The 57,671-nt window shown below is 28.7% G+C and carries 52 protein-coding genes, 1 riboswitch and 1 other annotated feature (1 of these 54 running past the window's edge); of the genes, 48 read left to right on the forward strand and 4 right to left on the reverse strand.

The genetic code is table 11. The features are described 5' to 3' along the window. The 4 genes from BUA19_RS07015 to BUA19_RS12015 all read left to right on the forward strand — a co-directional run. A partial coding sequence (locus BUA19_RS07015; protein ID WP_072725097.1) for an AAA family ATPase occupies positions 1–1,516 on the forward strand: 1,516 nt, incomplete at its 5' end. 252 nt (positions 1,517–1,768) lie between these two features. Continuing rightward, a complete protein-coding gene (nhaC, locus tag BUA19_RS07020) occupies positions 1,769–3,172 on the forward strand; it encodes a Na+/H+ antiporter NhaC (protein WP_072725099.1) in 1,404 nt (467 codons plus the stop codon). A 185-nt stretch (positions 3,173–3,357) separates the two neighbouring features. Further along, on the forward strand, positions 3,358–4,983 hold the full coding sequence (locus BUA19_RS07025) for a Na/Pi cotransporter family protein (protein WP_072725179.1): 1,626 nt from the start codon (positions 3,358–3,360) through the stop codon (positions 4,981–4,983). 69 nt (positions 4,984–5,052) lie between these two features. Further along, positions 5,053–8,313: a S8 family serine peptidase gene (locus BUA19_RS12015; protein ID WP_072725101.1), complete on the forward strand. Its 3,261-nt coding sequence runs from the start codon at positions 5,053–5,055 to the stop codon at positions 8,311–8,313. Between the two features lie 25 nt (positions 8,314–8,338). Here the strand turns inward: BUA19_RS12015 and BUA19_RS07035 are convergent, their stop codons facing one another. Beyond that, positions 8,339–9,586, reverse strand: coding sequence for a peptidoglycan-binding domain-containing protein (locus tag BUA19_RS07035; RefSeq protein ID WP_072725103.1), 1,248 nt, complete (start codon positions 9,584–9,586; stop codon positions 8,339–8,341). A gap of 2 nt (positions 9,587–9,588) precedes the next feature. Further along, entirely contained in the window at positions 9,589–10,887 is a 1,299-nt protein-coding gene (locus BUA19_RS07040) for a LysM peptidoglycan-binding domain-containing protein (protein WP_072725105.1), read from the reverse strand. A 107-nt stretch (positions 10,888–10,994) separates the two neighbouring features. Between BUA19_RS07040 and BUA19_RS07045 the strand changes: the two genes are divergently transcribed. Together BUA19_RS07045 and BUA19_RS07050 are read left to right on the forward strand one after the other, a co-directional pair. Further along, positions 10,995–11,714 carry a PrsW family intramembrane metalloprotease gene (locus tag BUA19_RS07045; protein ID WP_072725106.1) on the forward strand — a complete coding sequence of 240 codons (720 nt, stop codon included), beginning with the start codon at positions 10,995–10,997 and terminating at the stop codon, positions 11,712–11,714. Then, entirely contained in the window at positions 11,711–13,009 is a 1,299-nt protein-coding gene (locus tag BUA19_RS07050; protein WP_143145391.1) for an RsmF rRNA methyltransferase first C-terminal domain-containing protein, read from the forward strand. Before BUA19_RS07045 ends, BUA19_RS07050 begins: the two co-directional genes overlap by 4 nt. A gap of 31 nt (positions 13,010–13,040) precedes the next feature. Here BUA19_RS07050 and BUA19_RS07055 read toward each other — a convergent pair whose 3' ends face one another. Next, positions 13,041–13,472: an MltG/YceG/YrrL family protein gene (locus BUA19_RS07055; RefSeq protein ID WP_072725109.1), complete on the reverse strand. Its 432-nt coding sequence runs from the start codon at positions 13,470–13,472 to the stop codon at positions 13,041–13,043. Between the two features lie 184 nt (positions 13,473–13,656). Between BUA19_RS07055 and BUA19_RS07060 the strand changes: the two genes are divergently transcribed. From BUA19_RS07060 to BUA19_RS07105, 10 genes are all read left to right on the forward strand, one after another. Further along, a complete protein-coding gene (locus BUA19_RS07060; RefSeq protein ID WP_084601983.1) occupies positions 13,657–15,633 on the forward strand; it encodes a 5'-nucleotidase C-terminal domain-containing protein in 1,977 nt (658 codons plus the stop codon). 125 nt (positions 15,634–15,758) lie between these two features. After that, positions 15,759–16,577, forward strand: coding sequence for a hypothetical protein (locus tag BUA19_RS07065; protein ID WP_072725111.1), 819 nt, complete (start codon positions 15,759–15,761; stop codon positions 16,575–16,577). After that, positions 16,570–17,103: a signal peptidase I gene (gene lepB, locus BUA19_RS07070; protein ID WP_072725113.1), complete on the forward strand. Its 534-nt coding sequence runs from the start codon at positions 16,570–16,572 to the stop codon at positions 17,101–17,103. Before BUA19_RS07065 ends, lepB begins: the two co-directional genes overlap by 8 nt. A 10-nt stretch (positions 17,104–17,113) precedes the next feature. Continuing rightward, the gene (locus BUA19_RS07075; protein ID WP_072725115.1) at positions 17,114–17,872 is read left to right on the forward strand and encodes a sugar phosphate isomerase/epimerase family protein; all 759 of its coding nucleotides are present in this window, start codon (positions 17,114–17,116) and stop codon (positions 17,870–17,872) included. A 61-nt stretch (positions 17,873–17,933) separates the two neighbouring features. Further along, complete coding sequence (locus BUA19_RS07080; protein ID WP_072725117.1) at positions 17,934–18,371, forward strand: CBS domain-containing protein; 438 nt, start codon at positions 17,934–17,936, stop codon at positions 18,369–18,371. An 89-nt stretch (positions 18,372–18,460) separates the two neighbouring features. Beyond that, positions 18,461–20,119, forward strand: coding sequence for a nucleoside kinase (locus tag BUA19_RS07085; protein ID WP_242939259.1), 1,659 nt, complete (start codon positions 18,461–18,463; stop codon positions 20,117–20,119). A gap of 18 nt (positions 20,120–20,137) precedes the next feature. Continuing rightward, positions 20,138–21,055, forward strand: coding sequence for a glutaminase A (gene glsA / locus BUA19_RS07090; RefSeq protein ID WP_072725119.1), 918 nt, complete (start codon positions 20,138–20,140; stop codon positions 21,053–21,055). A gap of 416 nt (positions 21,056–21,471) precedes the next feature. After that, a complete protein-coding gene (locus BUA19_RS07095) occupies positions 21,472–22,053 on the forward strand; it encodes a winged helix-turn-helix domain-containing protein (protein ID WP_072725121.1) in 582 nt (193 codons plus the stop codon). 74 nt (positions 22,054–22,127) lie between these two features. Further along, positions 22,128–22,967: a deoxyribonuclease IV gene (locus BUA19_RS07100; RefSeq protein WP_072725123.1), complete on the forward strand. Its 840-nt coding sequence runs from the start codon at positions 22,128–22,130 to the stop codon at positions 22,965–22,967. 76 nt (positions 22,968–23,043) lie between these two features. Next, entirely contained in the window at positions 23,044–23,745 is a 702-nt protein-coding gene (locus BUA19_RS07105; protein WP_072725124.1) for a ZIP family metal transporter, read from the forward strand. Here BUA19_RS07105 and BUA19_RS07110 read toward each other — a convergent pair whose 3' ends face one another. Continuing rightward, positions 23,746–24,150: a RusA family crossover junction endodeoxyribonuclease gene (locus tag BUA19_RS07110; RefSeq protein ID WP_072725126.1), complete on the reverse strand. Its 405-nt coding sequence runs from the start codon at positions 24,148–24,150 to the stop codon at positions 23,746–23,748. 73 nt (positions 24,151–24,223) lie between these two features. On the opposite strand from BUA19_RS07110, the gene queG reads away from it, so the two are divergent. The 32 genes from queG to thrS all read left to right on the forward strand — a co-directional run. Beyond that, positions 24,224–25,117: a tRNA epoxyqueuosine(34) reductase QueG gene (gene queG, locus BUA19_RS07115; protein ID WP_072725128.1), complete on the forward strand. Its 894-nt coding sequence runs from the start codon at positions 24,224–24,226 to the stop codon at positions 25,115–25,117. A gap of 103 nt (positions 25,118–25,220) precedes the next feature. Next, positions 25,221–27,437, forward strand: coding sequence for a Lon protease family protein (locus BUA19_RS07120; protein WP_072725129.1), 2,217 nt, complete (start codon positions 25,221–25,223; stop codon positions 27,435–27,437). 48 nt (positions 27,438–27,485) lie between these two features. Continuing rightward, on the forward strand, positions 27,486–28,118 hold the full coding sequence (gene nth, locus BUA19_RS07125) for an endonuclease III (protein WP_072725131.1): 633 nt from the start codon (positions 27,486–27,488) through the stop codon (positions 28,116–28,118). Continuing rightward, entirely contained in the window at positions 28,119–29,537 is a 1,419-nt protein-coding gene (locus BUA19_RS07130; RefSeq protein ID WP_072725133.1) for a VanW family protein, read from the forward strand. It begins immediately after the preceding gene. Positions 29,538–29,647: 110 nt separating this feature from the next. Then, the gene (locus BUA19_RS07135) at positions 29,648–30,460 is read left to right on the forward strand and encodes a DUF2225 domain-containing protein (RefSeq protein WP_072725134.1); all 813 of its coding nucleotides are present in this window, start codon (positions 29,648–29,650) and stop codon (positions 30,458–30,460) included. After that, complete coding sequence (gene cobU / locus BUA19_RS07140; RefSeq protein WP_072725135.1) at positions 30,384–30,944, forward strand: bifunctional adenosylcobinamide kinase/adenosylcobinamide-phosphate guanylyltransferase; 561 nt, start codon at positions 30,384–30,386, stop codon at positions 30,942–30,944. Before BUA19_RS07135 ends, cobU begins: the two co-directional genes overlap by 77 nt. A 5-nt stretch (positions 30,945–30,949) precedes the next feature. Continuing rightward, positions 30,950–31,813, forward strand: a complete 864-nt coding sequence (gene cobS, locus BUA19_RS07145; RefSeq protein WP_242939260.1) for an adenosylcobinamide-GDP ribazoletransferase — start codon at positions 30,950–30,952, stop codon at positions 31,811–31,813. Beyond that, positions 31,806–32,411 carry a histidine phosphatase family protein gene (locus BUA19_RS07150; RefSeq protein WP_072725136.1) on the forward strand — a complete coding sequence of 202 codons (606 nt, stop codon included), beginning with the start codon at positions 31,806–31,808 and terminating at the stop codon, positions 32,409–32,411. Before cobS ends, BUA19_RS07150 begins: the two co-directional genes overlap by 8 nt. 4 nt (positions 32,412–32,415) lie before the next feature. Continuing rightward, positions 32,416–33,237, forward strand: coding sequence for a Cof-type HAD-IIB family hydrolase (locus tag BUA19_RS07155; protein WP_072725137.1), 822 nt, complete (start codon positions 32,416–32,418; stop codon positions 33,235–33,237). An 11-nt stretch (positions 33,238–33,248) separates the two neighbouring features. After that, complete coding sequence (locus BUA19_RS07160; RefSeq protein ID WP_072725138.1) at positions 33,249–34,391, forward strand: DUF362 domain-containing protein; 1,143 nt, start codon at positions 33,249–33,251, stop codon at positions 34,389–34,391. Positions 34,392–34,404: 13 nt separating this feature from the next. Then, entirely contained in the window at positions 34,405–34,875 is a 471-nt protein-coding gene (gene trmL, locus BUA19_RS07165; protein ID WP_072725139.1) for a tRNA (uridine(34)/cytosine(34)/5-carboxymethylaminomethyluridine(34)-2'-O)-methyltransferase TrmL, read from the forward strand. 10 nt (positions 34,876–34,885) lie between these two features. Then, the gene (locus BUA19_RS07170) at positions 34,886–35,728 is read left to right on the forward strand and encodes a DegV family protein (RefSeq protein ID WP_072725141.1); all 843 of its coding nucleotides are present in this window, start codon (positions 34,886–34,888) and stop codon (positions 35,726–35,728) included. A gap of 1 nt (position 35,729) precedes the next feature. Beyond that, positions 35,730–36,569, forward strand: coding sequence for a DegV family protein (locus BUA19_RS07175; protein ID WP_072725143.1), 840 nt, complete (start codon positions 35,730–35,732; stop codon positions 36,567–36,569). Between the two features lie 65 nt (positions 36,570–36,634). Next, positions 36,635–37,702, forward strand: coding sequence for a DUF362 domain-containing protein (locus tag BUA19_RS07180; protein ID WP_072725145.1), 1,068 nt, complete (start codon positions 36,635–36,637; stop codon positions 37,700–37,702). 120 nt (positions 37,703–37,822) lie between these two features. Then, positions 37,823–37,924: riboswitch (glycine riboswitch) on the forward strand. Positions 37,925–38,022: 98 nt separating this feature from the next. Then, positions 38,023–38,400 carry a GrdX family protein gene (locus BUA19_RS07185; protein WP_072725147.1) on the forward strand — a complete coding sequence of 126 codons (378 nt, stop codon included), beginning with the start codon at positions 38,023–38,025 and terminating at the stop codon, positions 38,398–38,400. Between the two features lie 40 nt (positions 38,401–38,440). Further along, positions 38,441–39,388 carry a thioredoxin-disulfide reductase gene (gene trxB, locus BUA19_RS07190; RefSeq protein WP_072725149.1) on the forward strand — a complete coding sequence of 316 codons (948 nt, stop codon included), beginning with the start codon at positions 38,441–38,443 and terminating at the stop codon, positions 39,386–39,388. Between the two features lie 11 nt (positions 39,389–39,399). Further along, entirely contained in the window at positions 39,400–39,717 is a 318-nt protein-coding gene (trxA, locus tag BUA19_RS07195) for a thioredoxin TrxA (RefSeq protein ID WP_072725151.1), read from the forward strand. 60 nt (positions 39,718–39,777) lie between these two features. Continuing rightward, positions 39,778–41,064, forward strand: coding sequence for a glycine/sarcosine/betaine reductase component B subunit (locus tag BUA19_RS07200; protein ID WP_072725153.1), 1,287 nt, complete (start codon positions 39,778–39,780; stop codon positions 41,062–41,064). 24 nt (positions 41,065–41,088) lie between these two features. Next, positions 41,089–41,565 (forward strand): glycine/sarcosine/betaine reductase complex selenoprotein A, encoded by a 477-nt coding sequence (gene grdA / locus BUA19_RS07210; RefSeq protein WP_084601985.1) that lies wholly within the window; start codon positions 41,089–41,091, stop codon positions 41,563–41,565. A gap of 26 nt (positions 41,566–41,591) precedes the next feature. Next, on the forward strand, positions 41,592–42,902 hold the full coding sequence (grdB, locus tag BUA19_RS07215) for a glycine reductase complex selenoprotein B (RefSeq protein WP_084601986.1): 1,311 nt from the start codon (positions 41,592–41,594) through the stop codon (positions 42,900–42,902). A 60-nt stretch (positions 42,903–42,962) separates the two neighbouring features. Further along, on the forward strand, positions 42,963–44,501 hold the full coding sequence (gene grdC, locus BUA19_RS07225; RefSeq protein WP_072725163.1) for a glycine/sarcosine/betaine reductase complex component C subunit beta: 1,539 nt from the start codon (positions 42,963–42,965) through the stop codon (positions 44,499–44,501). An 8-nt stretch (positions 44,502–44,509) separates the two neighbouring features. Next, positions 44,510–45,673: a glycine/sarcosine/betaine reductase complex component C subunit alpha gene (gene grdD, locus BUA19_RS07230; RefSeq protein WP_334292379.1), complete on the forward strand. Its 1,164-nt coding sequence runs from the start codon at positions 44,510–44,512 to the stop codon at positions 45,671–45,673. A 205-nt stretch (positions 45,674–45,878) separates the two neighbouring features. Further along, positions 45,879–46,922, forward strand: a complete 1,044-nt coding sequence (locus BUA19_RS07235) for a BMP family lipoprotein (protein ID WP_330389035.1) — start codon at positions 45,879–45,881, stop codon at positions 46,920–46,922. 196 nt (positions 46,923–47,118) lie between these two features. After that, on the forward strand, positions 47,119–48,621 hold the full coding sequence (locus BUA19_RS07240) for an ABC transporter ATP-binding protein (RefSeq protein WP_072725187.1): 1,503 nt from the start codon (positions 47,119–47,121) through the stop codon (positions 48,619–48,621). Continuing rightward, the gene (locus BUA19_RS07245) at positions 48,611–49,675 is read left to right on the forward strand and encodes an ABC transporter permease (RefSeq protein ID WP_072725166.1); all 1,065 of its coding nucleotides are present in this window, start codon (positions 48,611–48,613) and stop codon (positions 49,673–49,675) included. The genes BUA19_RS07240 and BUA19_RS07245 overlap by 11 nt, the downstream gene beginning before the upstream one ends. Continuing rightward, positions 49,668–50,609, forward strand: coding sequence for an ABC transporter permease (locus tag BUA19_RS07250; RefSeq protein ID WP_072725168.1), 942 nt, complete (start codon positions 49,668–49,670; stop codon positions 50,607–50,609). Before BUA19_RS07245 ends, BUA19_RS07250 begins: the two co-directional genes overlap by 8 nt. Before the next feature lie 604 nt (positions 50,610–51,213). Further along, positions 51,214–51,972 carry a DUF6873 family GME fold protein gene (locus tag BUA19_RS07260; RefSeq protein WP_072725171.1) on the forward strand — a complete coding sequence of 253 codons (759 nt, stop codon included), beginning with the start codon at positions 51,214–51,216 and terminating at the stop codon, positions 51,970–51,972. 5 nt (positions 51,973–51,977) lie between these two features. Then, positions 51,978–52,775 carry a putative sporulation protein YtxC gene (gene ytxC, locus BUA19_RS07265; protein WP_072725172.1) on the forward strand — a complete coding sequence of 266 codons (798 nt, stop codon included), beginning with the start codon at positions 51,978–51,980 and terminating at the stop codon, positions 52,773–52,775. Between the two features lie 87 nt (positions 52,776–52,862). Further along, a complete protein-coding gene (locus BUA19_RS07270) occupies positions 52,863–54,575 on the forward strand; it encodes a [Fe-Fe] hydrogenase large subunit C-terminal domain-containing protein (protein ID WP_072725173.1) in 1,713 nt (570 codons plus the stop codon). Next, positions 54,562–55,746: a SpoIIE family protein phosphatase gene (locus BUA19_RS07275; RefSeq protein ID WP_072725174.1), complete on the forward strand. Its 1,185-nt coding sequence runs from the start codon at positions 54,562–54,564 to the stop codon at positions 55,744–55,746. The genes BUA19_RS07270 and BUA19_RS07275 overlap by 14 nt, the downstream gene beginning before the upstream one ends. 11 nt (positions 55,747–55,757) lie before the next feature. Further along, positions 55,758–56,354 (forward strand): DUF445 domain-containing protein, encoded by a 597-nt coding sequence (locus tag BUA19_RS07280; RefSeq protein WP_072725175.1) that lies wholly within the window; start codon positions 55,758–55,760, stop codon positions 56,352–56,354. Between the two features lie 59 nt (positions 56,355–56,413). Next, positions 56,414–56,628 (forward strand) — a binding site (T-box leader). A 44-nt stretch (positions 56,629–56,672) separates the two neighbouring features. Beyond that, positions 56,673–57,671, forward strand: the 5' portion of a protein-coding gene (gene thrS / locus BUA19_RS07285; protein WP_072725176.1) for a threonine--tRNA ligase. It continues 921 nt past the right edge of the window; 999 of the gene's 1,920 nt are visible here — the first part of the coding sequence; it begins with the start codon at positions 56,673–56,675; the stop codon falls past the right edge of the window.

Consider the following 57,671-nt stretch of genomic DNA (forward strand, 5'->3'; position numbering starts at 1 on the left):
TAATATGAGTATGCTTAAATATTTTTTTGAGAAAAGAGAAGAAGATAATAAATATTTGTTTGAAAATCTAAAGGTAAATAAGTATAAAGATATAATGGATATGCAGGGAAAATACCCAGTTATATATCTGACATTTAAAGATGTGAAAGATGGAAATTTTCAAAAGTGTTATGAAAAAATGAAAGAAATTATATCGAACGAATATTCAAGACATAGATATTTGATAGAAAGACAATATTTAAATGAAGAAGATGAGATATATTTTAAAAACATATTATATAAGAGAGCATCTCAAGTTGAATACGAAACAACCCTTAAAAATTTAAGTAAGTTTTTAAGCGAATATTATAATCAAAAAACAATTGTGTTGATAGATGAATATGATACACCAATACAAAACGGATATTTAAGTGGATACTATAAAGAAATAATAGAATTTATGAGAAATTTTTTGAGTGGTGCTCTTAAAGATAATGAGTATTTGAAAAAGGGAGTGCTTACTGGAATATTAAGAGTAGCAAAAGAAAGTATATTTTCGGGACTAAACAATTTAAAGGTATGTACAATATTAAAAAATCATTATAGTGATAAATTTGGTTTTTTAGAAAGTGAAGTAGAAGAAATATTAAAGCAGTATAATATAGAGTCTGAAATGGATGAAGTTAGAAAATGGTATAATGGATATATATTTGGAGAAAATGTAATATACAATCCATGGTCAATACTTAATTACGTAGATAACTATGAAAAAGGATTTAGACCTTATTGGGTGAATACGAGCAGTAATGATTTAGTAAAAATAGTATTGACAAAAGCAGGAGAAACAGTAAAAAAAGAACTTGAAGATTTGATAAAAGGGAAAACTATTGTAAAACAAATAAATGAAGATATAGTGATGAATGATGTAGAAAATGGAGCAGAAAATGTATGGAGTTTTTTACTTTTTAGCGGGTATTTAAAAGTTATAAATGAAAATTTAAAAATGGGAAGAAGTTTTTGTACATTAGAAATACCAAACTTTGAAGTGAAATATCTATATGAAGAAATAATATTGTCTTGGTTTAAAGAAAGTATTAATAATGAAAAATTTAATTATATGCTAAAAAGTTTGACAACAGGGGATATAGAAACATTTGAAGATATATTTAGTGAGTATATAATAAAAAGTGCAAGCTATTTTGATATAGAGGAAAGTGAAAAGTTCTATCATGCATTTGTGCTTGGAATTTTAGTAGCATTAAATGAAGAATATGAAGTAAAGTCAAATAGAGAAAGTGGATATGGAAGATATGATGTAGCATTAATTCCAAAAGATAGAAATAAACTAGGGATAATTATGGAGTTTAAGAAAGTAAATAAAAGAAGAAAAGAAACATTGGAGATTGCAGCAGATAAAGCAATAGCGCAAATAAAAGAAAAAAATTATAAGCAGGAATTATTGGATATGGGAATCGAAAACATAATAGAGTTAGGAATAGCATTTGAAGGAAAAGAAGTTTTAGTAGTTGAGGGATAAGGAATGCCATGGCACAATCAGCCATGGCAGTTTTTGTGATTGACTAAGGAATTTTTGATATATTTTAAAAATTCTGCGAAATTGTCGAATATTGACAAAATTTTATTAATTAACATATAATATAAGTAAAGTTAATTGTAGATAACTTCACACAATGAAAGAGTTTATAGTGTCTATTAGTTTATTTTAGGCATCTAGGAGTACTCTTAGATGCTTTTTATATATTTTTAAGATATTTTAAGGGGGTTTTTGATGAATAAAAAAAAGGATATTACATTAGGTATTTCGCTTATACCAATAATTTGTTTGATATTGTTTTTGTTTATAGTTGTATTTAAATACAAAGCATCTCCTCATATAGCGTTAATAGGAGCATCTGCTATAGCTGCTTTAGTTGCGGTTTATTTAGGGTATACTTGGAGCGAAATAGAAAAGGGTATATTAAAAAGTATTAATATGGGAATGCAGGCTATAATAATATTAATGATAATTGGTACTATAATAGGTACTTGGATTTTAAGTGGAGTTGTTCCAACTATGATATATTATGGGCTTCAAATACTTTCGCCGTCTATATTTTTAGTTGCAACAGCTGTAATTTGTGCAATAGTAGCGTTATCGACGGGATCGTCTTGGACAACAGTTGGAACTGTAGGGATAGCTCTTATAGGTGTTGGAAAAGGTCTTGGGATGCCTGATTATATGATTGCAGGAGCTATTATATCTGGTAGTTATTTTGGAGATAAAATGTCTCCTTTATCTGATACTACAAATCTTGCTCCAGCCATGGCAGGTACAAATTTATTTGATCATGTAAGACACATGGTATATACAACGGGACCAGCTTTTATAATAGCTTTGATTTTATACGGAGTTATAGGAATTAAGTATTCTAATGGTAATGTTAATTCAGATACTATTAATTTAATATTGAATACATTAAATAGCAGTTTTAATATAAATATATTTTTATTGTTGCCACCTGTACTTGTTATAGCTCTTGTAATATTTAAAGTTCCAGCTATACCAGGTCTTATAGGAGGAACAGTAATAGGAGGAATATTTGCAGTTATTTTCCAAGGCGCAGGGTTAAAGAGTATTATAACTTCTGCTCAAAGTGGATTTTTGTCTGAAACAGGGGTTAAAGTTGTCGATGAATTATTAACTCGTGGTGGATTAGATAGTATGATGGGAACAGTATCTTTAATATTATGTGCTTTAACTTTTGGCGGTATATTGGAAAGTACAGGTATGCTTGAAACAATAGCTCAAAGTATATTAAAATTTGCAAAAGGAACAGGGTCGTTGATATTAGTTACAATAGTATCGTGTATATTTGCAAATTTAGTTACGGGAGATCAATATCTTTCAATAGTAGTACCAGGAAGAATGTATAAGGATGCTTATAGGCAGAGAAGACTTCACCCTAAGAACTTATCGAGAACTCTTGAAGATGCAGGAACTCTTACTTCTTCTTTAATACCTTGGAATACATGTGGAGCTTATATGTCAACTACATTAGGAGTAAGTCCTCTTGATTATCTTCCTTGGGCGTTTTTAAATATAATAAATCCTATAATTGCTGTAATATATGGATATTTAGGATTTACAATTGAATATGTAGATGATAGCTTTTTTGAAGATGAAATAGTATAAAAAACTCCTGAAATTCAGGAGTTTTTTTGTACATATTTTTTAAATTATTTACAGAAAATATTAGAATCAATTATATTTTTTTTAACTTATTTTTAACTTAAATTTAACATTTGAGATGTTTTATTTTGATAAGATAAATAAGTCGGGATTTATTATTACACTAAGGAGGAACAAGGAATATGGCTATGAAAATAGCGTTAGAAATTTTAGGAGGGCTTGGATTATTTTTATATGGAATGAACTTAATGGGTTCAGGTTTGCAAAAGGCGGCTGGTGAAAAGCTTAAAAAAGTAATTGAGCTTTTAACTAGCAATAGATTTATGGGAGTTTTAGTTGGAACACTTGTTACAGCTATTATTCAAAGTAGTAGTGCAACTACAGTTATGGTAGTTGGATTTGTAAATGCGGGAATTATGAAATTAACTCAAGCTGTTGGTGTTATAATGGGAGCCAATATTGGTACTACAGTTACTGCACAACTTGTATCTTTTAAATTAACAGATTTAGCTCCAGTGGCTGTAGGAATAGGTATGATAATATATCTATTTTCTTCAAAAGAAAAGAACAAACAAATTGCTGAAATCTTAATAGGTTTTGGTATATTATTTATAGGTATGGATTTTATGAAACATGCTGTTAAGCCTTTGAGAGAATATGAAGGTTTTACAAGAATGTTAGTTAATTTTGGGCGTAATCCTTTCTTGGGAATTTTAATGGGATTTGTTTTAACAGTAGTAGTTCAAAGTTCTAGTGCTTCTATGGGAATGCTTTTAGCACTTGCATCTGAAGGATTGATGCCTTTATCATCTGCACTTCCAATTCTTTATGGTGATAATATTGGTACTTGTGTTACAGCATTACTTTCAAGTATAGGAGCAAGTAGAAATGCTAAAAGAGCAGCTATTATGCATTTGACGTTTAATATTATAGGAACTATTTTATTTGCTTTTGTATTAACTAAACCTATAATGAGTTTAGTAACTTATTTAGATCCAACTGATGTAACAAGACAAATAGCAAATGCTCATACGTTTTTTAATATTATAAATGTTGTTATTCAATTTCCGTTTGCTATGATTTTAGTTAAAATTGCTATGACTATAGTGCCAGAAAGAGACGATGAAGCATCAGAGTATAAATTGACAAAATATATAGATGAAAGAATACTTGAAACTCCTTCAATTGCCGTTGCTAATACAATTAGAGAAAGTTTGAGAATGGGTAAAAAAGCTGCACAATCATTTGAAAGTGCAATGAATGGATTTTTCAATAAATCAAAACAAGAGATAAAGAAAACATTTGAAAATGAAAGAATAATAAATGATTTAGAAAAAGCAATAATGGAATATATTATAAAACTGTCAAATAAATCTGTATCTGCTGTAAATAGAGAAATAATAGATGGATTATTTCATACTATAAATGATATAGAGAGAGTTGGAGATCATGCAGATAATATAGCAGAACTTGCTATGATTGTTGTGGAAAAAGATTTGCCATTTTCAGACGAAGCTTTGAATGATTTAAAAGTAATGTATGATAAAGTTATGAATGCTTATAAATATTCATTGGAAGCTATGAAAAATGGAGATAGAGATTTAGCTTTTAATGTAATAAAGTTAGAAGAACAGATAGATGGAATGGAAAAGTCGTATAGAAGAAACCATATATATAGATTAAATAATGATATATGTAATACTGAATCTGGTATAGTATTTTTAGATTTAATTAGTAATATGGAAAGAATAGGAGATCATGCTTCTAATATAGCTAAAGCTGTTATAGATGCAGATGTAAGTAAAATATCTTAAAAAATAGGCGTCTAATTGACGTCTATTTTTTATTTTTTGTTACATAGAATTATAAAAGGGGGTGGTAAATTGAACTTTGAGGTTATTGTAAAGTATCATGGGGATTTAGCTAAATTAGAAGAGGAGTTAGGGGTTGAAGTTGAAGTATTAAATGAAAGATTTGCGATAATTACTTTAAAAGAAGAAGATGTAGGAAAACTTCTCAATTATGAAGAAATAGAATATATAGAAAAGCCTTTTATACTTGGTCCTAGTCTTACTAGCTTTGAAGCAAGTGGAATAGATTCTTTTAAGAAAAAAACTGATCTTAGTGGAAAAGGAGTAATTATTGGGATAATAGATTCTGGAATAGATTATAAACATCCTTTTTTTATAAATGAAGATGAAACTTCTAAAATATTGAGTATATGGGATCAAACAAGAGAAGGAAATCCTCCAAAAGGTTTTAAAGAAGGATATGAATATACAAATGAAGATATTAATAAAGCGTTAAGTGGAGAAGAAGAGATTCCTTTTTTTGATCAAATAGGCCATGGCACACATGTGTCAGGCATTGCATCTACTATTGCTCCAAATGCTGACATTATAGTTGTTAAGGTAGGTACTAAAGGTATGGAGTCTTTTGCGAGAACTACTGAATTTATGAGAGCTGTAAAATATATAATAGATAAAGCTGAAACTTTAGGAAAACCTGTTGTTATAAATATAAGTTATGGAACAAATGAAGGACCTCATGATGGAACCTCTTTATTTGAGGAGTATTTAGATGAAATGGCTTTAAGGTGGAAAACATCAATAGTTGTTGCTTCAGGTAATGAAGGAGATAAATCACACCATAAATACGTAAAGCTTAAAGAAAATATGTTAAAACCTATAGAATTTTCGATAGGAGATGGAGAGAGGGATATAAATATTGAAATTTGGAAGAAGTTTTCTGATACTTTTAGTTTTTCGATAGAAAACCCATCTGGTATATCTACTCCTTATATAGATGAAAGTATAGGAGAAATTAATATGGATTTGGGAAATACAAATGTGCGTACATTTTTTTCTAGTACAACTCCATATACTTTAAGAGAAAAAGCTAAAATAAGATTAAAAGGTAATCCGTTTATACAAAAAGGTATATGGAAAATAAATTTAGATGCAAAGGATATAGTTGAAGGGGATGTTGATATATATCTTCCTATATCTGAAAAGTTAAGTAGGGATACAAAATTTTTAGATTCAAGTTTAAATCTTACAGTAACTACTCCGGCAACTTCAAAGAGAGTTATTTCTGTGGGGAGTTATGATTACAATAAAGGTACTTTTTCTGCATTTTCAGGAAGAGGAGATGTTAATAGAAATATTGTAAAACCGGATATAGTAGCTCCGGGAGAAGAAATAGTATCTAGTCTTCCAGGAGGAAGAGTTGGAGCACTTTCTGGAACTAGTATGGCAGCTCCTCATGTAACTGGAAGTTTAGCTCTTTTAATGGAATGGGGAATAGTAGATAAGAATGATCCGTTTTTATATGCTGATAGAATAAAAGCACTTCTTTTAAAAAATGCAATAAGAGATAAGGAGTTTTTAAATTATCCAGATAATATTTGGGGATATGGAAAATTAAATTTGAGAAATATTACAAGTCGAGAAATTAGAAATTTGTATAGGGGGGAGAGTAATAATTTGAAGGAGTATATAGTGGAATATCAAGGAGATGTAGAAGTGGATTTGGGCGAATTAGGAATAGATAAAATTCAAGTATTAGATGATAGATATGCGATAATATATGTTTCAGATGATTTTAATGAACAAATGTTACTTGAAACAGGTAATATAGTTGCGTTAAGAGAACCGGCTAAAATGGTACCGCTTATTGATACTAGTGTAGAAGAGATTGGAGCTAAGTTTTTTCACAATCATCCATATATTCCTCAAACAGGAAGAGGGGTTTTGGTAGCTTTAATAGATTCTGGAATAGATTATTCTCATCCTGATTTTATATTTGAGGATGATACTTCTAAAATAGTGAGTTTATGGGATCAAACACTTGAAGGTAATCCGCCAAAGGGGTTTATTTTTGGAAGGGAATATACAAGAGAAGAAATAAATAAAGCAATTCAAACTGGAGAGAAACTAGAGACTGAAGATGAAACTGGCCATGGAACAAAAGTTGCAGGAATAATAGGAGGAAGAGGAAGAGTAGATACAAAATATGTAGGAGTTGCTCCGGATAGTGAATTTGTAGTTGTAAAATTAAAAGATTATGGAGGATATTATAATGGTTCGGATTTGATGCTTGGAATAAAGTATGCATACGAAAAAGCTAGAGAATTTAAAATGCCTTTAGTTATCAATATATCATTGGGAACAAATGAAGGAAGCCATGATGGAAAAACTATGCTTGAAAGTTATATATACGAGATAACTAGAAATAGAGGAGTAGTGGCTGTAGCAGGAGCAGGAAATGAAGGAGATACTAAGACTCATTATAGTGGGAAGTTTAGTTCAAGTGGGGAAATTCAAGAAGTAGAGTTTAAAGTGGGAGAAAATCAAAAAAATTTGGAAGTTTATATTTGGGGAAGAAAGCCTGATAGAATATCTATTGGATTAGTTTCTCCAACAGGAGATGCTATAGATAAAATACCAGCGAAGCTTAGTGAAACAGAGCTTGTTAAATTTACGATGGAGGGAGTAGAAACAAACGTTACATATAAATTTCCTGATGAACTTACAGGGGATGAATTTGTCTGCATTTCTTTTGAGGATATAAAACCGGGGAATTGGATTATAAGATTGTATGGAGATTATATTGTAGATGGTAGGTATGATATATATTTGCCTAATAAAGTATTACTTGCAAAGGGAACTGAATTTTTAAAGGCAGATCCTTATGGAACTATAGTTACACCTGCTACAGCAGAGGCATTAATAACTGTAGGAGCTTATAATCATAAAGATAATAGTTTATATAGAGCATCATCGAGAGGACCAACTAGGGATGATAGAATAAAACCGGATTTAGTAGCACCTGGAGTTAATATAACAACTACTGTTCCTGGTGGAGGATATGGCAGTTTAACAGGAACAAGTGCTTCAGCTGCTCATACATCAGGTGCTATAGCATTGCTTTTGCAGTGGGGGATTGTAGAAGGAAATGATCCAAGACTTTATACTCAAAAGGTTAAAACTTATTTGATAAGAGGAACTAATATGAGAGAAGGTGATGAGTATCCTAATATATCTTGGGGATATGGAATGCTCAATTTAAGAAGAGCATTTGAAAAAATTAGATCGGTATTTAATTGGAGTTATTCTGAGGAAGCTAAAAAACACAATATATAAAAGGAGTAAAGATGGCTTTACTCCTTTATTTAAGTTCTGCAATTTTGGTTACAGCTACATATATATCGGAAATTTTGTACCATGTTGCAAAATCAACTGTTCCGGTTACAGGGAGTCTAAATATTTCTTGGAATTTTTTAACTGATTCAGCTGTTTCTTTACCATATACTCCATCTACTTTTACTTTAGGTATTGCTGGATAACTTTGAGCAATCCTATTTAATTGTTGTTGAATTGTTCTGACTGGTTTGCCACTAGAACCTATACCTAAAGTGTATCCAGGGTATGATACGGGTACTCCAGTTACAACTTGAGCTCTATCAAATCCAATATCATTTCCATAGAAATATCGTAATATTTCATCGAATGATTTTCCGAGGTCTCCTTGATATTTACTTCCCCATTGAGTCATCCAAGTAGGACATTGAACTTGAACTCCATCACAGTATTGAGCAAGAAGAGGTTGTCTTCTATCGGATGGTCTTTTAAAATACAGGTTGAATATATCATCTACAGCTCTACTTATATTTTGGTATATGTTTCTTCCGTAAATAAATTTATGATCATATGCAGTAGATGATGTTATTGTAAAGTTTTTACCTTTTCCTCTGTACCATTCAGTAAATACTCTATTTAATGTAAATGAAATTATAGCACATATATTTGCATAAATAGTGCTAGTAGGCCAGGTAGAATATATTTCAGATGAAGCTACGTTTTTAATATAGTCTTTATATCTTATCCAGTAATTAGGAGCAGAAGGGTCATCTGGAACTCCATCGTGAACTATTATGAATTCTGGAACTTGGGGATAGTCAAGTACTACAAATCCTGTTGGTGGAGGTATAATCTTGTTGGGTGATTCTGGAATTTTTGGAGGATAATTTCCCCATAGTGTATTTGGACCTATTTCTATGGTAATTGTATTTTGTCTCATAAATCTTGTGTTTTCAATTTTTACCAATTCTATTTGTTGGATAGCGAGTTCTGTTGGAAGTACTTGAACTCCATCTACAATGACATCTATATATCCATCTTTGATTACTTCTACTATATAATCGCTATAAGGTTTTACATCAGAAGGTTTTTGTGAGTACTTTAAATCTGGAGCGGGAACTTCTATTATAGGTGTTTGACCAGATATATCAGTAGGTAGGTTTTCTGCTAATGTTTTTTGAGTGTTTGTATCTTTTGTGTATATATTAACTCTACATTCTTTTATTGGTTGTTTAGTTTTTTTATCTATAACTTCAACTATTAAACTACCTTTCATATTTAAGTCACCTTCCTAACTTTAAAAAGCTCATCTAATATATACCAAGTAGGAGCTATTTTAGTATTTAAAACCCAATAACCAAATCCTTCTAAATCTAGTTGTTTTGCGAGTTCATGTTTATAAAGTTGGCTTAAAGCATCTTCAAAATGAACTTCATGAAGATCTCCTTTTTCATCTGTATATCTAAAATATGGAGTTTTGGATTTATCGTTCCATAAAATTTGAACATTGTTGTCTATGGCTAATTTGTACGCATTTTTTAAAGTAACTGTTTTAGCTGTTTCTTGTTTGTATTTATGAATAAGCCAATCATATCCATAAAGATTCATTCCCATATATATTATGTTATTTGGCATTTTAGTTAAAGCGTAGTCTATTACTTTTTTCATATTAGGTAGTGGAGCTATAGGTTGAGGGTCTCCTCCTACCCATCCCCATTCATAAGTCATAAGATATGCTATGTCTAGGTATTTTCCTAGTTCTTCGTAGTCAAAAAAGCCAACCCAAGGTCTATCTGACCAATCTTGCCATTTAGGAGCTATAGCCATTCCGAGAACTTTATTTTTTTCGTGAAGTTTTTCAGATAATTTTTTTACAAAATTATTAAATAAATACCTGTCTTTTGGATATAAATTTTCAAAATCAAGTATTACTCCTCCGTAATTTTGTTTTACTGTTAAATCTACAATGTTATTAATTAATGTGTCCATGTTATTGGTAAGAACTTCTTTTGCCAAGTCTTTATTGAAATTTTCTCCATCAAAATTAGTTACTACAGGTAGTGGAGTTATGTTATTATCTAAAATAAATTTTGGCAAATCTTCAGGTATTTCGCTTGTTAAATTACCGTCTTTATCTGTTCTTATATCAAATATTGCAATATAAGTAAGTTGTTGAGCTATTTCTTTTATATAGTCATAGTAATTTTTGTATTTAGTTCCTGGCTGAAAAAAAGGAAGTGTTGATACTAATTTCTTTTTGGTTTTAGTGGGTATTTTTATAATTTGACCAGGATAAACAACATAAGGTTGTTTGAGTTTGTTAATATCAATTATATCTTTGTAGTTTATGTTGAATTTTTTTGCTATTTTATATAAAAAATCACCAGCTTTTACTTTGTAATTAAAATAATCTTTGTTAGAATTTTTTGTTATTGAAGGAATTAAAAGGTTCATTCCAACAGCTAATTTATCATTATATGGAAGATCGTTAGCCTTTACAATTTCATCTATAGGAATGTTGTATTTTTTTGAAATATTATAAAGGCTATCTCCTTTAACTACTTTATATATTTCCATTTTATCCCTCCTAAATTAAACTATTATATAATATGAAAAAAAATATATTTTGTTAAGTGATTTTGGGAAATATAATAGATATAAATAAGTATAGGAGGAACTTTATTATGGAATTAAAACTTTTACTTATAGCGATAGCTCCGGGATTAGCATTGGCTTTTGGTATATATCTTACAGATAGATATGATAAAGAACCGGTTGATCTTTTGCTTAAAGTATTTATATTAGGGTGTTTATCAGTAATTCCTACTTTAGCAGTTGAAAGATTTTTAAGTATGTTCAATGTATTTTCAGGTATTATGTGGCCTTTATATACATCATTTGTAGTGGCTGGATTTACAGAGGAATTTTTTAAAAGATTTGTTGTATTAAAAAGTGCGTTTAAAAGTCATCATTTTAATGAAAAACTAGATGGTATAGTTTATTGTACATTTTCTGCACTTGGTTTTGCTACTGTTGAGAATGTAGTGTATGTTGTATTTAGATTTGCATCAAATTATTATGTGGGAATAGGTAGAGGGCTATTTTCTGTTCCAGCTCATATGTTATTTGGTATAACAATGGGGTATTATCTTTCTTTAGCTAAATATTGTGTTGAAGGAAAAGGAAAGTGTAGAGAATTTTTGAGAAAATCTCTTATAGTGCCTGTGGTTTTGCATGGTATATTCGATTTTATTTTGATGTCAAATACACCTATACTTATGGTATTATTTATTCCGTATGTGTTATACTTATGGAAGATTAATTTAGATAGATTAAATGAGTATACTAAAAATTCGAGGGATATATTTGGAAGAATCAATAATAAAAGGAGAGAAGAATTTTGATTAGTTTGCCACAAAAATTTTTAGAAGATATGAAAAAAATTTTAGGTGAAGAATATGACGAGTTTTTAAAATCTTATGAAGATAAAAAAACTACAGGACTTAGAGTTAATACTTTAAAAGTATCTGTAGAGGATTTTTTGAATATGGGGATATTTAATTTAACTCCTATTTCTTGGAGTGAAGAAGGTTTTTATTATGATGAAGATGAGGTAAGACCAGGTAAAAATCCTTTACATGAAGCTGGTATTTATTATCTTCAAGAGCCTTCTGCCATGGCTGTAGTTCCCAATTTAGATATAAAAGAAGGGGATAAGGTGTTAGATATCTGTGCAGCACCTGGTGGAAAATCTACATATATAGCTTCAAAATTAAATGGAAAAGGGCTTTTAATATCTAATGAGATAAACAAAACAAGAGTAAAAGCTTTAGGAGAAAATATAGAAAGATTTGGAGTTAAAAATGTTATAATAACTAATTCATCTGCTAAAGATTTAGAGAAAATATTTAAAGGGTATTTTGATAAAATAATCGTAGATGCACCTTGTTCAGGTGAGGGAATGTTTAGAAAAGATGAGGGAGCAATAAAAGATTGGTCATACAATAAAGTATTGGAATGTAAAAGCATACAAGAAGAACTACTAAAAAGAGCTTATAATATGTTAAAAGAAGGTGGAATACTAGTATATTCTACATGTACATTTTCAAGAGAAGAAAATGAAGATGTTGTAAATGAATTTTTGAGTAAACATGAAGATGTTGATATTTTAAAAATGGAAAGACTTTGGCCTCATAAAATAAAGGGAGAAGGTCATTTTGTTGCAAAAATGAAAAAAGCTTCTCAAACTGAAAGTAAAGTAAAAACGACTAAAATAAAAAAACTTACAAGTGAAATAAAAAATTTTAGAGAATTTGAAAAAAGTTTTTTAAATATAAAAATAGAAGGTAATTTAGAGTTAAAGGGAGATAATTTATATTTAGTTCCAGATGAATATCCGAGTTTAAAAGGAATAAAGGTTTTAAGAAGTGGGTTACATATTGGAACTTTAAAGAAAAATAGATTTGAACCATCTCATGCATTATCTCATTATTTAAAAAAGGAAGATGTGAAATATGTACATAATTTAAATTTAAATTCTAAAGAAGTAATGGATTACTTAAGGGGAAATACATTAAATACAGGAAAAAGTAGAGGATGGGTATTAGTTACTGTGGAAGGGTTTCCTTTAGGATGGGGAAAAGAATCTAATGGAGTACTTAAAAATCATTACCCAAAGGGACTTAGGATAAAATATTAGGCTGTCATTTTTTATGACAGCCTTTTGTAAATTATTTTGTAAGTATATGTACAATTTCTTCTAAAGAAGAACCTTTTTTTATTTTATAAGTACCTGCTTTAATGGCATTTTCTAAATTAGAATTTTTAAGGGTATTTAAAAAATCATTTACTGAATTAATTAGACCTAAATTTTTCAGATTTTGAGCTATTTTAATTCCAGTTTCACCTGAGTTGATTTTAAAGTTAACTACTTCTTGTATAGTTACTTTGGGTTTTTTGTTAGAATTATTTTCATTAATGGAATTATTATGCGTTTTATTTTCGGTTTTTATTTTTTGGTCAATTGCAATTGTACTTTTTGCTTCGTTAAAATCAAACCAGCCATAAAGTTGCCATCCTATTGTAGATATTATTATTAAAAGAAGTACAAAGCCTAAAATTAAGTCACTTATTTCGTAAAGAATATTTTTTAATTTCTCCAAATTTTTTCCTCCTTTTTGAAGATTTTCTAATTTAATGAGTTTTGTAATTATCTATATATTTTAGGATATCAGTAGAGATTTGTAAATTCAATATAAAAATTAAATAAAAAAATGAAGGAAAATGTTATCAAATGTAGAATATTATATAAGTTCCATGTATTAATAAATAAAAGGAGGTTTTAAATTGAAGAAAAAAATATCTATATTACTTATAATGGCATTATTAATAAGCATAGTTACGCCTATAGGGGTTGTTGCAAATGAAAAAGAAACTAACATAACTATAATTGGAACTAGTGATGTTCATGGAAGAATATTTCCTTGGGATTATGCGTTGGATTCAGAAGATAATGATGCAGGATATTTAAAAATAGCATCAGTAGTAAAAGAGATAAGAAGTAAAAATAAAAATGTAATTTTAGTAGATGCAGGAGATACAACTCAAGATAACTCTATTGAGCTTTTTCAAAATGAAGAGAAAAATCCAATAATAGAGGTTATGAACGATATAGGATATGATACATGGACATTAGGTAATCATGAATTTAACTTTGGACTTGATAAATTAAATAAAGCAGTTAAAACATCTAAAGCAGCAGTTCTCGCAGGAAATATATATAAGGAAAATGGAGAGAGAGCATTTGACGCTTATAAAATAGTAGAAAAAGATGGAGTTAAAATAGCGATAATAGGTATGACTACACCAAATATACCTAGATGGGAAGCTTCAACTCCAGAACATTTCAAGGGACTTGTATTTAAAAATCCAGTTGATGAAACTAAAAAGGTTATAAATGAGTTAAAAGGAAAAGTAGATGTATTTATAGGAGCATTTCATATGGGACTTGACAATGAATATACAGATTTTGATGGAACAAAAGCTGTAATTGAAGCAAATCCTGAGCTTGCAGCTGTTATTATGGGACATGCTCATAGTGATATTTCTGGTGAAATGATTGGGAATACAATAGTTGTTGAGCCTAAAAGTTATGGAAATAGAGTGTCTAAAATAGATTTAAAACTTAGAAATGAAAATGGAAAGTGGATTGTTGTAGATAAAAAAGCAGAAAATATAAATACTAAAGATTATCCGGTAGATAAAAAATTAGAAGAAAAATACAAGAGAATTCATGAAATTTCTAGAAAAGATGCAAATACTGTGATTGGAACTGTAACAGAAGATTTTATAAAAGATACTCAAGTATTACCAGGAATACCGAGAGTTCAAGTTGAAGATACAGCTTTGATAGACTTTATAAATGAAGTTCAAATGCACTATTCTGGTGCTGATATATCAGCTGCTGCGGCTTTTAAAAGCGATATGAATCTTTTAAAGGGAGATTTTAAGAAAAAAGATGTAGCAAATATATACAAATATGCAAATACATTAATTGGAGTAAAAGTTACAGGAAAGCAATTAAAAGATTATATGGAATGGTCAGCTAGATATTTTAATAGATATAAAGATGGAGATGTAACAATAAGCTTTAATCCTAATATAAGAGGATATAATTATGATATGTTTTCTGGAGTTGAATACGATATAGATATTTCAAAACCAGAAGGACAAAGAATAGTAAATCTTAAATTTAAAGGAAAACCAGTTACAGATGATATGACATTTGTTTTAGCAGTAAACAATTATAGATTTGGAAATATGGTTAAAGATGGATATTTTAGAGCAGAAGATAAAGTTTATGATTCATCTGAAAAATTTGCAGATGGAAGTATAAGAAATCTCATTGTACAGTATGTAAAAGAAAAGAAAACTATATCTCCAAAAGTCGACAATAATTGGAAAATAATCGGTATAGATTTAAATAATCCGTTAAAAGATACTGTTTATAAATTAGTTAAAGAAGGAAAAATAAAAGTTCCAACTTCAGAAGATGGAAGAACTCCAAATGTAAAATCTTTAAATGTATATGAGCTTCAAAAAATGGGATTAATTCCTACTGGACAAATTGAAGTAAAAGGAGAACAGTCTAAAGAAGTAGTTAAAGAGAATGTAGAGAAAACTTATGTAGTTAAAAAAGGAGATGTACTTTGGAAAATAGGTAAAAAGTTTAATGTTGATTGGAAAATTTTATCTAAATACAATAATTTAAAAAATCCAAATTTGATATATCCAAATCAAACAATTAAAATACCTACAATGTAATTTTAAAAGGCCCTAAATTTAGGGTCTTTTTTGTACTTTAAGGTTTAAATGTGTTAATAATTTAAATAATATGAATATCATAATATAATACTAGTTATAAATTAAAATTTACAGGAGTTGATTATATGGGAAGTATAGATAAAAAATACGAATTTGTAATATTAAAATTTTTGAGCAGGTATAATTACGATGCAGTAGTAGATATACTAGAGGAGTTGGGAATAACAGATGGAGATTTACATATACTTGTCAGTTCTTGTAAATCTTCAGTTAATTTTGATTTTAAAACTTCTATAAAAAAGATAGATAGTTTGACACCTAAAATTAAAAATAGAAAGGAAATAAAAGCACTTAGAAGAAACTTGATAGATTTACTAGATGGGGAACCAGAAGCTATATTTTCTGAGTTTATAGAGAATATAAAAATACAGCTTATAAATGAAGAATATATAGATTTTTTAGGTAGAATATACAGATTAAAGGAAGCACTTTTTAAATATATATTTGTTAAAAATCAATCTGGGAAAGATAAAATATCAATGCTTGGGTATATGGTATTTAAAAAAAATATATTGAATATATTGAGAAAGAGGTATAATATATATACGAGTAATTTGACTTATGGTATAACTAAGTATATAAATAAATATGTAAGAAAAACTAGAAAATTAAGTAGAGCGCTTGAAATACTGAATAGTGAAAAATTGGAAAAATTAATAAAATTGAGAAATGACTGTCCAGTTGGCCATGGATTTAAAGGGGTGAGTAAAGAGGACATAGAATCTATATATGGAAAGCCTTTTGAAGTTGTAGATGATTTTATAAGTGCATGTGAATATTTAGATTTTGATATAAAATTTGATAAATACGATGATATAAATAATATGATAATAGACTTAATGAGTAAATATATAATCAACAAAGGAGATGAGTGTTATGAATGATAAACTGAAAAAGGAAATTATAGAATGGGTTAAAACTATTGCAATATCGCTTGTAATAGCATTTGTTATAACTCAGTTTATAAGACCAACTCTTGTAAAGGGATATTCGATGTATCCAACACTTGAAGAAAATGATTATCTTATAATAAATAAAATACCTTACACAATTCACGAACCAGCTAGAGGAGATATAGTAGTTTTTAAATCTCATTTAACTCAAGAAAATGGAAAAGAAAAGGATTTGGTAAAAAGGGTTATAGCTGTACCTGGAGATAAAATAAAAATTATAAATGGAAAGGTTTATGTAAATGGTAAAGAACTTAAAGAAACTTATATAAATGGGAATTATACAGATGGATATATAGATACTACTGTTCCAGAAGGATATATATTTGCAATGGGAGATAATAGACCTAATAGTTTGGACAGTAGAGACCCTAGAGTTGGTATGGTAAGTGAAGATGATATAATAGGAAGGGCTTTTTTAAGACTTTATCCATTTAATAAGATTGGAATTTTGAAGTAGGGTGATTTTATTGAAATTAGGCATATCGGCCATGGCATATGATATAAAAGAAAAAATAGAAATATGTAAAGAATTGAAATTCAATCATATAGAGGTTGGAATAGATAATTTAGAAGATTGGAATTTTTTGTATGAACAAATAGAAAAATTGAAAAGAAATGATATAAGTATTGGTATTCATATGCCAATGGAGTTAAATACATGTGAAACTGTAAAATATATAAATAAATGTTGGGTTGATTTTTTCCTAGAAAATTATAAAAGAGGTAAATTATTGAATGTAAAATATTATAATTTACATTTAGGTTATGGATTGAAAAATAGAGTGAAAAAACAGAGAAAAAATTATTTGGATAATACTGTACATTTTTTATTAATGCTAATAAAAAAAATGACCGATATAGATATATATATTGAAAACACATATTCTTTAGATGGGGATTTGGTTAATTTAGGAAATGATGCAGGTGATTTTGAATATATATTTAAAAATGTAAAAAGCGAAAATTTAGGATTTTGTTATGATACAGGACATAATTTAATAGATAAAAGTGATTATTTGAACAAGTTACATAGTTATATTAAGTTAATACATTTAAGTGATAACGATGGAAAAAGTGATTTACATATGGGATTAAATGAAAATGGTCTATTAAGGGAAGAAGATATAAAATATTTATTAAAATTAAAAAATGTCAAATACATTGTTTTAGAAATGGATAAAAAATTTTTCCAAACTAGTAAAAATATCATTTTAAAAAATTTATAAATAAAACCTCTTAAAAAAAGAAAAAATAATATTGATTTTAAAAAAATAGGAGGTTTTAAATATGAAAGTAAGAGATATAATGACAAAAGATGTATCATATGTAGATGTAAATTCTAATATAGCAAAGGCTGCTGATATTATGAGAACTTTAGATGTGGGAATAGTTCCTGTTTGTGATGAAAACAAAACTCCTGTTGGAGTAATAACAGATAGAGATATAGTTTTAAGAAGTATTACAGATACAGTAAATGCTAATCAAAATGTAGAGAGTATAATGAGCAGAAATGTTGTAAGTGTAACTCCTGATACTGATGCTCATGAAGCAGCTGAATTGATGGCTAGAAATCAAATAAGAAGACTTCCAGTTGTTGAAAATAACAAATTGGTAGGAATGCTTTCTTTAGGGGATTTAGCAGTTGTAAATATACATGTAAATGAAGCTGGTGAGGCTTTGAGCCATATTTCAGAACCATCAAAACCGGGAAACAAAATGTATTAAAAATATTTATATATTTACAATTCAAAGGGAGCACGTGCTCCCTTTTTGTACATATAATTAATACTATAAAAGGCAAGGAGAGTGGTTATGTGAGTAAAGTAAAAGTTAAAATAATGAATGAAGAAAGAGAATATAATGTGGGGACTAAATTAATTGATATAAGTAGAGAATATCAGAAGTTTTATAAAAGTCCTATTGTTTTAGGCGTTATAGATAATCAATTGAGAGAATTAAATTATCAGTTAGAAAAAGATTGTAATTTAGAATTTATAGATTTAAGTTGTGAAGATGGAATTAGGACTTACATGAGAAGTTTATCTTTTGTATTTATAAGAGCTTGTGAGGAGATGTTATCTGGTTGTAAAGTAACTGTTGAACATTCTTTGGGAAAAGGATTATACTGTGAAATACATTATGATAGACCTATAAATGAAGTAGATGTAGAAAAAATTCAATCTAGAATGAGAGAAATAATAGAAGAAGATGTACCGTTTGAAAAGAAAAAATTACCTATAGAAGAAGCTATAAAGATATTTGAAAGCTGTGAAAAAGATGCTAAAGTAAATTTATTTAAGTATAAAGAATCAAAAATAGTTAGTATATATAAATGTGGTTGGATTAAAAATTATTTTTATGGATATATGGTTCCATCTACAGGATATTTAAAATTGTTTGATTTAAAGTATTATAAACCTGGAGTTGTAATACTTGGACCTAAAAAAGAACATCCAAATGAAATTTCTAAATTTGAGCCTCAGCCAAAACTTGCAGGAATATATAAAGAAGCAGAAGAGTGGGCAAAAATAATGAAAGTTGATAAAGTTGCTTCTTTAAATGATTTAATAGAAAGAGGAGAATATCCGAGTTTGATAAGAACAGTGGAAGCTCTTCATGAGAAAAAAATATCTCAAATAGCTGATATGATAGTTCAAAACAAAGAAAAAGGAAGACTTATATTAATAGCGGGTCCTTCATCTTCTGGTAAGACTAGTTTTGCTCAAAGATTATCTATACAGCTGAGAGTAAATAAATTAAGTCCTGTTTCAATATCACTTGATGATTATTTTGTAAATAGAGAAGATACACCTAAAGATGAGGATGGAAATTATGATTTTGAGTCTATATATGCAATAGATTTAGAACTTTTTAATGAACATTTAGAAAAATTAATACTGGGTTATGAAATAGAAATACCGTTTTTTAATTTTAAAACGGGAAAAAGAGAATATATAGGGAAAAAATTGAAGGTAACAGAAGAACAGCCTATAATAATAGAGGGAATACATGGGCTTAATGATTTGTTGACAAAATCTATTCCAGATGGAAATAAGTTTAAAATATATGTTAGCGCATTAACTCAACTCAATTTAGATGAACATAATAGGATACCTACAACTGATTTAAGACTTATTAGAAGAATTGTAAGGGATCATCAATTTAGAGGTCATAGTGCTGTAAAAACAATACAGATGTGGCCTTTAGTAAGAAGAGGAGAAGAAAGAAATATATTTCCATATCAAGAAGAAGCTGATGTAATGTTTAATTCAGCTTGTGTTTATGAACTTGCAGTTCTTAAAAAATACGCAGAGCCTTTATTAAAAGAAATAGATAAAAATGTTAAAGAATATAGAGAAGCAAAAAGACTTTTGAAATTTTTACAGTATTTTGTTCCTATAAAAGAAGAAATAGATATTCCACCAACTTCTATATTGAGAGAATTTATAGGTGGAAGTAGATTGCTACACTAAAGAAAAGGGGGCGTTTATTTGAAGGAATTACTACAAGAGATAATAGATAAAAATAGAAAATACACTAAAGAAGGTAATGTAGCTACTTATATTCCAGAACTTAAAAAAGCCAATAGAGATGATTTGGGACTTTGTATAATTGATGTTAATAATAATATTTATGAAGTTGGGGATTGTGAAAAAAAATTTACAATTCAAAGTGTTTCTAAGCCTATAACTCTTGCATTGGCTCTTATGGATAACGGAAAAGATAGAGTGTTTTCTAAAGTTGGAATGGAGCCAAGTGGAGATCCTTTTAATTCTATAATGAAGCTTGAAATTACAAAACCTTCAATACCGTATAATCCAATGATAAATGCTGGGGCCATAGTAATTACATCTATGATTAAAGGAAAAAATAATGATGAAAAATTTGAGAGAATGTTAAATTTTTTTAGAAAGCTTTCGGGAAATAAAAATCTAGATATAAATTATGATGTTTACATGTCTGAAAAACGTACAGGTGATAGAAATAGAGCCATGGCGTATCTCTTAAAAAGTGAAGGGATACTTCAAGGTGACGTAGAAATGGTTTTAGACCTTTATTTTAAACAATGCTCTATTGAAGTTACAGTTAAAGACTTGGCGAAAATAGGATTAAATTTAGCACTTCACGGTATAGACATTACAACTGGAGAGAGATTAATTGATGAGGATATATCGAGAATTATCAAAACTTTTATGGTAACTTGTGGTATGTACGATGCATCTGGGCAATTTGCAATAAATGTTGGAATTCCTTCAAAATCTGGTGTAGGAGGAGGAATAATGGGAACTGTTCCAAATAAAATGGGAATAGGAGTATTTGGACCATCTCTTGATAAAAAAGGTAATAGTATTGCTGGTGTTAAGGTCATGGAAGATTTATCTATAAAATTCGATTTGAGTATTTTTTAAAAGTATTTATATATAAAAAATTTTGACAATTGCAATTTAAAATATTATAATATAAAAAAATAAATAATAGGTACTTTTAACAGTTAATTAAAATATTTAAAAATCCACAAAAACATATTGGTTATTTTATATATTTTTGATTTGATAATATTAGAGTTTGGAGATATTATTTTTAACATATAAGGCAAAATTGCATGGTATTAAAAAACTCGAAGTTATAAATCAAGTAATTACTCTACATTTTCATTATGGAAAATTAGTTGCTTGATTAAAAAAAGAGAGGTGAATAAAAGTACCGTTGGCTTGCGGTATAGCATTGTAGAGATATGCTATTATGTACACTAATATTTGTAAAAATATTGAGTGTATGAATAAAATCTATAATCTTTATTTATAGATTTTATAAAGCTGATGTTATGAAGGATATTTTAGTTTTGAGGGATATAGAAGAAATAAAGGCAATATCTCATCCTTATAGAATAGAAATATTAGAAGCTTTTGGAGATGAGCCTCTTTCGGCAAAACAATTATCTGAATTATTGGGAGAACCTCATGCAAAAATAAATTATCATATAAAAACTTTGCTAAATGCAGGTATATTGGATTTAGTTGAGGAAAAAGTGAAATCCGGAATAATAGAAAAATATTATCTTCCAAAGGCAAAAATGGTAGTCATAGATAAAAGTATATTAAATTCAGGTGTGGATAGTAATGTAGCTCAGACTTTAAATCAAGCATCTATTTCGTTATTTGAAAAAATAAGTGATGATTTTTATAGAGCTGCTGAAAATAATGAAATACAGTCAAAACATGTAAGACATTATAATCAGTATTATTTAACTGAAGATGAATGTAGAGAGCTTATGGATGTATTGGCTGAGAAACTTGGAGAAATTTTAAAAGATAAAGATAAAAGAGATAGAGAAAATGTAAGACCGTATAATATAACTATAATGGGAGTTCCGGATTTAAGAAGAGAGAAAAAAATGAAAAAATAGAGCATCAACAAATTTGTTGATGCTCTATTTTTTGGGTATAATTAAATATATTATAACATTTAAGGAGGGAATTTATGTTAATAATTGGACCGCATATATCAATATCAAAAGGATTTTCGCATGCAGCTAAAACAGCTTTAGACATAGGAGCAAATACTTTTCAATTTTTTACTAGAAATCCTAGAGGGGGAAATGCTAAGAAGTTTGATGAAAAAGATATAGAACAATTTCAGCAAATTAGGAGAGAAAATAATTTTGGAGCATTGCTTGCACATGCACCATATACTATGAATTTAGGGGGAAAAAAAGACGATGTTTATGAATTTGGAAAAAAAATATTTAAAGAAGATATTCAAAGAATGGATATGTTAGGAATTGAATATATGTGTTTTCATCCAGGAAGTCATGTTGGTGGGGGTATAGAATTTGGCATAAATAGAATAGTAAATGCTTTAAATGAAGCGTTAACAGGAAATGAAAAAATAACTATACTTCTTGAAACTATGTCTGGTAAGGGGAGTGAAATAGGATATGAGTTTGAACAATTGAGAGAAATTATAGATAAAGTAGATTATAATGAGAAATTAGGAATATGTTTTGATACATGCCATACATTTTCAGCAGGGTATGATATTGTAAATGATTTAGATGGAGTATTAGAAGAATTTGATAATATAATAGGACTTGATAGATTAAAAGCAGTACATTTTAATGATAGTATGATGCCTTTTAAAAGCAACAAAGATAGGCATGCTGGAATTGGCGAGGGTGAAATAGGACTTGATTCTCTTATTAATTTTATAACTCATCAAAAACTTAAGCATTTACCATTTTTTTTGGAAACTCCTTATGATGAAGAAGGACATAAAAGAGAAATTAAAATGATTAAAGATATTGTAAAGTCTAAATTTTAGTTTGTCATATTTTAATTTTAACGGGGAAATATAAGTATAAAAAATATTTACTTTTTATACTTAGAGGTGCTTGGGTATGAATGCTTTTATAGTGAGTTTAATAACAGGACTTTGCGGTGGAATTGGAGCAATTCCTATAATTTTTTTAAAGAGAATAAATGAAATATTTGAAGATACAATACTTGGATTTGCAGCAGGAGTAATGACATTTGCAGGAGCGTATAGTTTGATACTTCCGTGTATAGAAGATGGTTATGTATTTCAAGCGATTATAGGAATATTGATTGGAGCTTTTTTTATGTATATATTAGAAAAATATATGCCAGATGATAAGGCATCAGGTAATTTCACTTTAGTTTTGGCAAATATAATTCATAATATACCGGAAGGATTTGTTATAGGAGCAGGATATGAAGCACATGGAAAAGGTACGGGAATATTGCTTGCTATAGCTATAGGTATGCAAAACATACCTGAAGGCTTAATTGTATCGAATATACTATTGAAAACTCTAAATTCTAAAATTAAAGCAGTATTATATACTTTTTTAATAGGTTTTGGAGAGCCCATATCAGCAGGTATTGGAATATTAGCACTTGAATATATAAAATATTTAATTCCATTTTCAATGGCTTTTGCGGGAGGTTCTATACTTTATGTTGTATCAAATGAAATGATTCCTAAAAGCCATTGTAGAGGTAATGAGAAAAAAGCAACGTTTGGTTTTATATTGGGTTTTATATTTATGATTTTCTTTAAAAGTATAATAAAGGAATGATTATTTTTCTTTGATTTTATAAGTTATTTCATATTTTGAAGCTTCATAAAGTTCAATTTCAACTCTTGGATTTTCTTTATCTATGTAGTCAAAAAGAAGAACGGGTTTTAATTGTTTATCATTTTTTATTATTCCACTTTTTTCTATTCCATCACATATACTTTTGGGGTAATTATGTAAATCTCCTATTCGCTTATTAGGAAAATAAAGTTTTAAAATTGTTATTATATTGCCTTCTAAAGCTGGTCCTTGATATTGTTTATTTATATATCCTGCTATCATGTTTTCGTATGCTATATATTTTGCGTGTTTTCCTTGTTTAGGCATCCAGGTTTGACCGTGAATATTGCATAGCTTAAAATTAGATTTACTAATAGGTCTTCCTGGTATAGTAATTTTTATCATAAAATCACCTCTTTAGTATTTTATATTGTTTTAGTGATTGTAGTCAAATTATATTTTAGAAAGGAACTGTTTTATGAAGGAAAAACTAAAATATTTTTGTAAAAATCATTTGAATATAGAAAGTGTTGGAATAGCACATATAGGTCCATATAAAGAATTAGAAGAGATATTGAAAGATAGGATAGATAAGGGCTATTATACAGGGCTTGAAGAAAAAGATATAAAAAAAAGAGTAGATCCAAGAATTACTATGGAAAATGTAAAGTCTATTGTTGTCTGTTTATTTCCTTATTTCTCGGGAAATGTAAAAAAATCTAATATATCTAAATATACATATTCTATAGATTATCATATAATTATAAAAAATAAGCTTGAATATATATGTGAATTTTTAAAAAACAATATAGATAATTTTGAATATAAAGTATTTGTAGATAATGGACCTTTGGTTGATAGATATCTTGCTAATATTTCAGGACTTGGTTATTTTGGTATAAATAATAATATAATAACAGAAAAATACGGTTCTTACGTGTGTATAGGGTATATTTTATGTAATTATCCGTTTGAAGCAGATAATCCTATTGATAAAACTTGTATAAAATGTGGATTATGTATAGAAAAATGTCCAGGAGGAGCTATTCTTGGGAATTTTGAAATAAATCCAAATAAATGTCTTTCTTTTATAACTCAAAAAAAAGGAGAATTATCAAAAGAAGAGAAAGAAATGTTTGTTAAAAATCCTTCGGTGTTTGGGTGTGATGTATGTCAAGATGTGTGTCCTCATAATAAGAATGTAGAGTTTACAAATATTGAGGAATTTAAAAGTAATTTAATTTATAATTTGGATTATGATGAAATTAAAAATATATCTAATAGAGAATTTAAAAGAAGATATAATGATAGAGCATTTAGTTGGAGGGGGAAAAGTGTTATATTGAGAAATTTAGAAATTATAAAAGGATAAGATAAACTGTTAAGTCATATGTTATTTTAAATATTTAAAATAACATATGACTTTTTTCGTGTTAATACATATTATGTATTAACACGAAGGGAGGTTTTATAGTATGAAATATAAAACGACTGCTGATATTGAACCTTTAAAAGGAATATTAGGTCAAGAAAAAGCTACATGGGCAATGGAGTTTGGTTTAAAAATAGATGAGTTGGGATATAACATATATATAAGTGGTGAAACAGGTACAGGAAGAACTTCCTATGCTTTAAATATATTAAAAAAATATGCAAAAAATAAGAAAAATCATAAAGATTGGTGTTATGTATATAATTTTGAAAATCCAAGAGAACCAGTTGCTTTATCTTTTGAAATAGGTAAAGGAAAAATATTTAAAAAAGATATAGAAAAATTAGTGGAAAATTTATATGATGAACTGATAAGTGCTTTTGAAAGTGAAGAATATGAAAAGAGAAAAAATAAAATATTAGATGAGTATGAGATGAAAAAAGAGATTTTAATTAAAAAATTGAAAGAATATGGAGAAAAAAGAGGATTTAAGCTTAAATCTAGTAAATTGGGAATAGTATTTGTTCCTAAGAATGAAGATGCAGATACTACTTCTGAAGAGTTTTTAAAGCTAAAAAGAGAATTGGAAAATTTAGCACTGCAGGTAGTATCTAAAATAAAGGAATTAGAAAATATAGCAAAAGATGATTTGTTAAATCTTGAAGAAGAAACTGGAATGTTAGTGATAAATCCTATGATTGATGATTTGATAGAAAAATATGGAGAAGATTACAAGGTAAAGAAATATTTATCTCATTTAAGAGATGATATTTTAGAAAATATGTATTTGTTTTATTTAGATGTAGAAGAACTTAAAAGTTTAAATGAAAAACAAAATCTCAAAAAATACGAGGTGAATTTGTTTATTGACAATGTAGGAAATGGGAACATGGATAGTGCTCCTGTGATTTTAGAGACAAATCCAAGTTATGCTAATTTATTTGGGAAAGTTGAGTATGAAAGTATTAATGGAATGATTAAAACTGATTTTACTAAAATTGTTCCGGGAGCTCTGCATAAAGCTAATGGAGGGTATCTGGTATTATATATAGATCAAGTTTTAAGAAATCCATATTCTTGGGATATGTTAAAAAGATGTATTCAGCTTAAAGAAGTAAAAATTGATACGTTAACTGGAATTAAACCAGAACCTATACCTATAGATATAAAAGTTATTTTAATAGGAAGTCAATACTTGTATAATGTACTATATAGATATGATGAAGAGTTTAATAAATATTTTAAAGTTATTGTAGATTTTGATAGTGAAATGAAAAGAGATGAAAATAATGAATTAGGAGTAGCTAGGTTTATTGCATCTTATTGCAATAGAAATAATTTAAAACATTTTACTTATGATGCTGTTAATGTCGTGTTGAAATACAGTTCAAGACTTGTAGAGAATACTAATAAATTATCTACTAGATTTAACAAAATTGCTGAGATAATAATAGAGTCAAATTTATTTGCAAATATAAGGGATTCTGAATTTGTAGAGGCAGAAGATGTTAAAAAAGCAATTTATGAAAAGTGGAATAGAATTAACAAAATTGAACAAAAAATAGATCAGATGTATAAAACAGGAGAATTATTAATTTCTGTTGAAGGAAAAAAAGTAGGAGTAATAAATGGTTTATCAGTTATAAATATGGGTGAATATTCATTTGGAAGACCTGTTGTTATAACAGCTACAACAAGTCCAGGTAATAAAGGGGTAATAAATATAGAAAGGGAAGCAAAACTCAGTGGGCGTATACATGATAAAGGGGTTTTGATATTGAGTGGATATTTATTGGAAAATTTTTCGAAAGAAAGGCCTGTTTCAATTACTGCAAATATATGTTTTGAACAGAGTTATAGTGGTGTAGATGGAGATAGTGCTTCTGGTGCAGAGTTGTATGCGTTATTATCATCATTAAGTCAAGTTCCTATAAAGCAAAATATAGCTGTTACAGGTTCTATAAATCAAAAGGGAGAAGTTCAGGTTGTTGGAGGAGTAACTCAGAAAGTAGAAGGATTTTATCATATATGTAAATTAAAAGGTTTAAATGGAAAGCAAGGAGTAATTCTTCCTAAAAAAAATCTAGACAATTTGATTTTGCTTGATGAAGTACAAGATGCAATAGACAAAGGTAAATTCCACATATATCCAGTAACTAGAGTGGAAGAAGCCATGGAAATTTTAACAGGTAAATCTTTTGAATATATTTATGATAAAATAATAAGTAGAATTAATAAATTTTATAGAATGTCAAAATAGCCTTAAGGCTATTTTGACATTTTATAAAACCTATTTAGGAGGAATACAATGGAAGTCGATAAAATATTGGATATACTTGAAAAAACTTATCCAGATGCAAAATGTGAATTAAATTATAAAACGCCTTTTGAACTTTTAGTAGCGACAATTTTATCTGCTCAATGTACAGATGTAAGAGTTAATAAAGTAACTGAAAAATTGTTTGCGAAGTTTAATAAACCTGAAGATTTTGCCGATTTAAAAGAGGAAAAATTAGGAGAGATGATAAAAAGTTGTGGGCTTTATAGGAGTAAGTCAGAAAAAATAATCAATTCATCTAAAATTATACTAAATAAATACAGTGGACAAGTTCCAGATACTTTAGAAGAACTTGTTAGTTTGCCGGGAGTAGGAAGAAAAACAGCAAATGTTATTTTGAGTAATGCATTTAATGTTCCAGCAATGGCTGTGGATACGCATGTGTTTAGGGTAAGTAATAGGATTGGAATAGTTAATGGGAAAGATCCTAAAGATACAGAATTCAAGTTAATGAATAAAATACCTAAGCAAAGGTGGTCAAAAGCACATCATTTATTTATATTTCACGGAAGAAGAGTTTGTAAAGCGAGAAATCCTCAATGTAGCATATGTCCTATAAACAGTTATTGTAATTACTATAAAAAATATGGGGAGGAAAATTAATTGAAGAGGAGTATTTTTTTAATTGTTATATCAATGGTATTAATGTTTTTAACAGGAGGACTTTGGTTTACTTATTCATTTACAAATACTGATAAGATATATGAGAATGTTTTTGTAGAGGATATAAATGCTGGTAATTTGTCTAAGCAGGAAGCAGTTGATTTACTCAATTCTAATTATCAAGTTGAAAATATTAATTTAATTAGTAAAGATCAAAAATTTGAGTTAAATCTAAAAGATATAGATTTTAAATTTAATGTCGATGAAGCTGTAGATAGGGCATATGATGTGGGGAGAAGTGAAAATTTTTTAAACAATATAGTTAAAATAATGAGTTTAAGAAATGGAAAAAAAGAGTTTATAAAATTAGAAAGCCAGTACGATGAAAAAAAATTAGATGATTTTTTAGCAAACATAGAAAGTAACATAAATAAAGAACCCAAAAATGCTACTATAATTATAAAAAATAAAATGATAAATATTACAAGAGAAGAAGATGGATATGCTGTAGATGTGGGAAAATTAAAAGAAACGATATTATCTCAGATACAAAGTAATGATTATAAAGATATATTAATACCTATAAAAGAGATACACGCTCAAATAAAGCATGAATATCTCAGTAAAATAGATACTCTTTTGGGGGAATTTTCAACTAAATTTAATTTAGGTAATAAAAATAGAACAGAAAATATAAAACTTGTATCTAAAAAATTAAATGGAATAATATTAAATCCTCAAGAAGAATTTTCTTTTAACACTTTAACTGGGAAAAGGGGATTAGCTCAAGGGTTTAAAATGGCTCCAGTAATTGTTCAGGGACAACTTAAAGAAGGAGTAGCAGGTGGTGTATGTCAGGTGTCTTCAACTTTATATAATGCAGCTTTATATTCTGGAGTTACTATAACAGATAGAAGAAATCATACTATACCATCTTCTTATGTAGAAAAAGGAAGAGATGCTACTGTTGTGTATGGAAGTGTAGACTTTAAATTTAAAAATAATTATGAAAATCCTATATACATAGAAAATATAGTTGTTGGAAATAAAATGATTTCGAGAATATATGGAAATAGTACAGATAAAAAGAATATTAAAGTTGTTACAAATATTACAAAAGTTATACCTAGACAAGTTGAAATAAAAGAAGATCCTACTTTGAAAAAAGGAAAAGAGGAAATAAAAGAAAAAGGAAGAGATGGTTATAAAGTAGAGACGTATAGATTGTATTTAGAAAATGGAAATATAGTAAAAAAAGAGTTAGTATCTAGAAGTTATTATCCGCCGAGAAAAAAAATAATACATAGAGGAATTAAGGATAATGTTAAAGAAACAATAAAAAATGTTGACAATGTCATTGAAGAAGAAAAGGACGAAGGAGATTCTATAGAATCTATTTTATTTGAAAAAAATGAGTAAAAATTAAACAGTTGGTTCTTAAGAATTATATTTTTTTTGACGAAACAGACTATAGGCTTTGTGATATAGTAATAAAAGCCTATAGTTTATTTTTATAAGAGGTGAATGTATTGGATAGAGAATTATATGATAAAAAAGTAAAATGTCCTGTATGTAGAAATGAATTTACAACTAAAAAGGTAAAAACTTCAGCTCTTAGAATATTAAAAAGAGATACAGATTTTTGTGTTCATTATAAAACAGTAAATCCATATTTTTATGGTATATGGGTATGTCCAAAGTGCGGATATGCGGCTTCTGAAAGTAAATTTAATTCAATAAAAATATCACAACAAAGTATTATTAGAGAAAAAGTAACTTCACTTTGGAGAGAAAGAGATTATGGCTTAAAAAGAGATGTTGATACAGCAATAGAGTGTTATAAGTTAGCTTTATATGAAGGAGATATATTAAATTGGGAGAATTCTTATATAGGAGGATTATGTCTTAAATTATCGTGGCTTTATAGATATAAGAAAGAAGAAAAACTTGAAGAAAAATTTCAAAAATTTGCTCTAGATATATTTACATATAGTTTTTCAAAAGAAAGATTTCCTATAGCTGGAATGGATTCGGCATCACTTGCTTATTTAATAGGTGAATTAAATAGAAAATTTAAAAATTATGAGCAATCAATAAAGTGGTTTCAGATGGCTTTAAAAGATCCTAATATAAAAAGGAAAAGATTTTTGGAGAATATGGTTAGAGAACAATGGATGTTGACAACAGAAGAATATAAAAAAATTAAGAAAGAAAAAGTAGAAATTGAAAATGAGGTAAAAGAAGAAAAAAAGGAGAGCAAAAATAATGAGCAAGATAATATTAGTAACAGGGGGAGCAAGATCAGGAAAAAGTTCTTTTTCAGAAAAATTATGCAAAATTAAAAAAGGTAAAGTAGCTTATATAGCAACTTCTATACCTTTTGATGAAGAAATGAAAGATAGGGTAAAAAAACATAGGGAATCTAGGCCTAAAAATTGGACTACTTATGAGATGTATAAAGATATTCATAGGTATATAAGTGAAATATCAAAGTTGAATGATATTGCATTATTAGATTGTGTAACATTATTAGTTAATAATTTAATGTTTGAATTTGATATTGATTGGGATAATTGTTTAAGAGAAAAAATAGATACTGTAGAAAATTACATACAAAATCAAATAGATAAATTAATAAAAGAAATAAGAAACACAGATATGTATTTTGTATTTGTAACAAATGAACTAGGCATGGGTATAGTTCCTGAAAATAGATTGTCTAGAATTTATAGAGATATAGTTGGAAGAGTTAATCAGAAAATAGCTAGTTTAAGCGATGAAGTGTATTTAGTAGTTAGTGGTATACCGTTTAAGATTAAGGGGTAGATTGTATGGGTAAGTTTGGAGAAAATATATTTATGTTAATAGTAGGTATTGTTAGTACGTTTTCTTTGTTTCGTGAAATTAAAAATAATAAGAGATTTTTGGGGATATTAACTTTTTTGACTAGAATACCTATTAAAGTTAATTTGGGATTTGATGAAGATTTTCATAAAGGATTGATTTATTTTCCTAGTGTTGGATTTATATTAGGAGTATTGTATTGTATTATTACATATATTAGTGTTAAGGTTTTTGGATATTATATAGGATCTGTAATTTTTTTAATATTTCAATGCATTCTCACAGGAGGACTTCATCTAGATGGAGTTGGAGATACATTTGATGGAATTTATAGTTATAGAGATAAAGAAAAAATACTTGAGATAATGAAAGATTCAAGGCTTGGAACTAATGGCCTTTTAGCCATTTTATTTTTAGTGCTTTTGAAATTAGGATTTGTATTTAGTTCTATATCTAAAAATGTGTATTATCCATTAATATTAGCGCCTGTATTTGGAAGGTTAGCTATAGTGTTTGCTTGTTACAATAATAAAAGTCCAAGGAAAAATGGAATGGGAAATATTTTTATAAATAAAGTTACACAATCTCAAATAATTAGTGTTATAGTGAGTACTTTAGGAATTGTAATAGTTACATTATTTTTAAATTTATCAATAGGTTTTATAGATATATTACATGGTGGTTTGATAGTATATAATAGTGTTTTTATAATTGTATTATTTATATATGTTAGGTTGTATACAAAATATATAAGTAATATTATAGGCGGAATAACAGGGGATATACTTGGGTGTATATGTGAGTTTTCAGAATTGTTATATTTGATATATGTGGGGGGTATAAATGGTTAAGTTTATATTTGTAAGGCATGGAACTACTGTAGATAATGAAAATATGAGACTTGCAGGGTTTATTGATAGTAAATTGAGCGATATCGGAAAGGAGCAAGTAAAAAAAACGTCTATTAGGCTTAGAGATGAAAAAATAGACTGTATATACTCTAGTCCATTATCAAGAGCAGTTGAAACTGCAAGAGAAATAGCTAATTTAAAAAATTTAGAAATTAAAATTTGTGATAATTTTAGAGAAATGAATTTTGGTGATTTTGATGGATTGACGTTTAAAGAAATACAAGATAGTTATGAAGATGAATTTAACAAATTAAAAAAATATAGATTTAAATATAGATTTCCAAATGGAGAAAATATGATAGAATTTCATAGTAGGGTATCTAATGAAATTGATAATATAATAAAAAAACATGATAAGCAAACAATATTAATAGTGGCTCATTCTGGAGTTATAAGATCTTCACTTTCTCATCTTTTATCAAAAGATCATATATATCATTGGAATTTTAAAGTTGATAATTGTAGCATTACAATTGTAGAAGTTATAGATAGTTTTGCTATAATACATAGTTTAAATAATATTGAACATTTGAGGTGATAAAATGAAATATAGGTTGATAGTTACAGATATGGATGGAACTTTATTAAGTGATCATAAGGAAATTAGCGAGGAAAACAAGAAGGCTTTAAAAAAAGCACAAGATATGGGTATAAATGTAGCTATAGCTACTGGTAGAATATATACATCTGCAAAATATTACGCAAATCTTCTTGGACTTAATACTCCAATTATAGCTTGTAATGGAGCAATAATAAGAGAAGAAAAGACAGGAAAAACAATATATGAAAATATTATTACACGTGAGGATTCTTTGAAGATTTTTGATGTATGTAGTAGGTATGATATTTATTATCATTTTTATAATGACAGTGGATTTTACTGTAAAGAGTTAAATTATTCTTCATTAGAATATTCTAAATGGAATGAATCTCAACCTAAAGAAGATAGACTTAATATACAGGTGATGGATAATCCTTTAGAAACCATAAAAAATACAGATGATATATTAAAATTTGTGATAATAGATGATGATTTGGAGAAATTAGATGAAGTTATGGAAGAACTAAAAAAAATAGATACTGTAGAAGTTAGCAAGTCTTGGTATAATAATATAGAAATTATGAATAAAGGAGTAAATAAGGGGCTTGCTGTAAAAAGATTGGCTGAGTATTTTGGAATAAAAAAAGAAGAAATAATAACTTTTGGAGATAATTTCAATGATTTAAGCATGATTGAGTATGCTGGAATGGGTGTTGCCATGGGAAATGCTGAAGATATAGTGAAAGAAAAAGCTAATTTTATAACTTCTTCCAACAAAGAAAGTGGAGTAGCAAAGGCTTTAAAAGAAATTTTAGGCATTTAATAGGAGAAATTATGAAAGAGGTAGTTATAAAAAAGTGTGAAGATTATAAATATGAGAATGTAAAAAGTTCTCTTAAATGTTTATTAAAAGAACTTGGAGGACTTGAAAAATATATAAAACCGGGAAGTAAAGTTTTAATAAAAATGAATTTGCTTATGAAAAAAAGACCAGAGGAAGCTACAACCACGCATCCTATGCTTTTAAAAGTATTATCGGAAGAGTTGTTAAAATTAAATTGTAAAGTAGTAGTAGGGGATAGTCCAGGAGGAGTATACAATGAGAGGATATTAAGGTCTATTTATAAAGTTTCTGGAGTTGAAGATGTGGCAAATGAGCTTGATATAGAGTTAAATTATGATACAGATGAAGTAAAGGTTTATAATCCAAAAGGAAAACTTGTGAAATATCTTACTGTTATAAAACCTATTGAAGATGTGGATCATGTTATATCTTTATGTAAGCTGAAAACTCATGTAATGGCTACTTTTACAGGAGGGGTTAAAAATTTATTTGGAGTAATACCAGGGCTTTTAAAGGCTGAATATCATTTTAAAATGCCTGAGGTTAGAGATTTTACAGATTTATTAGTTGATATATGTGAATATGTAAATCCATCTCTTACTATAATGGATGGAATTGTTGGAATGGAAGGAGAAGGACCTTCTGCTGGAAAACCAAGAAAGATTGGAGTGATTTTAGGATCATCTAGTCCATATGCGCTTGATGTTGTAGCGTGCAATATTATTAATTTAAATCCAAACGATGTTCCGACTATTCAAAGAAGTATAGAAAGGGGAATTTTGGAAGAAGATTTTTCTGATATAATGATAAAAGGTGAAAATATAGAAGATTTTATTATAAAGGATTATAAGATACCAAGAACTCAAAGTATAGATTTTTTAGAAGGAAGAGTTCCAAAATTTTTACAGAAGTATTTAAATATGCTATTTAAGCCAAAACCTATTTTTATGTATAAAAAATGTGTAGGTTGTGGGGAATGTGAGAGAGTATGTCCACCAAAAGCTATAAATATGAAAAATAATAGGCCTTATGTCAACTTAGATAAATGTATAAGGTGTTTTTGTTGCCATGAACTTTGCCCTAAAAAAGCTGTGGAGATAAAAAAGCCGTTATTTTTTAAATATTTTAGATAAAGGAGTGTTTTTTATGCCAATAAATATAGTTTTAGTAGAACCGGAAATACCTCAAAATACAGGAAATATAATAAGAACTTGTGCTGCAACTGGAGCTAAACTTCATTTAGTTCGACCACTTGGTTTTTCTATGGATGATAAATATTTAAAAAGAGCTGGTCTTGATTATTGGGATTTGGTAGAAATTAATTATTACGATAGCTTTGAAGAAGTAAGAGAAAAATATAAAAATTCTCTTTTTTATTATGCGACAACAAAAGTAAATCAAAATCATAGTGATGTAAAGTATGAAGAAAATTGTTTTATAGTATTTGGTAAGGAAACTAAAGGGCTTCCAGAAGAGTTAATTAAAGAGAATAAAGAAAATTGTGTAAGAGTGCCTATGAGAGATATAGAAAGAGCTAGATCTTTGAATTTATCTAATTCTGTTGCGATTATTCTTTATGAAGCTTTAAGACAAATTGGTTATCCTGGTATGAGATAGGAGGTAGTATATGGTAAAGATAGTAACAGATAGTGTGTCTGATTTGCCAAAAGAGTATATTGAAAAATACAATATAAATGTTATTCCTTTGAAAATTATATTTGGAGAAGAAATGTATAAAGATAGAGTTGATATAACTCCAGAAAAAGTTTTAGAAAGGATAGAAAAAAATAATGAATTTCCTAAAACATCTCAAATAACTCCTTTTGAATTTGTAGAAGTTTTTGATGATCTTACTAAAGATGGAGATGAAGTGTTAGCTATTTTAATGTCCTCTAAAATGAGTGGGACATATAATTCAGCATTAATAGCTAAAAATGAATTAAGTGATAGAAATATAGAAGTTGTAGATTCAAAGGCTATAACGTTGGGATATGGACTTATAGTAATAGAAGCAGCTAAGATGGCTAAAGAAGGGAAGTCTTTAGATGAAATAAAAAAAAGAGCTGAAGAAATGGTCGATAAAATGGAGTATCTGATGGTAGTTGATAGTTTAGAATATGCCTACAAAGGTGGTAGAATAAGTAAAACTCAATATGTGCTTTCTAATTTCTTAAATATTAAACCTATAGTTACGTTAAAAGATGGAGAAATGGTAGTAAAAAATAAGGTTAGAGGAAGGAAAAAGGTTTTAAGATGGATAATAGAGTATTTAGAGAGTAATAATATAAATCTAGATGATAAAGTAATAGGAATTAATCATGTTAATGATATAGAGTATTTAGAAAAACTTAAAAGTATGTTAGTTGAAAAATTTAATCCAAAGGAAATAGTTATTTCTGATGTTGGATGTACTGTAGCTGTTTATTCTGGTCTTAGTGCAATTGCTCTTTATTTTGAAAGGGAGGATTAAAATGGATATAAAAATAATAACGGATAGTTTATCGGATATACCTTTAAATATCATAAGTGAATATGATATTGAAGTGATTCCTCTTACAATTATATTTGAAGATGGAGAATATAAAGATGGAGTAGATTTATCTAATGAGGAGTTTTATGAAAAATTAAAAAATAGTAGTTCTATTCCAAAAACATCTCAAGTAACTCCGTTACAATTTGAAAGTATATTTAAAAATTATTTAAATGAAAATAAGAAAATTTTATACATATCTGGTTCGTCAAAAGCTACAGGTACATATCAATCTTCTATTTTAGCTAAGAATATATTAGGTAGTGATGATATATATATTTTTGATACCATGGCATTATCTTTTGGATGTGGAATGCTTGTAGTAGAAGCTGCTAAAATGGCAAGACAAGGTAAGGAAATAGATGAAATTTTGCGAAAATTAGAATATATGAGAGATAAAGTTGATCATATATTTACTGTAGATACTTTAGAGTATTTACAAAAAGGAGGAAGGATATCTTCAACTAAAGCGGCTATAGGAACAATACTTAATATAAAGCCTATACTTACTGTAGAAGAAGGGCTTGTTTCTCAACTTGATCAAGTTAGAGGAAAGAAAAAGGTTGTTTCAAAAATGATAGAACTTGCGAAAGAAAGAGGCAATAATTTATCTGATCAAGTTATAGTAATTAGCCATGCTAATAATGAAGAACTTTTATTAAAGCTTAAAGAAGCTGTAGAGGTGGAATTAAAGCCAAAAGATATAATTATAAGTACCATTGGAGCAACTATAGGTACTCATGCAGGTCCAGGTACGGTTGCTATGTTTTATTTGAGGTAGAAAAAAGTCCTATATTGTTTGCAATATAGGACTTCACAATATACTGATATTTAAGGGGGATAAAAATGGCGAAAGTATATTATACTGATTTTCACTCACATTCTGAGAGTACTAATATACCTAGTAAAATAAAAAAGTTATTTGATAAAGCTGAATTTAGGAAATTGATAAATGAAAAAGATCAAGTGGCAATAAAACTTCATTTTGGAGAAAGGGGAAATACTACATATATTCACCCGGTATTTGTAAGACAAATTGTAGATAAGGTTAAAGAAGTGGGAGGTAAACCGTTTTTAACAGATACAAATACTTTGTATTCTGGTTCTAGAACTAATTCTGTTGATCATTTAGTTACAGCAATAGAAAATGGGTTTTCATATTCTGTAGTCAATGCACCGATAATAATTGCTGATGGTTTGTATAGTAAAAATGTTGTAGATGTTGAAATAAATAAAAAGTATTTTGACAAGGTTAAAATAGCAGGAGATATATATAATTCATCTTCTATGATAGTAATAAGTCATTTTAAAGGACATGGAATGGCAGGATTTGGTGGTGCTCTTAAAAATTTAGCAATGGGGTGTGCAACGGCTTCAGGAAAGCAAATGCAACATTCTGACATAAAGCCAAATGTAAAAGAATATAAATGTATTGGATGTAGAAAATGTGAAAAGACATGTCCAGTTTTTGCTATTAAAATAGAAAATAAAAAAGCGAAAATAAATCATGATATTTGTTATGGGTGTGCAGAATGTACTACGGTATGTCCTGTTAGAGCTATAAGTGTAAATTGGGAAACTGATAAAGATATATTTATAGAGAAGATGGCAGAATTTGCTTATGGATCAGTTTTAAATAAAAAAGGAAAAGTAGGGTATATAAATTTTGTTATGAACATAACACCTCTTTGTGATTGTGTGCCATGGTCAGGAGCTCCTATTGCAAATGATGTAGGTATACTTTTTTCAACTGATCCTGTAGCAATAGATAAAGCGTCTTATGATTTAATAGAAAAGTTATCGGGAAAAGATGTATTTAAGGAATTATATCCAGATATAAATGGGAAAAGAATTATCGAATATGCTCAAGAATTAGGGTTGGGAAATGCTGAATACGAATTAATTAAGTTATAATTTAAAGGAAATTATAATAGTAAATAATTGTCGGAAATTTACGAGCGTAATTTATTGATAAATATATAACTTTTTTTTATAATTAAATTAAGAGATATAGGAAAAAATAATATTTACTGGAAGAAGGATGTAGGAGAGAGCTAAATGCCGCCGAAGGGACAAGTTTTATTCTTACCTAGAGAATAAAATGAAATTCTCAGGCAAAAGGACTATATCTGGACAGATCTCTGGAAAAAACAGAGAAAGTACAACCTTAGGGTATAACTTCTCTGTTTTTTATATTTATTAGGAAATTGATGTGTGGGAGGCTATTAATATTAATGAAAATAATCACAAATAATCCATTAGTATTAAAATGGTTTAAAGAAAAATTTACAGTAGAGTATATAGAGTGTGATTATATGGGGATATTGATAAAATGTAGAGATTATATACATAAAAATTATAAACTATTAACTCATCCTCTATCAGGAAGTGTAAAGCCCAATGAAACACCTTATAAATCAATACTTTTAATTGAAAACGATATTTTGGATTTAGATTCTTTACTTTTAATAGAAAAAGCAATAGATACCACTAAAAAATTTAATAATAATTTTAAAACTCCTAATTGGAATGAAAATATACTTAACGATTTTCAAATAATAGATTTTGATTTATTAAATAATGCTGTTCAAAATATAAATTTTGTTAGATAATAGGGTATGGGGGTATATTGATAAAAAAAGGAGTGGTATTATGGAGAATATTTATGATTTAATAGTAATAGGAGCAGGACCTGCAGGGCTTTCAGCTGGACTTTATGGAGCTAGAGCTAAGATGAAGACTTTAATTATAGAAAAAGATAAAACTGGAGGGCAAATAGTAACAACAGAAGAAGTTGCAAATTATCCAGGTTCTATTCGAAATGCTACGGGACCAAGTCTTATAGCAAGAATGGTAGAACAATGTGAAGAATTTGGAGCAGAGAAAATAAAAGACAATATAGTAGAAATTAATTTAGATGATAAAATAAAAGTGTTAAAAGGAGAAAAAGGAGAATACAGAACAAAAGCTGTAATAATAGCTACAGGAGCTAGTCCAAGAAAACTCAATGTTCCAGGAGAAAAAGAGTTCACAGGAAAAGGAGTATCTTATTGTGCTACTTGTGATGGGGATTTCTTTACGGATTTTGAAGTTTTTGTAATAGGCGGTGGGGATACTGCTGTTGAAGAAGCTATGTTTTTAACTAAATTTGCAAGAAAAGTAACTGTGGTACATAGAAGAGATAAATTAAGAGCTGCGAAGTCTATACAAGAAAAGGCATTTAAAAATTCGAAAATAGAATTTATGTATAATACAGTAGTGAAAGAATTAAAAGGAGATGGAATATTAGAATCGATAATATTTGAAAACAAGGAAACAGGAGAAGTTTGGGAATATAGAGCTGATGAAGAAGATGGAACTATGGGTGTATTTATATTTGTAGGATATATACCTCAAACCGATTTATTTAAAGAAAAATTAGATATGGATGATAGAGGTTATTTAATTACAGATAGTGAAATGAGAACTAATATACCTGGAGTATTTGCAGCTGGAGACTGTAGACAGAAAGTTTTAAGACAGGTTGTTACTGCCACTGCTGATGGAGCTATAGCATCAATAATGGCAGAAAAATATATAAATGAAAATTTTGAAGAATAAGGAGGATTAAAATGTTATCACTTGATAAGAATATTTTTGAAGAAGAAGTTTTAAAAGCAGAAGGATATGTTTTAGTTGATTTTTGGAGTGAAGGATGTGAACCTTGTAAAGCTTTAATGCCAGATATTGAAGAACTGTCAAAAGTTTATGGTGATAAAATTAAATTTTGCAAATTAGATACTGCAAAGGCGAGAAGACTTGCTATAAAACAAAAAGTTTTAGGTCTTCCTACTATTGCTATTTATAAAGATGGTGAAAAAATAGATGAAGTTACAAAAGATGATGCTAATAAGGCAAATGTAGAGAATATGATTAAAAAGTATATTTAGTTTTTTAAGCTTAGGATTAATATTAATCCTAAGCTTTTAAATAAAAGGGGAGGTGACATTATGCGTTTAGAAATTGGAAATATCTTTATTAAAGATGTACAATTTGCATCTGAAACTAAAGTTGAAGGTGGAATTTTGTACGTAAATAAAGATGAAATGATTAAAGAAATCAGTGGGGATGAGCACATAAAGTCAATAGAAATAGAAATTGCTCGTCCAGGTGAGAGTATAAGAATAACTCCAGTAAAAGATGTTATAGAACCAAGAGTTAAAGTTGAAGGACCAGGAGGTATATTTCCAGGAGTACTTTCAAAAGTAGATACTGTGGGAAGTGGCAAAACGCATGTTCTTAAAGGGGTTGCAGTAGTTACAACAGGAAGAATAGTAGGTTTTCAAGAAGGTATAATTGATATGACAGGACCTGGAGCTGAATACACTCCATTTTCAAAATTGTTAAATATAGTTGTTAAAGCTGAACCGGTAGATGGTTTGAAGCAACATGAACATGAAAAAGTTGTGAGAATGGTGGGGCTTAAAGCTGCAAAATATTTAGGTGAAGTAGCTAGAAATATTACTCCAGATGAAGTTAAGGTTTATGAAACTGAACCTTTGCTTGAATCAATTAAAAAATATCCTGATTTACCAAAAGTAGGATATGTCTATATGCTTCAAACTCAAGGATTATTGCATGACACATACGTTTATGGAGTAGATGCAAAGAAAATAGTACCGACAATACTTTATCCGACAGAGATAATGGATGGAGCAGTGATTAGTGGTAACTGCGTTTCTGCTTGTGATAAAAATCCTACTTATGTTCATTTGAATAATTCTATAATTGAAGATTTGTATGAAAAGCATGGTAAGGAATTAAATTTTGTGGGAGTTATTATAACAAATGAAAACGTTTACTTAGCTGATAAGGAGAGATCATCAAATTGGACAGCAAAATTATGTAAATATTTAGGATTAGATGGTGTAATAATATCTCAAGAAGGATTTGGTAATCCAGATACAGACCTTATAATGAATTGTAAAAAAATAGAAAATGAAGGGGTTAAGACAGTTATAGTTACAGATGAATATGCAGGCAGAGATGGCGCATCTCAATCTTTAGCAGATGCAGATTTAAAAGCTGATGCAGTTGTTACAGCAGGAAATGCCAATGAAGTTATAGTTTTACCTCCTATGGAAAAGGTTATAGGGCATGTTGAATTTGTAGATAAAATAGCTGGTGGATTTGATGGAAGTCTTAGAAAAGATGGAAGTATAGAGGTTGAAATTCAAGCTATTACAGGAGCTACAAATGAAACTGGATTTGGATATTTGAGTGCTAAAGGATATTAAATATAAATAGGAAGGAATGATATTATGGGATTATTTGATGGCAAAAAAGTTATTGTAATTGGAGACCGTGATGGTATTCCAGGACCTGCTATAGAAGAATGTTTAAAATCAACAGAAGCTGAAGTTATTTTTTCATCAACAGAGTGTTTTGTCTGAACTGCTGCAGGCGCTATGGACCTAGAAAATCAACAAAGAGTTAAAGATGCTGCTGAGAAATATGGAGCAGAAAATATTGTAGTTGTTCTAGGTGCCGCTGAAGCTGAAGCTGCAGGTCTTGCAGCAGAAACAGTAACTGCAGGAGATCCAACATTTGCAGGACCACTTGCAGGTGTAGAACTCGGGCTTAGAGTTTATCATGCAGTTGAACCAGAATTTAAAGCTGAAGTAGATGAATCTGTATATGAAGACCAAATAGGAATGATGGAAATGGTACTTGATGTAGATGAAATAATTGAAGAAATGAAGAATATGAGAGAGCAGTTTTGTAAATTTAATGATTAATTAAAAAATTGAGAGGGGGGACAATTATGGGAAAAATAAAGGTAGTTCATTATATTAACCAGTTCTTTGCAGGAATTGGGGGAGAAGAAAAAGCTGATACTAAACCTTTGGTTATGGAGGAGTTACCTCCTATTAGTAAAAATTTAGATAAACTTTTAGGTGAAGAAGCACAGGTTGTAGCTACGGTAGTATGTGGGGATTCATATTTTAATGAAAATTTAGATTCTGTAAAAAAAGAAGTTTTAGATATGGTAAAAAGTTTTAATCCAGATTTATTTATAGCAGGACCGGCATTTAATGCGGGAAGATATGGGGTTGCAGCTGGAACTATTACTAAAGAAGTAAAGGATGTACTTAATATACCTGTTCTTACTGGAATGTATCCTGAAAATCCAGGTGCTGATATGTTTAAAAAAGATATTTATATAGTAGAAACTTCTAATTCAGCAGCTGGAATGAGAAAAGCTCTTCCGAGTATAGCAAAACTCGCATTAAAGCTTGCTAAAAATGAAAGTATAGGTTCTCCTAAAGAAGAAGGATATATTGAAAGGGGAGTTAGGGTAAATTATTTTTCTAATGTTAAGGGATCTAAAAGAGCAGTGGATATGATGATTAAAAAGCTTAGAGGAGAAGAATTTGAAACAGAATATCCAATGCCTGATTTTGATAGAGTAGATCCAAATCCTGCAATAAAGGATTTATCTAAGGCTAAAATTGCAATTGTTACATCTGGTGGAATAGTTCCAAAAGGAAACCCGGATAAAATTGAATCTTCTTCTGCTTCTAAATATGGAAAATATGATATTTTTGATTTTGATGATTTAACTAGTGAAACTCATGAAACTGCTCATGGTGGATATGATCCTGTTTATGCAAATGAAGATGCTGATAGAGTATTACCGGTAGATGTTTTGAGAGATTTAGAAAAAGAAGGAGTTATTGGGGAACTTCATAGATATTATTATTCTACTGTAGGTAATGGAACTTCTGTTGCAAATGCTAAGAAATATGCATCTGAATTTGCAAAAGAATTAGTGGCTGATGGAGTGGATGCGGTAATCTTAACTTCTACATGAGGTACTTGTACTCGTTGCGGAGCAACAATGGTAAAAGAAATAGAAAGAGCAGGACTTCCTGTAGTTCATATTTGTACAGTAGTACCTATATCATTAACAGTTGGAGCAAATAGAATAGTACCAGCAATAGCTATTCCACATCCACTTGGAAATCCAGCTTTAGACAAAAACGAAGAAAAAAGCTTAAGAAGAAAATTAGTTGAAAAAGCTTTAAAAGCCTTGACAACTGAAGTGGATGATCAAACTGTATTTGAAGGTTAAATAGATGGGCTATGCCCATCTATTCCAATTATATATTAAAATTTTGGAGGTGGCTATATAATGTCTTATTCTGTAATAAAGGGAGTTGGGTATATTCTTGTACATACTCCAGATATGGTAATTTACAATGGCTCAACACAAACAACAGAAAGGATAGTAAATCCAGAGTCTGAATATCTTAAGAAATTGCCAAATCATTTGAGAACTTTTGAAGAAGTTGTAAGTTATTTACCAAATCAAACCTATATAGGTAATATGACCCCAGAAGATTTAAGAAAATATGATATGCCATGGCATGATAAAAGAGCTGAAAATGCTAGTAGGTTTGGTAAATATGGAGAAATAATGCCTCAAGATGAGTTTATAGGGCTTATGCAAATTGTAGATGTATTTGACTTAGTAGTATTAGAAAAAACGTTTGCAAATTTGGTGAAAGAAAAATTACAAAAACACCCTCTCATTAAGAAGGATTTAATAGATAAGATTAAAGAAGGAGATGAACTTACAAATATAGAAAAATTTATAAATGAAAATAATGCACAGGCTTTATATAATGACGGAAAAATAGTAGGTTGTGTAAAAGCAGCTCATAATATAGATCCAAATTTAAATTCTCATGTAATATTTGAAAATTTAGTAGTTAAAGCATCAGGAGTACTGGCGTTACTTAATTTGCTAGTTAAAAATGGTATAAATCCAGAAGAAGTAGATTATGTTATAGAGTGTTCAGAAGAAGCGTGTGGAGATATAAATCAAAGAGGAGGGGGGAATTTTGCAAAATCTATAGCTGAAGTTGTAGGATGTGTTAATGCAACAGGTTCGGATACTAGAGGATTTTGTGCAGCTCCAACACATTCTTTAATAGAAGCAGCTGCTTTAGTTAAAGCTGGAGTATATGAGAATGTAGTTATAGTTGCAGGTGGAGCAACAGCAAAACTCGGAATGAATGGAAAAGACCATGTTAAAAAAGAAATGCCTGTACTTGAAGATGTATTGGGTGGATTTGCAGTACTAATCAGTAAAAATGATGGGATAAATCCTATTTTAAGAACTGATTTGGTTGGTAGACATACAGTCGGAACAGGTTCTTCGCCACAAGCAGTAATTACTTCTTTGGTAACAACACCTCTTGATAAAGGTAATTTAAAAATAACAGATATAGACAAGTATTCAGTAGAAATGCAAAATCCGGATATAACTAAGCCGGCAGGAGCAGGAGATGTTCCAACATCTAATTATAAGATGATAGGTGCATTGGGAGTAAAAAGAAAAGAACTTGAGAAAAAAGAATTGATGAATTTTGTTAAAAAACATGGAATGCCAGGATGGGCTCCAACTCAAGGGCATATACCTTCAGGAATACCTTATATTGGATTTGCGAGAGATGCAATGTTAAATAACGAAATAAATAGAGCAATGATAATTGGTAAAGGAAGTTTATTCCTTGGGCGCATGACTAATTTATTTGATGGGGTATCAATAGTTGTAGAAAAAAATAGTGGTAAAGCAGAAGACGATAATTCTATTTCAGAAGAAAGTATAAAAATGATGATAGCTGAAGCTATGAGAGAATTTGCATCACATTTGTCTGCAAAGTAGAGGTGATAATTATGAGAAATATGATAAGTAAAGTATTTAATGATATTGCAGATGCTATAGAAAGTGGGCAATTTGGAGAAAAAATAAAAATAGGGATAACCTTACTTGGAAGTGAACATGGTGTAGAGAATATAGTTAAAGGAGCAGAAATTGCTCAAAGTAGAGATAAGTCCATAGAAGTAGTGTTAATAGGTCCTAAAGTAGATACTAATCTTAAAGTTATAGAAGCAAACACTGAACAAGAACAGCATGAAAAAATGGAAGAACTTTTAGATAGTAAAGAAATAAGTAGTGCTGTTACTATGCATTATAGTTTTCCAATAGGAGTATCTACTGTTGGTAGAGTAATAACTCCTGGTTTTGGAAAAGAGATGATTATAGCTACTACTACGGGAACTTCTTCTACTCATAGAGTAGAGGCCATGGTTAAAAATGGGCTTTATGGAATAATAACTGCTAAGTCTTTAGGAATAAAAAATCCAACAGTAGGAATATTAAATGTAGATGGAGCTAGACAAGTGGAAAAAGCATTGAGAAAATTAAATGAAAATGGATATAAAGTGAATTTTACTCAGTCTTTAAGAGCTGATGGCGGAGCTGTAATGAGAGGAAATGATTTGTTGAGTGGAACGCCTGATGTAATGATTACTGATACTTTGACTGGAAATTTACTTATGAAGGTTTTTTCTTCTTTTACTACTGGTGGAACTTATGAAGCTATGGGGTACGGATATGGACCAGGAGTTGGAGATGGATATAGTAGAACAATATTAATTATATCTAGAGCTTCAGGAATTCCTGTTGTAGCAAATGCTATATCTTATGCAGCTGATGTTGCAAGGGGTAATATAAATAAAATTTGTCAAGATGAATTTAAATCAGCTAAAAATGCAAAATTAGATGAAATATTAAATTCATTGACAAAGGAAAAGAAGAAAGGTGATGAAGAAATTAGTATACCAGAAAAAGAAATAGTTACGGGTTCAATTTCTGGTATTGACATTTTAGACCTTGAAGATGCAGTGAAAGTTCTATGGAAAAATGGAATATATGCAGAAAGTGGTATGGGATGTACAGGTCCTATAGTTATGGTTAATGAAGAAAAAATCGAAAAAGCTATTGAGATATTGTTTAAAGAAGGATATGTAAGTACGGATTCTATGAATTGTTAGGAGATATATCTCCTAACAATTTTTTTTAGCATAAAAAGAATATAAATTGGCATACTAAGTATAGACTGAGAAATTGCTACATAAAAATTGGTATTGAAAAATTTTTTAAAAATTTTTCGAAAAAAATTAATTTTCAAGAAGGATTTTATGAAAAAAAGTAGAATATGTAATATTACGTCTAAAATCAAATGAGGAGGTTTGTACAATGGCTATGAAGAAAAAATTAATTTCACTTGCACTAGCAGCAACTATGTTAGGAACTATGCTAGTTGGGTGTTCTAAGCCAGCAGAAGAAGGAGCTGGTGGCACACAAGGAGAAAAAGTTATAAAAGTAGGTATGGTTACAGATGTTGGAGGAATTAATGACCAATCTTTTAACCAGTCTGCTTGGGAAGGACTTAAAAGAGCAGAAAAGGATTTGGGCATAAAGGCAGTTTATAGAGAATCAAAACAAGATGCTGATTATGTGCCAAATATAGAAAGTTTAATAGACGAGGAAAACGATTTGATATGGGGAATAGGATATAAAATGGCAAAAGATTTAAAAGCTCAAGCGGAGGCTTATCCTGATAAAAATTTTGCAATAATAGATTATGATTATGGAAAAGAAACACCAAAAAATGTTTTAGGGGTAACATTTAAGGCAGAAGAATCTTCTTATTTAGTAGGGTTAATTGCAGGAAAAATGACTAAAACTAATAAGGTAGGATTTATAGGAGGAATGAAAGGTCCTATTATAGAATCTTTTGAATATGGATTTAGAGCAGGAGTTAAAGAAGCAAATCCAAATGCGCAAGTGACAGTTCAATATGCAAACTCATTCACTGATCAAGCTAAAGGTAAAGCTATTGCAAAAGGAATGTATTCAAATGGAGTTGATATAATATTCCATGCTGCTGGAGATACAGGAAGAGGGTTAATAGAAGCTGCAAAAGAAGAGAATAAATACGCTATAGGTGTTGATAGAGATCAAAATTATTTAGCACCAGAAAACGTTATTACTTCAGCTATGAAAAGAGTTGATAATGCTTTATATGATATAACTAAACAGTTTAAAGAAGGTAATTTTAAACCTGGTACAACTGTAACTTATGGTTTAGCAGAAGGTGGAGTTGATATAGCTCCAACTACTGATAAGCATGTTCCAAAAGATGTATTAGATTTAGTTAATAGTTATAAAGAAAAAATAATTAAAGGAGATATAAAAGTTCCTGCTACTAAAGAGGAATTCGATGCCATGATGAAATAAAAATTAAAGCCCAGAAAATTTTCTGGGTTTTAATTTTTACAGTGTTTTTAAAAAATTTTCGAAAAATGCAAAAATTATTGTTATTTTCAGAAAAAATTTAGTATAATTATAGTACATGGCTAAAAAATCGATTTAAGGAGGTATAAAAGTGAATGAGATAAAAGGCAATATAGATTTTAGTCAAAAAGTTGTTGAAATGAAGAATATAACTAAAAAATTTGGCAACTTTGTGGCAAATGACAACATAAATTTAACTGTTCATAAAGGGGAAGTACATGCGCTTCTTGGAGAAAATGGAGCAGGAAAATCTACACTTATGAACATACTATATGGACTTTATCAACCAACTTCTGGAGAAATATATATAAATGGAAATAAGGTTGAAATGGATAATCCTAATGTAGCAATAGAAAATGGGATAGGAATGGTTCATCAGCACTTTATGTTAGTTCCACCGTTTACAGTTGCGGAAAACATTATCCTGGGTATGGAACCTGTTTCTGGATTAGGGAAAATTGATATTCAAAAGGCAATAGAAGATGTTAAAAAAATTTCGCAACAATATGGGCTTCATGTTGATCCAACAGCTAAAATAGAAGACATTACTGTTGGAATGCAACAGAGAGTAGAAATTTTAAAAGCATTATATAGGGGAGCAGAAATTCTTATACTAGATGAGCCTACAGCTGTTTTAACACCTCAAGAAATTAAAGAATTAATTTGTATAATAAGGAATTTAACAGAACAAGGAAAATCAATAATAATAATAACTCATAAATTAAAAGAAATAAAAGAAGCAGCTGATTTTTGTACAATAATAAGGAGAGGAAAATATATAGATACTGTAGATGTTGAAAAAGTTACTGAAGATGAACTTGCAGCAATGATGGTTGGGAGAGAAGTAAACTTTAAAGTAGATAAAAAAGAACAAAAGTTAGGAGAAGTAGTTTTAAAGGTAGAAAATGTAGTTGCAAAAGATAATAGAGGGTTAAATGTACTTAATGAACTCTCTTTAGAAGTGAGAAGAGGAGAAATTCTTGGAATTGCGGGGATAGATGGAAATGGACAATCAGAACTTGTAGAAGTTTTAACTGGGCTTAGAAAAATTGAAAGTGGAAGCGTTTTCATAAATGGGAAAGATATAACTAATAAAACTCCTAAAGAAATATTTAGAGCAGGACTTTGTAATATACCAGAAGACAGACAAAAAAGGGGATTAGTTCTTGACTTTACAGTAGCAGAGAATATGGTACTTGAAAATTATTCAAAGCCTCAGTTTTCTAAAGGATTCAGACTTTTAGAAGAAAATATAAGAAATTTTGCAAGAGATTTAATATCAAAATTTGATGTAAGACCAGCTGATGAAACATTAAAAGCTAGAGCATTATCGGGAGGTAATCAGCAAAAAATAATTATAGCTAGAGAGGTTACTAATAATCCAGATTTACTTATAGCTACTCAGCCTACAAGAGGACTTGATGTTGGGGCTATAGAATTTGTTCATAAAGCATTGGTAGAGCAAAGAGATAAGGGAAAAGGAGTGCTTTTAGTATCGTTAGAACTAGATGAGATAATGAGTGTTTCTGATAGAATTGCTGTTATATATGAAGGTAAAATAGTTGGAATTATTGATTCGAAAGATGCTGATGAAAATACGCTAGGACTAATGATGGCAGGAGGTGCTGAAGGTGAGGAATAAAAAAATATTTAATAATACTTTATTATATACTTTGATTTCTATATTTGTAGGACTTATAGTTGGAGCTTTATTTCTTAAATTAGCAGGATATAGTCCGATAGAAGGATATAGTACAATGCTCAATGGTATATTTGGTAAACCAAAATATATAGCTTGGACTATAATTATGTCAACTCCACTTATTCTTACAGGATTATCTGTGGCATTTGCTTTTAGAACTGGACTTTTTAATATAGGAGCAGAAGGGCAATTTATAATGGGTGCTTTAGCTGCAACACTTGTAGGATATTTTGTACATCTTCCAGCAATAATACATGTTCCTCTAACTCTTATTAGTGGATGTTTGGCTGGAGCTTTATGGGGTTCTATTGCGGGATTTTTAAAATCTAAATTTGGAGTTAATGAGGTTATTTCAACTATAATGCTCAACTGGATAGCTTTTTATTTATCTAATTATTTTATTATGATTGAAGCTTTTAGAGAACCTAATAGTGAGGCTTCACGTACTATACAACAAACTGCAAAAATAGATATAACGTGGCTTAAATCTTTAGTTGGACCTGCTACTAAAGTGAATTGGGGAATTGTAATAGCTTTAATTTTAACAGCTATAATAGCTTATGTACTTTATAAAACTGTTTTAGGATTTGAACTTAGAGCGGTTGGATTTAACAAATATGCTGCTGAATATGCGGGAATAAATGTAAATAAATCTATGTTAATATCAATGGCTATTGCAGGGCTTTTAGCAGGAGCAGCAGGAGCAATGCATGTAATGGGAGTATCTCATAAAATAACAATTCTTGCTGCTCAAGAAGGATATGGATTTGATGGAATAGCTGTATCATTGATAGGGAATAATACACCAATTGGAGTTGTTCTTGCAGGATTTTTATTTGGTGCTCTTAAATACGGTGGCGGTAAAATGCAAATTATTGGAGCTCCAACTGAAGTGATTAATATAGTTATAGGTTCTATAATTTATTTAATAGCAGCAAGTAGATTGATTAAGATAATAATAGAAAAAGCGAGGGGAGGAAAAGCTGATGCTTAGTAAGAATTTAGCGATGATACTCAGTACAACTTTAATGTATTCGACACCCCTTATATTTACATCTTTAGGAGGTGTTTTTTCAGAAAATGCAGGAGTTGTAAATATAGGTCTTGAAGGTATGATGACAATAGGAGCTTTTGCAGGAGCTGCAACGGCAGTATTTACTGGAAATCCATGGCTTGCTTTTTTAGTTGCTGGAATAGCTGGAGGGATATTTGCACTTCTTCATGCGATAGCTACAGTTAAATTTAATGCAGATCACGTAGTATCAGGAATAGCGATTAACTTTTTAGCACCTGGAGTAGCGTTATTTTTATGTAGAAGATTATTTGATGGATCGACTATGACTCCTTCGATAGATTTAGGACAAAAAATACCTAGACCATTTAATGGAATATTTGCAAAAGGGAGTTTCATGGATATAGTATTTAATACTTATGCAACTGTATATTTAGCATTTATATTAGTTGCAGTTACTTGGTATATATTATATAAAACAAGACTTGGACTTAGAATAAGAGCTGTTGGAGAACATCCTAAAGCTGCTGATACATTAGGTATTAATGTATATAACATAAAATATCTATGTGTAATATTATCTGGAATATTAGCAGGTTTTGGGGGAGCTTCAATGAGTTTAGCTATAGTTTCTTCTTTTAGACCTACTTTAATTTCAGGACAAGGATATATTGCACTTGCTGCACTAATATTTGGTAAATGGAAACCTCAGGGTGCAATGCTTGCTTCATTGTTATTTGGAGCATCAACAGGTCTTGCAATATTTTTAGGAAACCCGGAGATAGGATTAAATGTATCTGAAAATTTACTGTCTATGGTTCCTTATATAATAACATTAGTAGTATTAATTTTATTTGTTGGAAAAGCAAATGGACCAGCTGCAAATGGACAACCTTATGAAAAAGGACAGAGATAAAAAAAGAATTTATTGAATAAAACAAAGGGCTTGCGTAAAAAGCCCTTTGTTTTATTTTTTTCGAAATATACATAATAATATTGAAGAAAATATTGATATAATCTCAATAGCTATAGGTATATAAGTTTTTTTAATTTCAAGATTAAAAATGTTATATATTTTGATAAAATCTAAGATGAAAAATACTCCCAAAACTAATAAAATTTTATTTAAAACATGTTTATCTTTTACAAATTTTATTACAAATAAAAATTGAAATAATGATAACAACGATAAAACAAAAATGTCTGAATTCGAAACTTTTATTGGAATATCACTTGTAATTATTATTTCAAGCCCAAATTGCATACTTAAAATAATAAAAAATAAAAAAACTATAAGTATATTTTTGACTTTCATTTTTTCTCCTTTCTTAAAAATAAAATATTTTTAAAACCAAGCATTTAAAATTTCAAATTAAAATATAAATTATAATTATATCATTCATAATATGCATTCATTATTTATTTTCATTATAGCACGTTTATTTCCACTTATTAACACATTATGAACTTATATTTCAACATTTCTTTTCAAATAGATTATTTTATAGAGGTGACTATAAATGAAATTTTTAGATAAACCATTTATACCAAATAAAAAAGTTAAATTAGTATTAGTAGATAAGAGAATACCTGAAGATATAGAAAATGAATTAAAAAATAAAAAAATACAAATAATAAAGACATGTGAATGTACTAATTTATATAATGCGATAAAATATCATCCAGACATACAGATTTGTTATCTTGGAGAAAATAATGTAGTTGTAGCTCCAAATGTATATGAATATTACAAATGCATTTTAAAATATTATGGGCTTAATGTTATAAAGGGAAATAGTTTTTTAGAAAATAAGTATCCGCAAAATATAGCTTATAATGTAGCTATTTTTGGAAAATACGCAGTTCATAATTTTAAATATACAGAAAAAAACATATTAGATTACATAAATAAAAAAAATATTATAAAAATAAATGTAAAACAAGGATATTCAAAATGTTCTATATGTATAGTTGATGAAAATTCAATAATAACATCTGATTATGGAATACATCAAGAAGTTGTAAAACACAATATAGATTCTTTATTAATAGAAAAAGGACATATAGATTTATTTGAAATGAATTACGGTTTTATTGGAGGTTCTACAGGTTTTATATCAGAAAATGAACTAGCTTTTTTAGGAGATATAACAAAGCATGTGGACTATATAAAAATAAAAAAATTTTTAGATAAAAAAGGTAAAAAAATAGTAATTTTAAGTAAAAATAAATTAATAGATTTGGGTTCTATAATCCCCATTATGACTAGAAAGGAGTGACGTAATTGGATCATATATCTTTAGGTGTAACTGGTGAGTATAAGGATTTAGCAATTAAATTAGTAAATTCTATTAAAGCATCGAAAAAAGTGAAAAATATGCACGATACTTTAGAAATTGATATATTTATGGATGATAATAAAAAAGAAGAAACTAAAATATTTATTTGTTGGGAACTTACAAATATTATTATAAATACGGTTAAAAATAAAGTTTTAAAAGAAATGATAAATAGAAGTTATAAGGATATGTATATAACGGAAATTGATGATATATATGAATACTCTTTAAATTTGTTTAAAGAAAGAGAAGTTTCTATAAGAGATATACTTTTTAAAAGGATATATGAGTACTTGTCAAGTAATGATTATATAAATGTAAATGGATTTGTAAAATTTAGATTAAGAGATTTTATGGATTATATAATACAGATAAAGGATAGAGGACTCGAAGAGTATTTGCTTCAAAAAGATTACAGTGAATTTATACAACTTCTTAAATACTTTGTGGATTTACAGGAAGAAAAAATAGATATTTTAAAATTGTATATAGAAAAAAATGGGACATTTAAAATTTGTGATAAATACGATCGGGATTTAGAAAGTAGTTATACTAAAGATATATTTAATTTAGCTTTAAAAGAAAATATGAATTATGAGGATTTTTTGATAAGTGTATTGATTACTTTATCTCCTAGAGAAATATTGATATATGATCGATTGGAAAATAATGTTTCAAAAGAAATTATACAAACAATAGAATCTATTTTTGAAGGAAGAGTAAAAGTCAATTATAGAGTTTGATACTCTATTTTTTTTGTATAAATTGACATGGAAATATTATGAATATAAACTATTGGATAGATAGAAATTAATTATGGAGATGATTTTATGAAAAATATTTTAAATTTTTCAAATGTAAATTGTAAACATTGTTACAAATGTATTAGAAACTGTCCGGTTAAAGCGATAAAAATGGAGAATGATAAAGCTTATATAGTTGAAGATTTATGTATAGGGTGTGGAATATGTTTTAAAGTATGTCCTCAAGATTCAAAAAAGATAAAATTGGATTTAGGACAAGTTAAGGAATATATAAAGTTAGGTTATAAAGTTGTAGCGAGTATAGCACCGTCATTTATAGCGGATTTAGAGGGTATAGATTATAAAAAGTTTGTAATGGCTCTTAGAAAAGTTGGTTTTTATAAAGTGGAAGAAACTATAGTTGGAGCTAAAATTGTTATAGATATGTATAAAAAATATATAAATAATAATAATCAAAAAATATATATATCTTCGTGTTGTCCTACGGTTAATTATTTTATAACTAAATATCATGGAGAAATAAGTAAATATTTAATTCCTGTTCAATCCCCTATGATAGCTCATGGAAAATATTTAAAGAAGAAATACGGTGAAGATATAAAAGTTGTGTTTATTGGGCCTTGTATATCTAAAAAATACGAGGCGTTGGATTTTGAAAATAGAGGAGTAATAGATAGAATACTTACTTTTGAAGAATGTTTTAATTTAATAAAAGATTTTAAAATAAATATAAATAGTTTAAATGAAAGTGATTTTGACAATGAGCCTTTAGGTGATATATGTTTATTTCCTGTTGAGGAAGGAATAAATGTAGGATTAAATGATATGGAAAAAATAAATGTTTCTGGCATGGATAATGTGAAGGAGCTTATTGAAAGTATAAAAAATGGTGAATTAGAAAATGTTTTTATAGAATTGAATTCTTGTAGTGGGTCGTGTGTAGGGGGTATAGGATTCAAAAACAAGAAAGGGATATTTTATAGAAAAGCTAAAGTGAAAGAATACACTAAAAAAAGAGTTTTACATGAAACGTTTTTAAATGAAGTAAAAAGTGTATTTAAAGATATAGATTTATATAAAGAATTTAAAGAAGAAAAATTAAAATTTAAATATCCTGAAGAATATGAAATAAGAGATATATTAATATCTATGGGTAAAAAGACAATTAAAGATGAGCTTAATTGTGGAGCATGTGGGTATAATACTTGTAGAGAAAAAGCGATAGCTGTATATAGAGGTCTTGCTGAACTTCATATGTGTATGCCTTATATGAAGGACAGAGTAGAGGCATTAAGTAATGTTATATTTGAAGTTACACCTAATTATATAGTTATAATAGGAGAAGATTTTAAAATAATAGATATAAATAATTCAATGGCAAGTGTTATAAATAAAGAAAGAAAAGAATTGATAGGAGAGTATATAGGAGATTATATTGATATAAATGATTTTATAGATGTTTTGTGCAATAAAAATAGTATTTTATCTAAAAAAATTAAATGGAAAGAATATAATAAGGATATTATAGAAAATATGATTTATTTAAAAGAACATAGAGCTATAATCGGTATATACAGTGATATTACTAAGGAGGAAAATCAAAAGAGAAAATTTAGAGAAGTTAGAATAAATACAATAAATACGGCTCAAGATGTTATTGAAAAACAGATGAGAGTTGCTCAAGAAATTGCATCACTCCTCGGGGAAACAACTGCAGAAACTAAAGTTATATTAACTAGATTAAAAGAACTCGTTATGAAGGGAGATGAAGAAGATTAAAAAATATTTTGTAGATATAGGATATTTGAGTTTAAATAAGTATTCTGAAGAACTTTGTGGAGATAATGTTGAAATTGAAAGATTTGATGAAGGAATTATAGCTGTATTATCAGATGGATTAGGTTCTGGAGTAAAAGCAAACATATTAGCTACTTTGACTTCAAAAATAGCTATAACTATGATAAAAAATGGATTAAGTATAGAAGATGTTGTCGATACAATAATTAATACACTCCCTACATGTAAAGTGAGAAATCTTGCTTATTCTACTTTTACAATTATATATATTTTACATAATGGCGAATGTTATATAGCTAGATTTGATAATCCTCCTGTATTGCTTAAGAGAGAAGGAAATGTTATTCCTATACAGGAAGAAGAGGTAATAATATCAGATAGAAAAGTTAAGGAAATTAAAATTAATTTACAAAAAGAAGATATAGTTATATCCATGAGTGATGGAGTTTTAAATGCTGGGATTGGTGTGATTTTAAATTTAGGATGGGATATAGATAATATAGGAAAATACATAAAGAAGCTTCCTGCGAATTTATCCTCATTAAGTATAGCTAAAAAAATTATTTTAACATGTAATTATTTATACCAAGAAACACCAGGAGATGATACTACTGTAGTAGTTTTGAAACTCACTAATGCTAAGCATGTAACTTTGTTTACAGGTCCACCTTTAAATGAGGATGATGATACAGTAGTTGTAGGAAAACTGATAAGGAGCAAAGGAAAAAAAATAGTATGTGGTGGTACTGCTGCGAAAATAGTAGCAAGGGAATTGGGGCAAGATGTAAAAATAGATATGGAAAATATAAATGAAGATATACCTCCAATTGGTTACATAAAAAATATTGATTTAGTTACAGAAGGTGTGTTAACCTTAAAAAAGGTATTAGAAGTTTTGGATGGTTATAAAAATAGTAGATATCATATTGATGATATATTTAAAAGCAATCAATATAAAAATGGAGTTTATATGATTTTAAAAATATTATTAGATGAATCTACACATATTAATTTTTTGGTAGGAAGAAGCATAAATCCAGCTCATAAAGATATAGATTTTCCAAAAGATTTATCATCAAAATTAGAAATTGTAAAAAAAATAAAAGAAATATTAGAAGAATTAGGAAAAATAGTAAACATTGAATATTATTAAGGAGGCAGCAAATGGGAAAAGTATTGTTTTTAGGAATTATAGGAGCAATTATAGGGTGGATTACTAATATTCTTGCAATTAAACTTATATTTAGACCTATAAAACCTGTGAAAATTCCTATAATAAATGTAGAAATATTAGGATTGATACCCAAAAGAAGAAATGAAATAGCTTTTTCTGTCGGTGAAGTAGTAGAAAAGGAGTTAATATCAGTAGAAGAAATAATTGATAAAATGATAAGAGAAGAAGATAAAGATAATATAATTAGATTTATAAAAGATAGAATAGATAATATAGTTGAAGAAAAACTACCACCTTTTATTCCGACTACATTTAAGGGTATGATAAAAGATTATATAGATAAAGTAGTAGAAGAGGAAATTGCAAATGTAATTACTAATTTAAGTGAAAATTTGATACATAAAGCAACATCTAGAATAAAAATAGGAAAAATGGTAGAAGATAAGATAAATGAATTTGATTTAGAAAAATTGGAAGAAATAATTATAAATATAGCCAAAAGAGAATTAAAGCATATAGAAATATTAGGACTTATATTGGGATTCGTTATAGGAATAATACAAGGAATAATTGTAATCAATATGTAAATTATATTGACAAATATTTAAAATAAATATATAATTCAAAGACAAGAAAATAAAAAATGATAAAGGCAAAGAAAAGGAAGAGTAAGTTAAACCCAGTTTAAAGAGAGGAAATGCCATGGGCTGAGAGCATTTCTAAATATGGATAACTGAAAACTACCTTGGAGCTGGATTTAGTAGCCTAGTAGGTGAAAAAATTTCGGGTGACTACCTTATAGTCTTCAAGAGGGCTTTTGCCAACTTGGGTGGAACCGCGAGAGATAAACTCGTCCCATATTTTGGGGCGAGTTTTTTGATTTATAAATTAAGGAGGTATTAATTATGGAGAAAATAAAGGTTACATTAAAAGATGGTTCTATAAAAGAATTTGATAAAGGTATTTCTATAATTGATATAGCAAGATCTATAAGTGAAGGACTTGCTAGAAATATAGTTGCTGGACAGGTAAATGAAAGAGTAGTTGGGCTTGATTATAGGTTAGAAGAAGATGCAAGTGTTAATTTATTAAAATTTGAAGACGAACAAGGTAGGGAAGTATTTAGGCATACAAGTGCTCATATATTAGCACAAGCTGTAAAAAGATTATATCCAGATGCAAAACTTGCAATAGGACCAGCTATAGATAATGGATTTTACTATGATATAGATTTAGAACATAGATTAACTCCAGAGGATTTAGAAAAGATTGAATCTGAAATGAAAAAAATAGTAAAAGAAGATTTAAAAATAGAAGGATTTGAACTTTCTAGAGAAGAAGCTATTAAGCTTATGGAAGAAAAAAATGAAGATTACAAAGTAGAACTTATTAAAGATCTTTCAGAAGGGGAAATAATAACTTTTTATAAACAAGGAGAATTTGTAGATCTTTGTAGAGGACCTCATTTACCTACGACTAAAAAAGTAAAAGCTATTAAACTTTTAAATGTAGCTGGTGCTTATTGGCGTGGAGATGAAAAGAATAAAATGCTTCAAAGAATATATGGTACTTCATTTGAAAAAAATAAAGATTTAGAAGCATATTTAAATATGTTAGAAGAAGCTAAGAAAAGAGATCATAGAAAGTTAGGAAAAGAGTTGGGGTTATTTGTAATACCAGAAGAAGGACCTGGATTCCCGTTATTTTTACCTAAAGGAATGGAACTTAAAAATAAGTTATTAGAGTTTTGGAGAGAAATTCATAGAAAAGCAGGTTATGTTGAAATAGAAACTCCTATTATATTAAATAGAGCTTTATGGGAAACTTCAGGGCATTGGTATCATTATAAAGAGAATATGTATACAGTTTCAATTGATGAACAAGATTTTGCAATAAAACCTATG

The sequence above is a fragment of the Tepidibacter thalassicus DSM 15285 genome (assembly GCF_900129915.1).
Classification (GTDB): Bacteria; Bacillota; Clostridia; order Peptostreptococcales; family Peptostreptococcaceae; genus Tepidibacter; species Tepidibacter thalassicus.

Excerpts from the sequence above, each read along its gene's own strand:
- nhaC (WP_072725099.1), top strand. The coding sequence starts at position 1,769 with ATGAATAAAAAAAAGGATATTACATTAGGTATTTCGCTTATACCAATA.
- BUA19_RS07025 (WP_072725179.1), top strand. The coding sequence starts at position 3,358 with ATGAAAATAGCGTTAGAAATTTTAGGAGGGCTTGGATTATTTTTATAT.
- BUA19_RS07035 (WP_072725103.1), bottom strand. The coding sequence starts at position 9,586 with ATGAAAGGTAGTTTAATAGTTGAAGTTATAGATAAAAAAACTAAACAA.
- BUA19_RS07040 (WP_072725105.1), bottom strand. The coding sequence starts at position 10,887 with ATGGAAATATATAAAGTAGTTAAAGGAGATAGCCTTTATAATATTTCA.
- BUA19_RS07045 (WP_072725106.1), top strand. The coding sequence starts at position 10,995 with ATGGAATTAAAACTTTTACTTATAGCGATAGCTCCGGGATTAGCATTG.
- BUA19_RS07065 (WP_072725111.1), top strand. The coding sequence starts at position 15,759 with ATGGGAAGTATAGATAAAAAATACGAATTTGTAATATTAAAATTTTTG.
- lepB (WP_072725113.1), top strand. The coding sequence starts at position 16,570 with ATGAATGATAAACTGAAAAAGGAAATTATAGAATGGGTTAAAACTATT.
- BUA19_RS07080 (WP_072725117.1), top strand. The coding sequence starts at position 17,934 with ATGAAAGTAAGAGATATAATGACAAAAGATGTATCATATGTAGATGTA.
- BUA19_RS07095 (WP_072725121.1), top strand. The coding sequence starts at position 21,472 with ATGAAGGATATTTTAGTTTTGAGGGATATAGAAGAAATAAAGGCAATA.
- BUA19_RS07100 (WP_072725123.1), top strand. The coding sequence starts at position 22,128 with ATGTTAATAATTGGACCGCATATATCAATATCAAAAGGATTTTCGCAT.
- BUA19_RS07105 (WP_072725124.1), top strand. The coding sequence starts at position 23,044 with ATGAATGCTTTTATAGTGAGTTTAATAACAGGACTTTGCGGTGGAATT.
- BUA19_RS07110 (WP_072725126.1), bottom strand. The coding sequence starts at position 24,150 with ATGATAAAAATTACTATACCAGGAAGACCTATTAGTAAATCTAATTTT.
- queG (WP_072725128.1), top strand. The coding sequence starts at position 24,224 with ATGAAGGAAAAACTAAAATATTTTTGTAAAAATCATTTGAATATAGAA.
- BUA19_RS07120 (WP_072725129.1), top strand. The coding sequence starts at position 25,221 with ATGAAATATAAAACGACTGCTGATATTGAACCTTTAAAAGGAATATTA.
- nth (WP_072725131.1), top strand. The coding sequence starts at position 27,486 with ATGGAAGTCGATAAAATATTGGATATACTTGAAAAAACTTATCCAGAT.
- cobU (WP_072725135.1), top strand. The coding sequence starts at position 30,384 with ATGAGCAAGATAATATTAGTAACAGGGGGAGCAAGATCAGGAAAAAGT.
- cobS (WP_242939260.1), top strand. The coding sequence starts at position 30,950 with ATGGGTAAGTTTGGAGAAAATATATTTATGTTAATAGTAGGTATTGTT.
- BUA19_RS07150 (WP_072725136.1), top strand. The coding sequence starts at position 31,806 with ATGGTTAAGTTTATATTTGTAAGGCATGGAACTACTGTAGATAATGAA.
- BUA19_RS07155 (WP_072725137.1), top strand. The coding sequence starts at position 32,416 with ATGAAATATAGGTTGATAGTTACAGATATGGATGGAACTTTATTAAGT.
- BUA19_RS07160 (WP_072725138.1), top strand. The coding sequence starts at position 33,249 with ATGAAAGAGGTAGTTATAAAAAAGTGTGAAGATTATAAATATGAGAAT.
- trmL (WP_072725139.1), top strand. The coding sequence starts at position 34,405 with ATGCCAATAAATATAGTTTTAGTAGAACCGGAAATACCTCAAAATACA.
- BUA19_RS07170 (WP_072725141.1), top strand. The coding sequence starts at position 34,886 with ATGGTAAAGATAGTAACAGATAGTGTGTCTGATTTGCCAAAAGAGTAT.
- BUA19_RS07175 (WP_072725143.1), top strand. The coding sequence starts at position 35,730 with ATGGATATAAAAATAATAACGGATAGTTTATCGGATATACCTTTAAAT.
- BUA19_RS07180 (WP_072725145.1), top strand. The coding sequence starts at position 36,635 with ATGGCGAAAGTATATTATACTGATTTTCACTCACATTCTGAGAGTACT.
- BUA19_RS07185 (WP_072725147.1), top strand. The coding sequence starts at position 38,023 with ATGAAAATAATCACAAATAATCCATTAGTATTAAAATGGTTTAAAGAA.
- trxB (WP_072725149.1), top strand. The coding sequence starts at position 38,441 with ATGGAGAATATTTATGATTTAATAGTAATAGGAGCAGGACCTGCAGGG.
- trxA (WP_072725151.1), top strand. The coding sequence starts at position 39,400 with ATGTTATCACTTGATAAGAATATTTTTGAAGAAGAAGTTTTAAAAGCA.
- BUA19_RS07200 (WP_072725153.1), top strand. The coding sequence starts at position 39,778 with ATGCGTTTAGAAATTGGAAATATCTTTATTAAAGATGTACAATTTGCA.
- grdC (WP_072725163.1), top strand. The coding sequence starts at position 42,963 with ATGTCTTATTCTGTAATAAAGGGAGTTGGGTATATTCTTGTACATACT.
- BUA19_RS07235 (WP_330389035.1), top strand. The coding sequence starts at position 45,879 with ATGGCTATGAAGAAAAAATTAATTTCACTTGCACTAGCAGCAACTATG.
- BUA19_RS07240 (WP_072725187.1), top strand. The coding sequence starts at position 47,119 with ATGAAGAATATAACTAAAAAATTTGGCAACTTTGTGGCAAATGACAAC.
- BUA19_RS07250 (WP_072725168.1), top strand. The coding sequence starts at position 49,668 with ATGCTTAGTAAGAATTTAGCGATGATACTCAGTACAACTTTAATGTAT.
- BUA19_RS07260 (WP_072725171.1), top strand. The coding sequence starts at position 51,214 with ATGAAATTTTTAGATAAACCATTTATACCAAATAAAAAAGTTAAATTA.
- BUA19_RS07270 (WP_072725173.1), top strand. The coding sequence starts at position 52,863 with ATGAAAAATATTTTAAATTTTTCAAATGTAAATTGTAAACATTGTTAC.
- BUA19_RS07275 (WP_072725174.1), top strand. The coding sequence starts at position 54,562 with ATGAAGAAGATTAAAAAATATTTTGTAGATATAGGATATTTGAGTTTA.
- BUA19_RS07280 (WP_072725175.1), top strand. The coding sequence starts at position 55,758 with ATGGGAAAAGTATTGTTTTTAGGAATTATAGGAGCAATTATAGGGTGG.